Annotated in this window: 39 protein-coding genes and 2 pseudogenes; 25 read left to right on the forward strand and 16 right to left on the reverse strand. The window is 71.3% G+C overall.

Annotated elements, in window-relative coordinates; translation table 11 throughout:
- Positions 1 to 203 precede the first annotated feature (203 nt).
- From I6A60_RS23555 to I6A60_RS23570, 4 genes are all read right to left on the reverse strand, one after another.
- Complete coding sequence (locus I6A60_RS23555; protein ID WP_307873826.1) at positions 204 to 1,628, reverse strand: MFS transporter; 1,425 nt, start codon at positions 1,626 to 1,628, stop codon at positions 204 to 206.
- A 75-nt stretch (positions 1,629 to 1,703) separates the two neighbouring features.
- On the reverse strand, positions 1,704 to 2,873 hold the full coding sequence (locus tag I6A60_RS23560) for an alpha/beta hydrolase family protein (protein ID WP_203017160.1): 1,170 nt from the start codon (positions 2,871 to 2,873) through the stop codon (positions 1,704 to 1,706).
- 18 nt (positions 2,874 to 2,891) lie between these two features.
- Positions 2,892 to 9,722 carry a type I polyketide synthase gene (locus I6A60_RS23565; protein ID WP_203055695.1) on the reverse strand — a complete coding sequence of 2,277 codons (6,831 nt, stop codon included), beginning with the start codon at positions 9,720 to 9,722 and terminating at the stop codon, positions 2,892 to 2,894.
- Positions 9,719 to 11,554 (reverse strand): fatty acyl-AMP ligase, encoded by a 1,836-nt coding sequence (locus I6A60_RS23570; RefSeq protein WP_238436077.1) that lies wholly within the window; start codon positions 11,552 to 11,554, stop codon positions 9,719 to 9,721. The genes I6A60_RS23565 and I6A60_RS23570 overlap by 4 nt, the downstream gene beginning before the upstream one ends.
- A 980-nt stretch (positions 11,555 to 12,534) precedes the next feature.
- On the opposite strand from I6A60_RS23570, the gene I6A60_RS23575 reads away from it, so the two are divergent.
- A complete protein-coding gene (locus I6A60_RS23575) occupies positions 12,535 to 14,472 on the forward strand; it encodes a CocE/NonD family hydrolase (protein ID WP_203022253.1) in 1,938 nt (645 codons plus the stop codon).
- A gap of 105 nt (positions 14,473 to 14,577) precedes the next feature.
- A complete protein-coding gene (locus I6A60_RS23580; protein WP_203022252.1) occupies positions 14,578 to 15,066 on the forward strand; it encodes a MaoC family dehydratase N-terminal domain-containing protein in 489 nt (162 codons plus the stop codon).
- 24 nt (positions 15,067 to 15,090) lie between these two features.
- Here I6A60_RS23580 and I6A60_RS23585 read toward each other — a convergent pair whose 3' ends face one another.
- Positions 15,091 to 16,014: a LysR family transcriptional regulator gene (locus I6A60_RS23585; protein WP_203022251.1), complete on the reverse strand. Its 924-nt coding sequence runs from the start codon at positions 16,012 to 16,014 to the stop codon at positions 15,091 to 15,093.
- Between the two features lie 14 nt (positions 16,015 to 16,028).
- Complete coding sequence (locus tag I6A60_RS23590) at positions 16,029 to 17,144, reverse strand: YeiH family protein (protein ID WP_203022250.1); 1,116 nt, start codon at positions 17,142 to 17,144, stop codon at positions 16,029 to 16,031.
- A gap of 309 nt (positions 17,145 to 17,453) precedes the next feature.
- Between I6A60_RS23590 and I6A60_RS23595 the strand changes: the two genes are divergently transcribed.
- The 6 genes and pseudogenes from I6A60_RS23595 to I6A60_RS23620 form a co-directional block, all read left to right on the forward strand.
- On the forward strand, positions 17,454 to 18,326 hold the full coding sequence (locus tag I6A60_RS23595; protein WP_307873827.1) for a TetR/AcrR family transcriptional regulator: 873 nt from the start codon (positions 17,454 to 17,456) through the stop codon (positions 18,324 to 18,326).
- Positions 18,327 to 19,105: 779 nt separating this feature from the next.
- A complete protein-coding gene (locus I6A60_RS23600) occupies positions 19,106 to 20,464 on the forward strand; it encodes an ABC transporter substrate-binding protein (RefSeq protein ID WP_203022249.1) in 1,359 nt (452 codons plus the stop codon).
- An 89-nt stretch (positions 20,465 to 20,553) separates the two neighbouring features.
- Positions 20,554 to 21,543, forward strand: a complete 990-nt coding sequence (locus I6A60_RS23605; protein WP_203022248.1) for an LLM class flavin-dependent oxidoreductase — start codon at positions 20,554 to 20,556, stop codon at positions 21,541 to 21,543.
- Positions 21,544 to 21,900: 357 nt separating this feature from the next.
- Entirely contained in the window at positions 21,901 to 22,671 is a 771-nt protein-coding gene (locus tag I6A60_RS23610) for an ABC transporter ATP-binding protein (RefSeq protein ID WP_203022247.1), read from the forward strand.
- Between the two features lie 62 nt (positions 22,672 to 22,733).
- Positions 22,734 to 24,635: an FtsX-like permease family protein gene (locus I6A60_RS23615; protein ID WP_203022246.1), complete on the forward strand. Its 1,902-nt coding sequence runs from the start codon at positions 22,734 to 22,736 to the stop codon at positions 24,633 to 24,635.
- A gap of 85 nt (positions 24,636 to 24,720) precedes the next feature.
- Positions 24,721 to 25,086: pseudogene (locus I6A60_RS23620) on the forward strand (hypothetical protein); the annotation flags it as partial.
- A gap of 113 nt (positions 25,087 to 25,199) precedes the next feature.
- On the opposite strand, the gene I6A60_RS23625 reads toward I6A60_RS23620, so the two are convergent.
- A complete protein-coding gene (locus I6A60_RS23625; RefSeq protein ID WP_203022244.1) occupies positions 25,200 to 25,850 on the reverse strand; it encodes a TetR/AcrR family transcriptional regulator in 651 nt (216 codons plus the stop codon).
- A gap of 202 nt (positions 25,851 to 26,052) precedes the next feature.
- Between I6A60_RS23625 and I6A60_RS23630 the strand changes: the two genes are divergently transcribed.
- The 8 genes and pseudogenes from I6A60_RS23630 to I6A60_RS23665 all read left to right on the forward strand — a co-directional run bounded on the left by I6A60_RS23630 (position 26,053) and on the right by I6A60_RS23665 (position 33,756).
- Positions 26,053 to 27,132, forward strand: coding sequence for a dihydrodipicolinate reductase (locus I6A60_RS23630; protein ID WP_203022243.1), 1,080 nt, complete (start codon positions 26,053 to 26,055; stop codon positions 27,130 to 27,132).
- Positions 27,133 to 27,155: 23 nt separating this feature from the next.
- Positions 27,156 to 28,073, forward strand: coding sequence for a pantoate--beta-alanine ligase (locus I6A60_RS23635; RefSeq protein ID WP_203022260.1), 918 nt, complete (start codon positions 27,156 to 27,158; stop codon positions 28,071 to 28,073).
- Positions 28,070 to 28,891, forward strand: a complete 822-nt coding sequence (locus tag I6A60_RS23640) for an SDR family NAD(P)-dependent oxidoreductase (RefSeq protein ID WP_203022242.1) — start codon at positions 28,070 to 28,072, stop codon at positions 28,889 to 28,891. The genes I6A60_RS23635 and I6A60_RS23640 overlap by 4 nt, the downstream gene beginning before the upstream one ends.
- Positions 28,892 to 28,913: 22 nt before the next feature.
- Positions 28,914 to 30,404: an aldehyde dehydrogenase family protein gene (locus I6A60_RS23645; RefSeq protein ID WP_203022241.1), complete on the forward strand. Its 1,491-nt coding sequence runs from the start codon at positions 28,914 to 28,916 to the stop codon at positions 30,402 to 30,404.
- 122 nt (positions 30,405 to 30,526) lie between these two features.
- Positions 30,527 to 31,660 (forward strand): annotated as a pseudogene (locus tag I6A60_RS23650) (cytochrome P450); the annotation flags it as partial.
- Positions 31,653 to 32,384 (forward strand): SDR family NAD(P)-dependent oxidoreductase, encoded by a 732-nt coding sequence (locus I6A60_RS23655; RefSeq protein WP_307873828.1) that lies wholly within the window; start codon positions 31,653 to 31,655, stop codon positions 32,382 to 32,384. The pseudogene I6A60_RS23650 and the gene I6A60_RS23655, both read left to right, overlap by 8 nt.
- 94 nt (positions 32,385 to 32,478) lie before the next feature.
- A complete protein-coding gene (locus I6A60_RS23660) occupies positions 32,479 to 33,072 on the forward strand; it encodes a carboxymuconolactone decarboxylase family protein (RefSeq protein ID WP_203055696.1) in 594 nt (197 codons plus the stop codon).
- Positions 33,073 to 33,135: 63 nt separating this feature from the next.
- Positions 33,136 to 33,756 carry a TetR/AcrR family transcriptional regulator gene (locus I6A60_RS23665; protein WP_203022239.1) on the forward strand — a complete coding sequence of 207 codons (621 nt, stop codon included), beginning with the start codon at positions 33,136 to 33,138 and terminating at the stop codon, positions 33,754 to 33,756.
- Positions 33,757 to 34,000: 244 nt separating this feature from the next.
- Here I6A60_RS23665 and I6A60_RS23670 read toward each other — a convergent pair whose 3' ends face one another.
- The gene (locus tag I6A60_RS23670) at positions 34,001 to 34,600 is read right to left on the reverse strand and encodes a TetR/AcrR family transcriptional regulator (protein ID WP_203022238.1); all 600 of its coding nucleotides are present in this window, start codon (positions 34,598 to 34,600) and stop codon (positions 34,001 to 34,003) included.
- 121 nt (positions 34,601 to 34,721) lie between these two features.
- Here I6A60_RS23670 and I6A60_RS23675 point away from each other — a divergent pair, with 121 nt between their 5' ends.
- Positions 34,722 to 35,567, forward strand: coding sequence for an enoyl-CoA hydratase/isomerase family protein (locus I6A60_RS23675; RefSeq protein WP_203022237.1), 846 nt, complete (start codon positions 34,722 to 34,724; stop codon positions 35,565 to 35,567).
- A 248-nt stretch (positions 35,568 to 35,815) separates the two neighbouring features.
- Positions 35,816 to 36,859, forward strand: a complete 1,044-nt coding sequence (locus tag I6A60_RS23680; RefSeq protein WP_203022236.1) for an alcohol dehydrogenase — start codon at positions 35,816 to 35,818, stop codon at positions 36,857 to 36,859.
- Between the two features lie 79 nt (positions 36,860 to 36,938).
- Here I6A60_RS23680 and fxsT read toward each other — a convergent pair whose 3' ends face one another.
- Complete coding sequence (fxsT, locus tag I6A60_RS23685; RefSeq protein WP_203022235.1) at positions 36,939 to 39,635, reverse strand: FxSxx-COOH system tetratricopeptide repeat protein; 2,697 nt, start codon at positions 39,633 to 39,635, stop codon at positions 36,939 to 36,941.
- 441 nt (positions 39,636 to 40,076) lie between these two features.
- Between fxsT and I6A60_RS23690 the strand changes: the two genes are divergently transcribed.
- From I6A60_RS23690 to I6A60_RS23700, 3 genes are all read left to right on the forward strand, one after another.
- Entirely contained in the window at positions 40,077 to 40,856 is a 780-nt protein-coding gene (locus I6A60_RS23690) for an SDR family oxidoreductase (RefSeq protein WP_203022258.1), read from the forward strand.
- Positions 40,857 to 41,283: 427 nt separating this feature from the next.
- Entirely contained in the window at positions 41,284 to 41,718 is a 435-nt protein-coding gene (locus tag I6A60_RS23695; protein ID WP_307873830.1) for a MarR family transcriptional regulator, read from the forward strand.
- Positions 41,715 to 42,161 carry a hypothetical protein gene (locus tag I6A60_RS23700; protein WP_203022234.1) on the forward strand — a complete coding sequence of 149 codons (447 nt, stop codon included), beginning with the start codon at positions 41,715 to 41,717 and terminating at the stop codon, positions 42,159 to 42,161. Before I6A60_RS23695 ends, I6A60_RS23700 begins: the two co-directional genes overlap by 4 nt.
- Positions 42,162 to 42,241: 80 nt before the next feature.
- On the opposite strand, the gene I6A60_RS23705 is transcribed toward I6A60_RS23700, so the two are convergent.
- The 4 genes from I6A60_RS23705 to I6A60_RS23720 form a co-directional block, all read right to left on the reverse strand.
- Positions 42,242 to 42,781: a carboxymuconolactone decarboxylase family protein gene (locus I6A60_RS23705; protein ID WP_203022233.1), complete on the reverse strand. Its 540-nt coding sequence runs from the start codon at positions 42,779 to 42,781 to the stop codon at positions 42,242 to 42,244.
- Positions 42,781 to 43,356 carry a peroxiredoxin gene (locus I6A60_RS23710; protein WP_203022256.1) on the reverse strand — a complete coding sequence of 192 codons (576 nt, stop codon included), beginning with the start codon at positions 43,354 to 43,356 and terminating at the stop codon, positions 42,781 to 42,783. The genes I6A60_RS23705 and I6A60_RS23710 overlap by 1 nt, the downstream gene beginning before the upstream one ends.
- A gap of 53 nt (positions 43,357 to 43,409) precedes the next feature.
- Positions 43,410 to 44,018, reverse strand: coding sequence for a hypothetical protein (locus I6A60_RS23715; RefSeq protein ID WP_238436078.1), 609 nt, complete (start codon positions 44,016 to 44,018; stop codon positions 43,410 to 43,412).
- A gap of 148 nt (positions 44,019 to 44,166) precedes the next feature.
- Positions 44,167 to 44,763 (reverse strand): TetR/AcrR family transcriptional regulator, encoded by a 597-nt coding sequence (locus tag I6A60_RS23720; protein WP_203022232.1) that lies wholly within the window; start codon positions 44,761 to 44,763, stop codon positions 44,167 to 44,169.
- A 137-nt stretch (positions 44,764 to 44,900) separates the two neighbouring features.
- On the opposite strand from I6A60_RS23720, the gene I6A60_RS23725 reads away from it, so the two are divergent.
- The 3 genes from I6A60_RS23725 (at position 44,901) to I6A60_RS23735 (ending at position 48,434) form a co-directional block, all read left to right on the forward strand.
- Positions 44,901 to 46,502, forward strand: coding sequence for an MFS transporter (locus I6A60_RS23725; protein ID WP_203022231.1), 1,602 nt, complete (start codon positions 44,901 to 44,903; stop codon positions 46,500 to 46,502).
- A 111-nt stretch (positions 46,503 to 46,613) separates the two neighbouring features.
- Positions 46,614 to 47,636: an RNA polymerase subunit sigma-70 gene (locus tag I6A60_RS23730; protein ID WP_203022230.1), complete on the forward strand. Its 1,023-nt coding sequence runs from the start codon at positions 46,614 to 46,616 to the stop codon at positions 47,634 to 47,636.
- A gap of 225 nt (positions 47,637 to 47,861) precedes the next feature.
- Positions 47,862 to 48,434, forward strand: coding sequence for a dihydrofolate reductase family protein (locus tag I6A60_RS23735; protein WP_203022229.1), 573 nt, complete (start codon positions 47,862 to 47,864; stop codon positions 48,432 to 48,434).
- A 97-nt stretch (positions 48,435 to 48,531) separates the two neighbouring features.
- On the opposite strand, the gene I6A60_RS23740 is transcribed toward I6A60_RS23735, so the two are convergent.
- The 3 genes from I6A60_RS23740 to I6A60_RS23750 form a co-directional block, all read right to left on the reverse strand.
- The gene (locus I6A60_RS23740; RefSeq protein WP_203022228.1) at positions 48,532 to 49,545 is read right to left on the reverse strand and encodes an RNA polymerase subunit sigma-70; all 1,014 of its coding nucleotides are present in this window, start codon (positions 49,543 to 49,545) and stop codon (positions 48,532 to 48,534) included.
- The gene (locus I6A60_RS23745; protein WP_203022227.1) at positions 49,538 to 50,164 is read right to left on the reverse strand and encodes a dihydrofolate reductase family protein; all 627 of its coding nucleotides are present in this window, start codon (positions 50,162 to 50,164) and stop codon (positions 49,538 to 49,540) included. The genes I6A60_RS23740 and I6A60_RS23745 overlap by 8 nt, the downstream gene beginning before the upstream one ends.
- A gap of 88 nt (positions 50,165 to 50,252) precedes the next feature.
- Positions 50,253 to 50,861: a dihydrofolate reductase family protein gene (locus I6A60_RS23750; RefSeq protein WP_238436090.1), complete on the reverse strand. Its 609-nt coding sequence runs from the start codon at positions 50,859 to 50,861 to the stop codon at positions 50,253 to 50,255.
- A 326-nt stretch (positions 50,862 to 51,187) separates the two neighbouring features.
- Between I6A60_RS23750 and I6A60_RS23755 the strand changes: the two genes are divergently transcribed.
- Positions 51,188 to 51,931 carry a hypothetical protein gene (locus tag I6A60_RS23755; protein ID WP_203022225.1) on the forward strand — a complete coding sequence of 248 codons (744 nt, stop codon included), beginning with the start codon at positions 51,188 to 51,190 and terminating at the stop codon, positions 51,929 to 51,931.
- The last annotated feature ends 190 nt before the right edge of the window (positions 51,932 to 52,121 follow it).

A 52,121-nucleotide genomic window follows, 5' to 3' on the forward strand; every position in this document is an offset into this window, starting at 1 on the left:
GTTCCGGAGGTCTTGTGCTGTCGCCGGAGTCCGTCGTGCGGTAGCAGCTGTCCAGGGCGGGCGGGGCCGGGCGCCCCCCCCCCCCGCGGGGGGGGGGGGGGGGGCGCCCGGCGACCACGCTCCCGGGCCGCCGCCAGGACAATTGCGGCTGGGATTCCGACCGGGTCGAACGGCGCTCCGGGCCGTCGCTCGCCCAGGCGGGCTCACGTCGCCTGGCGAGGCCCTGATCTGGCTGGTCCCGGGCCTGGGCTGGCCGGCCGCGACCCTGAGCTGGCCGGCCGCGGCCGAGGCCGGCGGTGACGGCCCGGCGTGCGCCGGGCGCGCCCGGCCGGGCCCAGGGTGGCCAGGCTGATGAGCGCGCCCAGCGCGACGAGCCCGGCCGAGACCTTCAGCCCGCGGGAGTAGCCGGCGACGAAGCCGTCGACCGCGCTGCCGCCGGCGGCGACGACCGCCCGTTGCCGGGCGAGCAGAATCGCCCCGGTGACCGACACCCCGAGCACCCCGGAGACCTCCCGGGCCGTGCTGAGGACGGCCGAGGCCATCCCTGCCCCGGCCGGGTCGACGTCGCCGAGCAGGACCGACGTCAGCGGGGTCGTCAGGGCCGAGCCGGCGCCGATGATCAGCAGTCCGGGCAGCAGGTCGAGGTAGGAGGCGCCCGGCCCGACCTGCGCGGTCAGGTACAGGCCGGCGGCGACAGCCCCGAGTCCCGCCGCGACCGTGAACCGTGCGCCGCAGGCGGCGACGAGGCGTCCGGTCGCCGGCACGGCCAGGACCAGCGCGACGGCCAGCGGCACGAACGCGAGGCCGGCCCCGACCGGGCTGAAGCCGAGGATGCTCTGCAGGTAAAGCGACGTGAACAGGAAGACGCCGTTCACCCCGAGCCCCCACAGCATCTGGGCCGCCGTGCCGCCGGAGAAGGCCGGCGACCGGAAGAGCGCCAGATCGAGCATCGGGTCGGTCCCGGTGGTCTCGACCGCGACGAACGCCCAGCCGGCCACCCCGGCCAGCGCGAAGGCGTAGATGATCGCCGGCGAGGTGAACCCCCGGTCGTTGCTCTCGACCAGGGCCCAGGTGAGCGCGAGCAGCGCGAGGCCGGAGGTCGCGAGCCCCAGGATGTCGAGGCTCGCCCGCCGGCCGCGGCGGCGGCGGCTCGGCGGGACGGCCCAGCAGGCCAGCGCCATCGTCACCGCGCAGACCGGGACGTTGACGTAGAAGACCCAGCTCCAGTGCGCGTACTGGCTGATCGCGCCGCCGACCGCCGGCCCGAGCGCGAGGGCGGCCGCGATCGCCGCGGTCAGGACCCCGGCGCCCAGGTCGCGGTCGCGCCCGTCCAGGTCGGCGGTCAGGATCGCCAGGGTCGCCGGGAGCACGGCCGCCCCGCCGGCGCCCTGCGCGGCGCGGGCGGCGATCAGCTCGGTGCCGGAGGAGGCGTGGCCGCACAGCACCGACCCGACGGCGAAGATCGCCAAGCCGAGCAGCAGGACGCGGCGGCGGCCGAACAGGTCGGCCAGCCGGCCGCCGGCCAGCAGCAGGCTGGAGAAGGTCAGGATGTAGGCGGTCGCGACCCATTCCAGGCCGGTCGTCGACAGCGTCAGGTCGCGCTCGATCGATGGCAGCGCGACGTTCACGACGGTGTTGTCGAGCGCCGTGACGAACGCGGCCAGCGCGACCGTGAGCAGCAGCCCGGTCCGCCGGACCGCGGGTCAGCTCGCCGGAAGTCCCAGCCCGGCCGCCAGCACCGGCCACGACCGGGCGAGCTCGCGATTCCAGTACGGCCATGAATGGGTGCCCGCTCCATAGAAGTCAACGGTCGGCTTCAGCCCGGACAGCCGGGCCAGGGTGACGAACGTCGTGCTGTTGGCCAGCGTGATCGTGTCCAGCAGGCTGCTCTCCGTGTTCGCCGGGTCCAGTGGACCGGGGTTGCCGTTCCCCGAGGAGACGAACAGCCCGACGCCCTTCAGGCGCCCGAGCAGGGCCGTCGGGTTCGTGTAGAGCCACTGCAGTCCCAGCAGCACCGGGTCACCCCACATGGCCAGCGGGTTCTGGCTCTCCCGCACGAGGATCGCCGCGATCTCCGTGCTCACCACCGGGGTCTGGGTGTCGAGCAGGCCGCTGAAGGACGCGGCCGCCCCGTACTCACCCGGGTGCAGCGCGGCGAGCGCGACGGCCGCGTAGGCGCCGATCGACACGCCCGCGATCGCGGCCCGCCCGGAGGCCCGGTACCCGGCGCGCAGGATCTGCGGCACCTCGGTCGCGAGGAAGGTGTCGTAGCCCCAGCCCTTGTTCGGCATGCCGAAGTTCCACCAGTTGGTGCCGAAGCCGGCCGAGCCGTCGCTCGGCATGACGACGAGGACGTTCTTGTCCGCGGTGGCGGCCTCGACGTCCGTGTAGAGCGACCAGGACTGGTAGTCGGCCTTCTCGCAGCACCCGTGGATCAGGTAGAGCGCCGGGAACGTGGCCGTCGGGTCCGCGGTCCAGCTCGGCGGGAGCATCAGCCGGACGGGGGCGGCGCCGCCGAGCGCCGGCGAGCTGATCATGAGGTCGACCGTGCGGGCGTCGACGCGGGTCTCGTAGAGGACCCGGGCGCCGTCGGCGGCCTTCGCGGTGGCGAGACCGACGACGGGCACGGTCCCCGGGTCGGGCACGCCGAGCGTCGCCGTGTCCGGCACCGTCCCCGTCTTGGGGTTGTCCCCGCCGCTCGTGCTCTGGTTGACCTGGGCCACCGGGGCGACCGGCGTCCCGGTGGCGGCCGGCGCCGCGGCGGATCCGGCGGCCGGCCCGGCGCCGGCCAGCCCGAGCGGCATCGCGACCGCGACCACCGCCGTGGCCACCGCGATCCACCGGCGCCGCCGCGTCGATAACTGTGCGGGCATTTCCCGTTTCTCCGTCCGTCAGCCGGCCGGCTGGTCGCCGGTCAGGAGCCGGCCGAGGCGGCCGGCGATGAGGTCCACAGCAGGGGGGTCGATGACCGAGGTGTGGTCGCCGGGAACTACGACGACCTCCAGGTCCGTGCAGAGGGAGTCCCAGCCGAGCGCGGCGTCGGTGCGCCCGTAGCGCGGGTCCAGCGTGGCCGTCACCTGGTGGGTGGACGCCGCGCGGAACAGCACGACCCGGCCGGCGTACGGCCGTGGCCGGTAGCGCTCGGAGATCCGGGCGTCCGCGTAGGAGGTGCGCTGGTGCTCCAGCACTCCCGGAGTCATGCCGATCCCCGAGGACGCGAGCAGCTGGCCGAGCCGCTCCACCTGGGCGTCCTCGTCCAGCGCGGCCAGCTCCTCGTAGGGCAGCCGCAGGTCGACCCGGTAGGTCTCGCTCACGTAGGCGGCGAACCGGCGGAACCGCTCGACCACCAGCCCACGGACGTCTCCGGTGACGGGCAGCGGGAGAATCGAGTCGATCATGGCGACGACCTCGACGGTCGCCCCGGCCGCGACCAGCCGCTGCGCGACCTCGTAGGCGAGCACCCCGCCGAACGACCAGCCGCCCAGCCGGTAGGGCCCGCGCGGGTCGATCTTCCGGAGGATCTCCAGGTAGCGGTCCGCCTTGGTCTCGACGTCCCGCAGGTCGTCGAGCCGTTCGAGGCCGTACACCGGCGGTCCGGCCGGCAGCCGGGTGACAAGCGCGTGGTAGACGCTGGTCGGCCCGCCGGCCGGGTGGAAGAGGAACAGCGGCCGCTGGCTGCCGGCCTCCCGGCCCTGGTCGGGGCTGGCGGCGCGCAGCAGGCGCAGCGGGTTCCCGCCGTTGCCCTCCAGCCGTTCGCGCAGCAGGTTCGCCATCCGCTCGACGGTGCCCGCCGCGACCAGCCGGGCCGCGTCCGGCGGCGTCTGGTCCGGCGGCGCCTTGGGCCCGAGCCGGTCGGCCACGGCGGCGGCGACCGCCTCGCTGGCCCGGCCGGGCGAGGCGCCGTCCCGGTCGGCGGCGGCCAGGTCGTCGGCCACACCGACGGGGGAGCGGCCCAGCGCCTCCTCCCAGAGGAGCACCAGCCACCGTTCGGTCGCGTCGCGGGGCGGAATGTACCCGCGGGAGCCGGGCGCCCGCTCGGCGCCGACGTCGGTCGGGCCGGGGCCGGCGTCGGGCACGCCCAGCTCGGAGGCCAGGTGGTGTTCGACGTCGGTCAGGCTCGCGCCCTGCAGCATCAGGCGCACCGGCAGCACGACGTCGAAGTCGGCCTCCACCGCGTTGCGCAGCCGCACCGCCATCAGCGAGTCGAGGCCGAGCCCGGTCAGTTGGGCGTCCGGGTCGACGAGCTCGGCCCGGTCCGGCGGGAAGCCCATGATCTGGGCGACGCGGGTCCGCAGCCTGGCCGCCAGCAGGCCGCGGGCGGTTGCCGGGTCCGACGAGCGCACGGCGGCCGCGCCGGGCCAGCGGTCATCGGCGGCGCCGTCGCGGGTGGGTTCCTGGGTGGCGGTCTCGGCCAGCAGCGGCCCGAAGAAGGCGAGGTCCGTGATCTCGGGCAGCAGGGCGACGGCGCGCGTGGGCGACAGCCGGGTGACGCCGGTGACGTCTCGGCCGGAGGTGAGGACGGCCTCCAAGGCCTCCAGGCCGGCGGCCGGCGACAGCGGTTCCAGCAGCGGGTTCGCGTTCCCGGCCGCCTTGCCGACCTGGGACCAGGCGCCCCACTGGATGCTCGTCGCCGGCCGCCCGGTCGCGCGCCGCCAGCGGGTGAACCCGTCCATCCAGGCGTTGGCGGTGGAGTACGACGCCTGTCCCGGGGAGCCCAGCAGGCCGGCGGCGGACGAGAAGACCAGCCACCAGTCGGGGTCGAGCTGCTCGGTCGCCCGGTGCAGCAGCCAGGTGCCGGTGACCTTGGGGGCCCAGACCCGCTCCAGGCTGTCGCGATCGAGGGTCAGGACGGCCTGGTCGACCAGCAGCCCGGCCGCGTGTGCGACGCCGGCGAGCCTCATCCCACCGGCGGTCGCCGCGTCGACGAGCCGCTCGGCCGTCCCCGGCCGCGCGATGTCGCCGGTGACGACCACGACGTCCGTGCGCCCGTCGGCCCGCAGCCGCGCGAGCGCCGCCTCGACCTCGGGGGACGGCTGGCGCCGGCCGCCGAGAACGAGCCGCGCGGCCCCGCCTTCGGCCAGCCGCTCGGCCAGCGCGAGGCCGAGGCCGCCGAGCCCGCCGGTGATCAGGTAGGCCTCCGGACGCACCAGGGGTCGCCCCGCCCGAGCGGGCGTGAGCCGCGCGCGGGCGAGCCGAGCTGCCAGCCGGTGGCCGTCCCGCCAGGCGACCTCGTCGTCGCCGGTGCCGGCGGCCAGCTCGGCCAGCAGGCCGGGCAGCGGGTCGCCGGCCGGGTCCAGGTCGACCAGCGTCGCCCGCAGCAGCGGATGCTCGAAGGCGAGCACGCGCACCAGCCCGCGCAGCGACGCCGGGCCGGGCCGACCGGTCTCGCCTGCGGCGGCCACCGACGCGCCCCGGGTGACGATCCACAGGCGCGGCGTCTGCCCGGACGCGGCCTCCAGCGCCGCACGGGCCAGCGCGGCCGCCCCGGCGACCAGGGCGGACGCCTCGGTCACCTGGGCGGGCAGCTCGCCTGCCTGGGTGGACGCGTCGACGAGCGCGGGCTCATCGGGGACGAGGAACAGAACCCCGGCCTCGCCGCGGGCCGCCTGTCCGGCCAGCGCCGTGGCAAGGGCCGGACCGTCATCCAGCGCGACGGTGACGACAGAGCCGCCGGCCGCCTCCAGCCGGGCCTCCAACTGGGCGACCAGGCTGTAGGACGGCGGCCCCGCGGTCACCACGACCCACGCGGTGTCCTCAGGCCGACCGGTGCCGACCGTCGGCGCGGGGAGGTCCGCCGGCTCCCAGCGGGCCTCGAACAGCATGGACTCCAGCGCGACCGGAACGTCGTCGCGATGCAGCCGCCGCAGGTAGATCTCGTCGGCCTCCAGCAGGACGGCGCCGTCGTCGCCGACGAGGCGGACCGCGCCGACCAGGCCGGTCGCGTCCGTGCCGATCGGCGCGAGCGTCGCGTGACAGGTGCCCTCCCGGGGCTGGGCCGCGCCGACGCGCAGCCGGCCGATGCCCACCGGCAGGTAGACCGCGCGGTCGTCCTGGACCTGCCGGACGCCCGCGGCGGCCGCGGCGAGCGTCTGGAGGCACACGTCCAGCAGAGCAGGGTGCACGCGCAGCAGCGGATGCCCGGTCGCCGTGTCCGGCAGGCGGACCCGGGCGCGGGCCACGCCCCGGGCGCCGGAACCGCCGAACCGCGCCTCGGTCACGCCGACGAACGCGGGGCCGTAGTGCTGCCCGACCGCGTCGAACGCCGCGTACAGGTCGAGCGGCTCACCCTCGCCGTCACCCAGTACCGCGTCAGGATCGCGCGGGGGGTCGGTCCCGGCCAGCGCGACCGTCGCCGTCGCGCAGCGGACCCAGCGGTCCGGCCCGGCCGTCCTGCTGTGGACGTCGACCGTGCCGCCCGCGTCGGTCACCCGCAGCGAGACGGTGAGCGTCGTGTGGTCGGCCAGCGGCACGATCCGGTGGATCTCCAGGTCGCTGACGACGACGTCGGGCGAGCCGAGGACCGCGGTGGCCGCGGCCAGGGCGAGCTCGGCGTGCGCCGCGCCCGGCAGCACGGGGACGCCGTGGACGGTGTGGTCGGCGAGCCAGCGCACGTCGGTGGTCCCGACCTCGGCGCTCCACAGGTACCGGTCGCCTTCGGGCAGGTCCACCCGCGTGCCGAGCAGCGGATGGCGGTCGGCCACGGCCGGCCGCGGCTCGGCGCTCGCGCGGAACCAGTAGGGCCGGCGGTCCCAGGAGGTCGTGGGCGGCTCGGGTGCCCGCCGCGCCGGCCCGGGGCCGTCGGTCTCGCGGGCGAGCGCGGCCCTGGCCCCGGCGTCGCCGCCGGCCAGGGCGAGCCGGGCCAGGTTGGCCCGGAACGTCACCTGGTCGTCGGTCCCGCGACGCAGCGTTCCGGCAACGGTCACCCGCCCGGCGCCCAGGGTCTGGCGCACCGCGCGCGCGCCGATCGGATGCGGCGAGACCTCCAGGAACGTGTCGTGGCCGTCCGCGCCGGCGGCGGCCAGGGCATGGGCGAAGCGGACCGGCCGGCGGGCGTTCGCCGCCCAGTACTCGGCGTCGAAGGCGGGCAGCGTGCGCGGGTCGTCCAGGGTGGTGCCGTAGAAGGCCACGGCCGGCGGCTGGCCGGTGAGGTCGGACAGCTCGCTGGTCAGCTCGTCGAGCAGGCCGTCGACCGCGCTGGAGTGCGCCCCGCCGGGAATGTTCATCGGGAACACGGCGTGGCCCATCGCCTCGACCCGGGCGCACAGCGCGCGCAGCTGGTCCGGGTCGCCGCCGACCGCGCGCTGCGTGGGGCTGGTATAGACGCTGACCGCGACGTCCGGGTAGTCGGGCGCGAGCGTGTCCCACTCGGCGTCGGTCACTTCGATCATGGCCAGCTCGCCGCGGCCGTCGCGTTCCAGCGACGTGAGCAACCGGGCCCGGGTGGCCATGACGCGGGCGGCGCTGTCGAGGTCGAGCGCTCCCGACACCACGGCCGCCGAGACCTCGCCCATCGAGAACCCGAGAACGGCCGCGGGTTCCAGTCCCCGCGAGCGCCACAGCCTGGCCAGGGCGACCTGCGTGCCGAACAGCACCACCTGGATGGCCTCGAGCCCCTCGAACGGGGTCGCGCCGGTAAGGGCCGCCCGCAGCGAGCGGCCGGTGCGGCGGGCCAGGACCGGTTCGACCCAGTCGACGGCGGCGGCGAAGTCGGGTTCGGTCGCGAGTAGCCGCCGGCCCATGCCGGCCCACTGCGAGCCCTGGCCCGAGAAGATCCAGACGGTGCCCGGCCCGGCGGCGCGTGCCGCCCGCCGCGCCGTCGGCGCCGGGGCGACGACGGCCGGATGGTCGGCCTCACCGGCAAGCGCGGAAAGGGCGTCGGCCAGCTCGCCGCGGGTGCGGCCGACGACGACGGCGCTCATTGGCGCGTCGTAGGAGTGCCGGCGGGCGAGGACCGCGGCGACGTCGGCTGGGCGCGCGATCCGCCCGGCCGGCTCGTCGAGCCAGCCGGCCAGCCGGGCGGCCTGCCGCCGGATCCTGGCCGGGTCGGCGCCGGAGAGCAGGAGGGTTCTGGTCGCGTCCGCCGCCCGATCGTCCGGTGTCGGGGCCTCGGCGACGCTCAGCCCGCCCGCGAGCCATTCCTCCACCACCACGTGGGCGTTGGTCCCGCCGAAGCCGAAGCCGGAGACGCCGGCACGGGCCGGGCGCCCGGCCACGCGAGGCCAGGGGCGGGGCTCGGTGACGACCCGCAGGCCCGCCTCGTCGAAGCGGATGTGCGGGCTCGGCGCGTCGAAATGCAGGCTGGCGGGGATCACACCGTGCGTCAGGCCGAGCGCGACCTTGATCAGGCCGGTGATGCCGGCCGCGGCCTCCAGGTGCCCGAGGTTGGTCTTCACCGACCCGATCAGCAGCGGGCGGTCCGCCTTGCGGCCGGCGCCGGCTCCGACGACGGCGCCCAGGGCGGTCGCCTCGATCGGGTCGCCGAGCGGGGTGCCCGTCCCGTGCGCCTCGACGTAGTCGACCTCGGCCGGGTCGACGCCGGCCGCCCGGTAGGCCGCGCGCAGGACGGCCTCCTGCGCCCGGGGGTTCGGCGCGGTGATCCCGTTCGAGCGCCCGTCGGAGTTCACCGCCGAGCCGCGGATGACGGCCCAGATCCGGTCGCCGTCGCGCCGCGCGTCGGACAGCCGCTTCAGCACGACGGCGCCGGCGCCCTCGCCGCGCACGATTCCGTCGGCCGACGCCGCGAACGCCTTGCAGTGCCCGTCCGGGGCCAGCAGGCCGGCCGAGGCGAACGCGGCCGAGACGGCCGGGGCGAGCAGCAGGTTGACGCCGCCGGCGATCGCGGTGGCGCTCTCCCCGGACCGCAGGCTCGCGCAGGCCGTGTGGACCGCGACCAGCGACGACGAGCAGGCGGTGTCCATGGCGATCGACGGGCCGCGCAGGTCCAGCGTGTAGGAGATCCGGTTGGCCGCGAGCGACATCGCCGCGCCGGTGGACGTGTGGGCCTCGATCCGGGTCAGGTCCGCTGCCGTGAGGTGGCCGTACTCCAGCAGGCTCAGGCCGACGAACACCCCGGTGGGCGTGCCGCGCAACGAGTCCGGGGTGATGCCGGCGTTCTCCAGCGCCTCCCAGACGACCTCCAGCAGGAGCCGGTGCTGCGGGTCCATCAGCTCGGCCTCGCGCGGCGCGATGCCGAAGAACCCCGGGTCGAAGCCGGCGACGTCGTCGAGGAACCCGCCGTACCTGCCCAGCCCGGCCAGGGCAGCCGCCGACGCCGAGCCCGGGTCGACGAAGTGCTCCCAACGCCCGGCCGGCACCGCGCGAACGCCGTCGCCGCCGGCGGTGAGGAAGGCCCAGAACGCCTCCGGGTCGGCCGACCCGCCGGGCAGCCGGCAGCCGATGCCGACGATGGCCACCGGCTCGGCGCTCGGGACCGCCGCGACGTGCGGGACGTCGCCGTCGCCGTGATCGGAGCCGAGGGCCACCAGCCGGGCGGCGATGGCGGCGATGGTCGGGTTCTCCCAGACCAGCGTGGCCGGAAGGGTCATGTCGAGCAGGTCCTCGAGGTCGCCGGCCAGCGCGACCGCGGCGCGGGACGCCAGGCCCAGCTCGCCGAGCGGCTGGAACGGGTCGATCGACTCGGCCCGCGTGCCGACCAGGCGGGCGACCTCGCGGGTGAGCCAGGCCCGCAGCTCCGGCTCGGTCGGACCGGGTCGTCCCGTCATGACGGGCTCCCCAGCCGGGCGAACCCGCCGGCCAGGTAGCGCTGCCGGCTCGCGCGGCGCGCGATCTTCCCGCTGGTGGTGCGCGGGACGGAGCCGGGCCGGGTGAGCACGACGTCGTGGACGGCGAGGCCGTGGCGGTCGGAGACGGCCCGACGGACCGCCTGCGTGACGGTGGTCGGGTCCCAGCCACGGTCGAGCGCGCGCCGGGAGATCTCCGCCACCACGACGACCCGCTCGCCGTCGTCGCCCGGCACCGAGAAGGCCGCCGTGCGGTGGCGGCCCAACGCGTCGTGGACGGCCTCGACGGCCGCCTCCACGTCCTGCGGGTAGTGGTTGCGGCCGTCGATGACGATCACGTCCTTCAACCGGCCGGTGACGAACAGCTCGCCGCCGTCGAGGACGCCCAGGTCGCCGGTGCGCAGCCAGGAGCCGGCGGGCAGGCCGTCGGCCCGCTCGACCGCGCCGCCACCCTGGACCGGCGCCGCGGGGCCGTCCGGCGCGAGCCGCTGCCCGAACGTCGTAGCGGACAGCTCCGGGTTGCCCCAGTACCCCTGCGCGACGTTGGGACCGTGGACCCAGATCTCGCCGACCATTCCGTCCGGCAGCACCCGTGACGTCACGGGATCGACGATCGCGAGCCGCTGCCCGACCGGGTGGCCGCAGGAGACCAGGGTGTGGGGTTCGCCCGGGGGCGCGTCGCGGTCGGTGTCCCCGGCCAGCTCCACCAGCTCGCCGGCGCCGAGCCGCTCCTGGTCGACCTGGAGGACCCGGGCCGGGCGCCCGTCGGTCGACCCACAGACGTACACCGTCGCCTCGGCGAGGCCGTACGCCGGCCGGATGACCTCACGGCGCAGCCCCTGGGGGGCGAACCTACGGACGAAGCGGTCGAGGGTGCCGGCCTGGACGGGCTCCGCGCCGTTGCCGATCGCGGCGACGTCGCCCAGCCACAGGCCGGCGGCGTCCTCGGGCGAGATCCGGCTGGCGCAGAAGTCGAAGGCGAAGTTCGGGCCGGACGTCACGGCGCCCGGGCTCGCCGACAGCAGCCGCAGCCATCGCACCGGCCTGGCCAGGAAGGCGACCGGGTCCATGAACACGGCCGGGTAGCCGCCGGCGACACAGCCACCGACGACGAGGACCAGGCCCATGTCGTGGAACAGCGGGAGCCAGCTGACCAGGGTCAGCCCAGGGCCGTGGCCCTGGCTGTAGGCGGTCGCGGCCTGGGCGGCGTTGACGGCGATGTTGCGGTGCGAGATCAGCACCCCGGCCGGCGACCGGGTGGAACCGGAGGTGTACTGCAGGTAGGCGACGTCGTCCTCGCCGAGCACGTCCGGTACCTGGCCCACCGGCTCGGCGGCTCCCGCCGCGTCGTCGATGACCACGACGTCGATGGGCCGGTCCTGCGCCGCCAGGAACTCGCGCACGGCCGGAAGGGCTGCCAGGGTGGTGGCGACCGCCGCCGGCTCGCAGTCGCGAAAGACGGCGTCCAGCCGCCCGGAATGCCCGGGCAGATCGGGTGGGAACAGCGGGACGGCGATGATGCCGGCTCGCAGCGCGCCGAGGAACGCCACCACGTAGTCGAGCCCCTGTGGAGCGCTGATCGCCAGCCGGGAGCCCCGCTCCTGGCGGGCCGCGATCCGGGACGAGAACGCGCACACCCGCTCGAACAGCTGGGCGTAGGTCAGCGACGTGGCGGCGCCGCGCCGGTCGACGGCGTAGTCGACGAAGGTGAGGGCGACACGGTCAGGCTCGTCCCGAGCGCGTACGGCCAACTGTTCGGGCAGCGGGACGGACGCGAACGCGTCCCCGGTCGCCCGGCCGCCGCTTGGAGCCATGCGAACCCCACACATTTCCTGTCCTCCAAGCCCTGTCCCACCCGCAGGCCAGCCAGGGGCCGGTCCGGGGGCGATCTTCCATCGATTCGACGCCATCCCTGCCTTCCCTGGGCCAGCGAACAGCTGCTTGTGGCTTTTCGCGCAGGAAAGGAGTACCGGTGCCGTGGCTGGTTCACCTCGACGCTTCCACGAGCACGCCGCCGGATTCCAGGCCAGGGTTTCAGCCGGGCAGGCCAAGCGTAGGTCAGCGGCGCGCGGAAATCCTTGGCGAAGTATCCAGAAATCGACAGGAGCGGCTATGACCGATGACAACCGGTTGAGATTCGGCGGGCCGTCGCGATTGGGACTGATGTGCTGGTCACCTGGGTGTCGGCGCTGGCCAGGAGTCAGACGGACAAGATCGGTTGTCCTGGTGTCGCTGGCCCCTTGTCTCCGAGGTGGCCGTCCTGTTGGATGTCTCGCCCGGTCGCGGTGGGGGAAGCCCGGATTTGTTGCGCGGGAAACCGTGCGTGCCCGACAATCTTTCGCGCGTGTCCGCCGTGTTCGCCGGCAGCCCCCGTGCATTCCTCGCGTGGAACGGAGCATAGGGAAGCGAAGCGAGATTTCAAAGGGATGCGAATCTCGCTTGGCCGGTCCGTGGAAGTATCTCCGTGCCGCATTCCTGGGCGGCGGAACGACGGGCGCGGAGCACGCCCACCGCGGCCCTCCGCCGGGCTGTCGTGTCGACGTCCTCGACCCCGCGGGCGCCCGCCAGTTCGCCGCGGGTGCCCTCGGATCGAGTCGGGCCGGGTGGCCGGCGATCGCCCAGATCCGCGACCACCGGGCGTGACTCGCGGCGACCCGTGTGCCTGACCAGCGGATATGTGAGCCTCTACCCCCTATTGGGTGACATTGGCGCAATCCTCGTGGCATCCTTCCGTCCCACAGTTCCTACTGACCAGTAGGTAACAACGGGAACGGGCGCAGCGGGAGGACGTAACGTGACGACACGATTATGGAGAGCGATGGGCGTGCTCACCGCGAGCGCGATCGCGGCGAGCCTGGCCGTCGTGCTGGACACGGCCGTGGCGCGCGCGGACGTGACGCCGTTCGGGCACGCCTGCACGGCGCAGAACGGCGTGCGTTTCTGCCCGACCGCCGACCTCGGCGGGCGGGTCGCGTCCTGGGACGGCACTCCGCTGGACGTCGACGTGACGCTCCCGGCCACCGGCTCCGGGCCGTTCCCCACAATCGTGATCATGCACGGCCTGGGCGAGGACAAGACCGCGTTCGAGGACACCTCCGCGACCGGCTCGCAGGCCCTGACTTACCACTACAACACCAACTACTACGCCCAGCGTGGCTACGCGGTGGTCACCCCGACGGCCCGGGGCTTCGGCAACTCCTGCGGCTCGGCGGCCAAGACCAGCGCCGGCTGCGCCGCCGGGTGGGTGCACCTCGACGACGCCCGCTACGAGGCGCGCGACGTCCAGCAGCTGCTGGGAACCCTCGTCGACGAGGGCGTCGCCGACCCGTCGGCGCTCGGCGTCACCGGCATCTCGTACGGCGGCGGCACGGCGGCCCAGCTCGCGTTCCTGAACAACCGGATCGAACTGCCCAGCGGCGGCTTCGCCGCGTGGACGAGCCCGGCGGGCGCGCCCCTGCACATCGCCGCGTCCTACCCGCGCTGGGGCTGGGCCGACCTGGCCACCGCGCTGGTCCCGAACGGCCGCGCCACCGACACCGCCCCGCCCAGCTACGCGGCCGACACGTCCCCGGTGGGCGTCTCGAAGCTGTCCTACACGAGCTTCCTCTACCTGATCACCGACCTGCTCGGCCAGGTCGCGCCGGCCGGCGCGGATCCGGGCGCCGACCTGACGACCTGGTACAAGACGCTGCTCGCCGGCGAGCCGTACTCCGGCAGCGCCGTCACCAGCCTCGTCGCGGCGCTGAAGTACAAGGGCACGACGGGCATCCCCGGGGCGCCGACGCCGATGCTGATCGAGAACGGCTGGACGGACAACCTGTTCGGCGCCCAGCAGGGCCTGGCCCTGTTCAACCAGGCCCGGGCGGCCAGCCCGAGCGCGGACGTGTCCCTGCAGCTCGCCGACACCGGGCACCCGGGCGCGAGCAACCGCTCCGACGTGGTGGACCGGCTGGTCGACGCCGGCTCGGCGTTCTTCGACGCCAAGCTGCGCGGGACCGGCACCGGGCCGGCCCCCGGCTCGGTGGCGCTGTCACCGATGTCCTGCCCGGCCGGCAGCGCCACCCCGGCGCCGATCACCGCGGCCTCCTGGGGCGCCGCGCACCCCGGCACGCTCAGCTTCAGCCTGACCCTGCCGCAGTCGACGACCTCCAGCGGCCTGAACTACCTCGGCCAGGTCGGCCAGGACCCGGTGATCGGCATCCTGCCGGGCACCGTCGGTGACGTCCTCACCGGCCTCGTCAACGGCACCGTCGACCCGTCCAGCCTGCTGTCGATCCTGGGCGGCGGCAGCTCCCAGTTCGGTTCGCTGTTCTCGCAGGCCCTGCAGACCTCGAACCCCTGCGCCACGTCGCCGGCCCTGATCCAGCCGAACAGCATCGTCGTCATCGGGCCCGCCCTCACCCACGCGGACACCCTGGCCGGCATGCCCCTGGTCACTGCGTCCATCCAGCACACCGGCCCGGATGGCCAGCTTGACGCCAGGCTGTGGGACGTCAGCCCCAACGGGACCCAGATCCTCGTCAGCCGCGGTCTCTACCGGGTGACGGCCAACCAGTCGGGCACGATCAGTTTCCAGCTGGACGGCAACGCCTATACCTTCGCTGCCGGGCACCGTCCCAAGCTTGAGCTGCTCTCCTCCGACGGCCCGTACGCCCGGCCCAGCAACGGCATCAGCACGACCTTCGCCCTGACCGTCACCGCGAAGCTCCCGATCGTCCAGACCACACCCTGACCTCACGAGACCGGCAGGCCCGCGGCCACCCGGCCCCGGGCCTGCCGCCGAGACGGTCGCGTCCGCGGCGGGAGACGTCCGCGCGTCCGTGGACCGAAGGAAACGATGACGCACCTCGAGACGCTGGTAACGCCTGAGCTTGAGGCCCAGAAGGGCGTGTGGATCGACGAACAGGTCTCCTACCCGATCTCCGCCTCCGACATCCGTAAGTGGGCCATCGCGGTGTACTGGGACGAGACGCCGCCGCGGATCTACTGGGACGAGGAGTACGCCAGGTCGACCCGATGGGGCGGGATCATCGCCCCGGAGGACTTCAACCCGTTCGCCTGGGCCATGACCAGACCGATCATGATGGGCGCTGTTCCTGGCCAGGAGGTCAAGAAGGGCGAGAACACTCTCAACGGCGGGATGACTGAGAAGTTCGGCGTGAAGATGCGGCCCGGCGACGTCATCACCACCCGCTCCCAGCTGACCCACTGGGAGGAACGCCAGGGGCGCAACGGCCTCACCCTCTACCTGTACGTCCTGACCGAATGGACGAACCAGCACGGCGAGCTCGTCAAGACCCGAGTAAGAACGACGATCCGCTACTAGCCGGTCCAGCTCGGAACGGCGCTGCTAGTCCGAGGTGGGCAGGCTGATCGCGAGGTCGATCAGCTCCGCGGCCAGGGGGCTCGGGGTCTGGCCGGACCAGACCGCGTGCAGCGGCCGCTCAAGGGCCAGATCGGCGACCCGGAGCCGGACCAGCTCACCGGTGGCCAGGCCGGCCGCCGCCGCCCGGGCGCTGACGACGCCCACGCCGCCGCCCGCTCGGACCGTGGCCAGGATCGTCGCCGTCGAGCCCAGGCTGGTCGCACGGGGGATCGACGGGGTGCGCCCGAGCGCGCCGGCAAGCGCGCGCAGGAACGTCTCGCGGGTGCCGGAGCCCGGCTCGCGCAGCAGCAGCGGGACCTCGACAAGGTCGCTGGCGCGCAGGCCCCGGTCCGCCCGCGCGGCCAGCGGGTAGCGGGCGGCGACCACGAGCGCGAGGCCGTCGGTGCCGACGACCCGGCGGCCGAGGTCGGCCGGGACGTCGGGTGACTCGACGAAACCGAGATCGGCCCGCCCGGACCGGATCGCCGCGCAGACGTCCGCGCTGTTGGCGACGCTGGCGGAGATCTCCAGGTCGGCATGACCGCGTCGCAGGACCAGTAGCCAGCGGGGGAGCAGGTACTCGGCGATGGTCAGGCTGGCCGTGAGGCGCAGGCGGGCCCGCTGGTCGGCTCGTAGGGAGAGCACGCCGTCGGCCAGCGTCTGCGCCGCGTCGACGACCGGGTGGATCCAGGCGACGACGGCCTCGCCGGTCGGGGTCAGCGTGCTGCCGCGCCGGGTCCTGACCAGCAGCGGCACGCCGAACAGCCGTTCCAGCCGGGCCAGCCGCTCGCTCGCGCTGGGCTGGCTGATGCCGTGCGCCCGCGCCGCGCCGCCGACGCTGCCGGTCTCGGCGACCGACAGCAGCAGGTCGAGCGTCGCCAGATCCGTGGCCCAGCTCGGGAGCGGCATCGCCGGACAGCGTGTCACACCGCTCCGGCGACGGCGAGGCTGGTCAGGCTCACCGTCACCCACAGCAGCAGACCGAGCAGCAGCGGCCGGAACCCGGTGCGGCGCAGTGCGGCGACGTCCGTGGCGAGACCAATCGCGGCGAGGGCGACGGCGATGAGGACCATCGCGCAGCGACGCAGCGGCTCATGGCTGACGGCGGGGAGCAGCCCGGCCGAGTGTGCCGCCGCCACCAGCACGAACCCGACCAGGAAGCCGGGAACCAGGCGGACGGCCCGGCGCGCCCCGGCCAGCCCCCCGCGGCCTCGCCGGCGCCGCGGCCCGGCGGCGGGCTCGGGGTCGACCGCGGTCTCGGGGTCGACCACGGCCTCGCGGCGGCGGACGAGCGCGCCCAGCGTCAGCACGATCGGAATGATCATGAGTGTGCGGACGAGCTTGACCACGACGGCCTGCTGGACCGCGCCCGGGCCGTAGGCGCCGGCCGCGGCGGCGACCGAGGACATGTCGTTGACCGCCGTCCCGGCGAACAGGCCGAACCCGTTCGGGCTCAGGCCGAGCGCGTGCCCGAGCGGCGGGAAGACCAGCACCGCGGCCACGTTGAACAGGAAGATCGTCGAGACGGCGTAGGTGACGTCGGGGTCCTTGGCCCTGATCGTCGGGCTGGTGGCGGCGATCGCCGACGCGCCGCAGATCGCCGTCCCGACCCCGATGAGGACGCACAGGTCACGGCCCACCCGCAGGCCTCGGCCGAGCAGGGCCGCGCCGGCCAGGCACGCGGCGAGGGTGGCCAGCATGACCGGCAGCGAGGCGACCCCGGCGCGCGCGACCTCGCCCAGGGACAACTGCGCCCCCAGCAACACGACGGACAGCCGCAGCAGGCGGACCCGGGCGACGTCGAGACCCGGCTGAACGACCTCCCGCCAGCGCCGCGCGAGCGGGCTGAGCAGCGCGCCCCCGACGACCGCCACGACCGGCGCCCCGATCACCGGGCAGGCCGCGCCGACGGCTGTCGCGGCGAGGCCGATCGCGGCGGCCAGCCCCAGCCCGCCCACCTGGCCGGAGGCGGCGGACACGGCGGGCAGGAACCGCGTGGGCCGGGCCGGCCGGCGTTCCCCTACGGGGATGGTGGTCATGTAGCCAGCCTCAACCGACCGCGGAACCTCCGGTAGCGACCGACTGCCAGGCACGGTCATAGGCGCTACCTATGACCCGGCGCGCGAGGGCTCCCTGATCCGCCCCGCGATCGAGGCCCGGAGTCGTCTCCGCAACGGTCCAGCCGACGTGCGCAGGTCACGGCGGTTGGTAACAATGGTGTGCCGTCAGTGGACATCGCACTGTCAGTGGACCCGCACAGTCAGTCGATATCGCACAGTCAGTCGAGACGGCTGAGTCAGTCGGGACCGCACAGTCAGTCGAGACCGCACAGTCAGGAGGGTGCTCCGGTGCCTGGGTCGAGTTCCCTGCGCCCGCCGGCCGGTGGCCGACGGGGGAGCGCGGCCCCTGTCGCGGACGCAGTCCTGCCTGACGACGGCCCGCGTACCGACGGCGGCCCGCGTAACGACGTCGGTCAGCGCGGTGACGTCGGTCAGCGCGGTGACGTCGGTCAGCTTGCCGAGTCCGCCGCGCAGAATGGCGGGCCGCCGCTGGCCCACGCGGCGGCTGACGGCCAGGGGGTGCGGGCCAACGAAGAGGCCGGCCGGGTCGACGGCCGTAAGGGTGGCCTGCGCGCCGCTCAGAAGGCTCGCACCCATGCGAGGTTCATCGACGCAGCCGTCACCGAGTTCGCCGAGCTGGGATATGCCCGCACCAAGGTCGACGACATCGTCGCTCGGTCCGGCTCGACCCGAGCCACCTTCTATCTGCATTTTCGAAGCAAGGCCGATATTCTCCGCGAGCTCTATGAGCGCGTCATGATGGCTTTCACCGGTATCTACGATGATTTCGGCGCCATTGCGCGTAACCCGACGATCGAGGGCATCGAGGCCTGGATCCGGACGGACGTCGAGCGGTGGGGGTCGATCAGGCATGATGTCGCGGCCCTTGCGGAGGGCGCGGTCATCGACCCGGAAATCCGGGACATGGTCGAGCAGGGCTACGACGACCATGTCAAGTTCCTCGCCGCGGCGCTGCTCACGGCCCACGAGGGCCTGGACCCGGTCGACGCCGAGTACACGGCCGCGATCCTGTACATGCCGCTTATGCACTTCTTCGAACGATATGTGTACGGACGACTGGCGGACCCCGATCGGATGATCTCAGTGCTCGCCTCCGCCTGGATGGCCGTCATCAAGAACGCGGGTGCGGCGAACCAGTAGCCAGAAACCGCGAGTCCGACAGCGGCGCCACCACCTGGTGCCGCGACCACCAGCGTCCACCCGTCGCCTTGATCGCCGTTTTCGCCCTCGGGTGGCTACGAAACAGACCCGGTAACGACCACCTGAGGGCCGAAACGGCGATCATGGGGACGCCGGAACGGGCGAATGCTGCCGGAGACGCCACCAGCCAGGCCCGGTAGCTACGGCACCACCTGATCCCGACCCGCCGGCTCCCCGGCGGGCGGGCGTCCATCACCGTGACGCGTGGCAGGTCCGGGCGGCGCCGCGCCCGGCGGACCGGCGCGCGCCGTAGCCGTCACACCTCGCGCGCCCGCGGATCGCCGCGTGTACGGATCGAGCCAGGCCGGGCCGGAGGTGGGCCGCGCGGAGCACGGTCGCCCGAGTGCGCCGATGGCCGCGCGGGCACGTTGACTAGACATGACATCTTGTCTATCGTCGCGGCACCGGCTTGGCGGACCGGCTGGAGGAGACGACGCCGATCGACCCCGATCGGCCTGCCGACGCGCGGTGCCTCGACCACCGGGCGCCAAGCCTCAGGTAGCCGATTCCTCCCTGGCCGCCCTGGAGCACATTCAGACCTTGCAATCGTCTAAACACATATTGTATCCAATATACTAATGGGTCGTCGCGGACCCCGCCTGCCTGGCCGACCAGGCCGGACCGAGGTGCCGCTACGGCCCCTGATGCCCAGCCAGCCAGTTCGGATCGCCGCCGCGCCCCGTCACGCGGGCGCGGCGGTCATTCATCGGGGAGTAACGATGCGTGTCTCACGATTAGCAACCGTCCTGGCCGCCGCGACGGCCCTGCTTACCGGCCTCGCGGCCTGCGGGAGCGGCGACGGATCCACGACGACGAGCAGCGGCCCGACCGTGGCCGCCAACGCCATCAAGGCCGGACCGCCTACCGGCTGGAGCGGCGGCGGCGTCACCGTTGACGCCAGCTCGCTGAAATGCGGCCAGACCGCCGCCGACCCGACCCGCGGCATCACCGACACGTCCATCAAGGTCGGTGGCCTCGCCTACCTGACCAGCGCCAGCGGCAGCACGATGGCCGGCACCGAGATCGGCGCCAAGGTCCGCTTCGACCGGGCCAACGACGCCGGCGGCGTCAACGGCCGCAAGATCGACTACATCGGCACGCTGGACGACGGCAACGACGCGAGCCGCAACACGAGCCAGGCCAAGGTCCTCGCCGACCAGGAGAAGGTCTTCGCCGTCGTTCCCGAGATGACCAGCTCCACCGGCTACCTCGACACCTTCTGCTCGGAGGCCGTGCCGTTCTTCGGCTGGGGCTTCAACGGCGGCTACTGCGGTAACACGGTCGGCTTCGGCATCACCGGCTGCCTCACCAACCTCACCGAGGCCACGTCGTCGGCGTACGGCGTGATGATCCAGACGCTGTTCGGCGGTGACGCCAAGGGCAGGACCGTCGCCGTGATCGGCAACGACGACGACGCCGCCCGTACCGGCGTGGCCGACCTCAAGGCGCAGATCCAGACCGTCGGCGCGAAGGTCGTCTACGCCGAGAGCCCGGTCCCCGACTCCGGCCTCACCGACGCCACGCCGATCGTCGGCAAGATCATGACTGCCGCGGGTGGCGCGCCGCCGCAGGTGGTCGTCTACGCCACCGACTTCACCTCGACCACGAAACTGATCCAGGCCCTGTCGGCAGCCGGCTTCGACGGCAAGCACATCAACTCGGTCGGCTACGACCCACGACTGGCCGCGGCCAACTTCCCCGGCCTGCAGAAGGCCTACACCCTGCTGCAGTGGTCGCCGACGGAGGACGCCTCGGCAGCCGGCGTCCAGCAGCTCGTCGCCGACTTCAAGAAGTACGCCCCCGACGCCGCACTCAGCCTGCCCACCATGGCCGGCTACTGGGCCGCCGACATGTTCGTCGACGCCGCCACCAAGACCGGCAAGGATCTCACCGTCAACAGCTTCCTGAAGACCCTGAACAACGGCGACTACAGCTACTACGTCGACGGCGCGCTGGCGCAGGCCCGGTTCCCGCTCAACCACGTCGTCAACGTGCCCTGCGCGTCGCTGGTCCAGCTGGACGGGGCGAAGTACACCGTCACCACGAAGCTGTCCTGCGGACAGGTGCTCAAGAAGTAACGAGTCCCAACCGGCCAGGCCGGCGGCACCAGCCGGCCTGGCCGCACACCACGAGGCAGTATTCGGGCAGCCAAGGAGTATCGGCGAGAATGTACATGCTGAGGTTCGACATGCGCGCGCCCGGAACCGGGGCGCCGACGCGGGAGCTTTACGCCGCGGCGACCGAGATGGCGGCGTGGGCGGAGACGCGCGGATGCTTCGGCGTCATTCTCTGCGAGCATCACATGTCCGAGGACGGCTATCTTCCGTCGCCGATGGTCCTCGCCGGCGCGATGGCCGCACGCACGTCGAGCGCGATCATCAATATCGCCGCCCTCGTGCTGCCGTTATACGACCCTGTCCGCCTCGCCGAGGAGATGGCGGTCCTCGACATCGTCAGCGGCGGGCGGCTGTCCTACGTCGCCGCCATCGGCTATCGGCCAGCCGAGTACGAGATGTACGGGGTCGACTTCCACCGCCGCGGGCGCATCGCCGACGAGAAGCTCCCGCTCCTGCTGCGTGCGAAGACCGGTGAGCCGTTCGAGCACGACGGCCGGCGCATCCACGTCACCCCGACCCCGCACACGCCGGGTGGCCCGATGGTCGCGTGGGGTGGCGGCAGCCTCGCCGCGGCCCGCCGCGCCGGACGGCACGGCATCGGGTTCCTGGCCCAGGGCGGCGGCGAGGAGCTGCGGGACGCCTACGAGGCCGCGGCGCGCGCGGCCGGCCACGAGCCCGGCATGTGCGTCCTGAACCCACCGGAAGAACCCAGCGTCGTGTTCGTGGCAGAGGACCTCGACGAGGCCTGGGACGAGCTCGGGCCCTACCTGATGCACGACGTCCGCAGCTACGCAGCCTGGAACGAGGGCGACACCGGCACGGCGAGCCTGTCGTTCACCCGCACCGCCGAGGAGCTGCGGGCCGAGCGGCGCAGCCACCAGATCCTGACGGTGGACGAGGCCGTGGCCCAGGTCCGCGCGGGCGGCCTGCTGCGGCTGCACCCGCTGATCGGCGGGCTGCCGCCGGAGATCGGCTGGCGCTACCTCCAGACCGTGGCCGAGAAGGTCCTGCCCGCCGGCAAGGTCGGCCCGTTGGCTTGATCGCTGTTTTGGCCCTCAGATGGTCACAAAACTGTCGCGTTTACAGCCACGGGAGGGCGAAAGCGGCGATCTTGCTGGTGTCGGGAGGAGGCCAACCTCGTCAGATGCGGCACTAGAGACCGAGGTCATCGCCGAAGGGGCCTGAGACTGCCGTGAATCCCGCCTTACCGCTGGCGGCTGGGCCCCCGGCAGCCCTGTCCCCGTCAGCTTGCCGTCCCCAGCGACACGGACCGCGAACCCCCGATCATGCCGCGCCGGAGCCGGGCCAGACCGCCCTCCGAGGCGGGGGAAAACCCCACCTCGGACCGTCCCGCCTGCATTACTGTCAGACACCGCGCCCGCGGTTATAAAGAACCTGTGAGCGTTCAAGCACGATTTCAGGAGACCGCGGCGGGCACGGCTTCGGCGCCGGTCGTCGAACTGCGCGGCGTCAGCCGCACATATGGCCGTCGCCTTACGGAGGTGCGGGCCCTCGACGATGTGGACGTCGCTTTCGGGGCCGGCTCGTGGACGGCGGTGATGGGGCCGTCGGGCTCCGGGAAGTCGACGCTGCTGCATTGCGCGGCCGGACTCGAAAAGGTTACCGGCGGGCAGGTCGTGCTTTCTGGCCAGGACATTACCGGTGCCTCTGACGCGGAGCTCACCGAATTGCGCCGCAAGACGGTGGGATTTGTCTTCCAGAGTTTCAACCTGATCGGCTCGCTGACCGCCGAGCAGAACGTCGCCATGCCGCTGCGGCTGGCCGGCCTGCGCCCGGGGCGGCGGGTGGTCCGCGAGGCGCTCGCCGCCGTCGGGCTGGCCGACCGGGCCCGGCACCGGCCGCGGGAGCTGTCCGGCGGCCAGCAGCAGCGCGTCGCGATCGCGCGGGCGATGGTGACCAGGCCGGCCGTGCTGTTCGCCGACGAGCCGACGGGCGCGCTGGACAGCCGGTCCGCGCGCGGCCTGCTCGACCTGATGCGATCCATGGTCGACGACGAGGGCCAGACCATCGTCATGGTGACCCACGACCCCGCCGCCGCGGCCACCGCCGACCGGGTGCTGTTCCTGCGCGACGGGCGTCTCGTCGACCGGCTGGAACGGCCGTCGGCCCACGCGGTGGCCGAGCTGCTGGCGAGCTGGGAATCGTGAGCCCGCGCCGCCCTCGACGACCGAGCCCGCCCGGCTAGAAAGGCTGCACTCCCATGTTGCGCATGTCCTGGAGTACCTTCCGCGACCGGTGGCAGGTCTTCATCGGCGCGATCGTCACCGTCGCCCTCGGCGTCGCCCTCGTCCAGTCGTCGCTGCTCACCCTGATCTCGGCGGCGACCGCGAAGGTCCCCGCAGGCCTGCCGGCGGCGCAGGCCCAGACCGTGCGGGACGGCTACACGGCCGCGGTCGCGCTGCTCGGCATGACGCTGGGCCTGGCGACGTTCGTCGCCGGTTTCATCGTCAGCTCGACGTTCGCGTTCACGGCCGTCCAGCGCCGGCGTGAGCTGGCCCTGCTGCGGCTGGTCGGCGCGAGCCCGCGGCAGCTTCGCCGGCTGCTGTTCGGCGAGGCACTGCTGCTGGGCCTCGTCGGCTCCGGGCTCGGCGTGCTGGCCGGACGTTCGCTGATACGCCTGCAGGACGCCATGCTGGCGCGTTTCGACCTGGTCCCGGACGGGTTCACCAGCGAGTGGCGGTCCTGGGTGATAGCCGTGTCGGTGGGCACGGGTGTCGTCGTGGCCGTCTGCGGGGTGTCTGTGGCGTCGGCGCGGGCGGCCCGGGTCCGGCCGTTGGAGGCGCTTCGCGAGTCGGGCGGCGACACCCGCCTCATGACCATCCCGCGGTGGGTGCTCGGCGGTGTCTTCCTGGCCGGCGGGATCGCGCTGCTCGTGCTCGTGCCGGCGGTCGGCGGCGACGCGGCCGTCGCGATGGCGCTCTGCTCGTCCATGGTGCTGGTGGTCGCCGTCGCCGCGTTCACCCCGCTGCTGGTCCCGGCGGCGAGCTGGTTGCCGCGGCTGTTCGCCGTCGGGCCGCTCGGCCAGCTGGCCCACGCGAACCTGCGCGCGGGCGCCCGGCGCAGCGCCGCAACGGCGGCCCCGGTCATCGTGTTGTTCGCGTTCGTCGTCGGCATGGCCGGTTCGCTCGACACGCTCGGCGCCGCGTCCCGGCAGGAGACGACCCGGGCCCTGCGCGCGGACCTGGTCGTGACGACCGACCGGGAGATGACGTCCCGGCTCGCGGCCGTCGACGGGGTCGCCGTGGTGTCCGAGGAGGTCCCGATCGCGTTCGACCTCGGCGCGCTCGACGACGGGAAGGTGGAGTACGACTCCGCCGACGCCCTCTCGGTGGACCCCGCCGCCTACGCCCGTACCCACCGGCTCGACCTGCGTTCCGGCGACCTCGCGGACCTGCGCGGCGACACCGTCGCCGTGGTCGGATCGCACTGGCGGGTCGGTGCCGTGCTACGGACCCGGTTCGCGGGGGAGTCGAGGAACCTGCGGGTCGTGGCCCGGCTACCGGCCACCATCTCCGGCCCCGAGTTCCTGTTGCCCGCCGGCCGGGGTGTCGAGGCCTCGGCCCCGCGGCGCTACACGATCCAGGTGACGCCGGGTGCCGATCGGTCCGCCGTCGCGGACCGGCTGCGCGGCGCCGGCCTCGGCGGCGGCGGCAAGGTCGACACCGCGGCCGGGTGGATTCGGCACGACGCGGACGAGCAGCAGCGGATCAACGTCCAGATCATGGTGGCGCTCCTCGGGCTCGCCATGGTCTACACGGTCATCGCGATGATCAACGCGGTCGTCGTCGCGGCCTCCGGGCGCCGGGAGGAGTTCGCGACGGCGCGGGTGTCCGGCCTGACCCGCGGCCAGGTGGTGCGGATGGCGCTGTGGGAGGCGGCGGCCGTCGTCGTGATCGGCCTGGTCCTCGGCGGCCTGACCGCCAGCGCGACCGTGCTCAGTCTCATGACCGCCGTCCGTCACATGATCGGCGTGACGGTGCTGAGCGTGCCGTGGCCGCTGATCGCCGCCGTCGGGCTGGGATCCCTGGTGGTCGTCGGCCTGACGACCGCGCTGACCGCGCTGGCGGCGACCAGAACGCCGGCGGTCCGCCTCACCGGCGCCCGCGAGTAGGCGCGCGGCCCGATGATGGCGGAGGTGACAGCCCTCCTCATCGACCGCCCGCGCGACTGCGTGGTCCCTACTGGAAGCCGAGGTCATGCCGGACATCCGTTGGAAAGACGCCCCGCAGGAGCACGACTACCCGGCCGCCGCGGACTATCTCGCGCTGCTGGCGGCTCCCTCGCAGGTCGAGGCGCTGGTCAAGGCACTGCGCGTCGCGCCGGAACAGCGGTGGAAGGCCAAGGACATCCTGCGGGCCGCGCTGCTGCCACTGCTGCCGGCGGACAACCCCCATGTCGCGGCGGACCTCCAGAAGATCCGCAAGGGGAAGCAGCTGTCGCCGGTGCTGCTCATCCGCGGCGACCTGTTCGCCGGCCTGCCGATGACGATCGCCGACGGTTACCACCGGGTGTGCGCGGTCTACCACACGGACGAGAACACCGACATCCCGTGCCGGATCGCCGCCCTCGGTGGCGGCCCTCCGGGGGCCGCGATCAGGCCGGTCGTGGCCAGCACCGCCGGGCGCGGCAGTCGCCGGTCGACCGCACCGAACGCGTAGACCTTCGCTGACGGAGGTCAGACCGCGTCGGCCGCGTCGCCGTCCTGGGGGTAGAGCACCGAGGTGAGCAGGGCCGTCTCGGCGGCGCGCCAGCGGCTGCGGTCGTTCTCGTCGGCGAAGTCCAGGTGCAGGGCGTGTTCGAGATACGGCCGCAGCAGGACCGGGGCGAACCCCAGCAGGGCCAGCATCGCGGCCGTGACGCGCAGGTCGGCGGACGGGCTCGCGATGCCGAGTGACTCGCGCTGGCTCAGCCCGGCCGCCGAGGCGTCGACGGCCCGGGCGAACCAGGCCAGGCCGTCTTCGGTGCCGTCGAGGAGCATCCGGCGCAGGTAGGCCCCGAGCAGCGGCGTCTCGGTGGTCATCCGCTCGAACCGAAGCTGGCGGCGCCGGTGCGCCTCGGCCGGGCTCGCCTGGGCGTCGGCGTCCCGGGAGACGTCGCCGAGGACGTCGGTCACCCAGGTCGTGACCTCGTCGACGACGCCCTGCTTCGAGCCGAAGTGGTGCAGGACGAGACTGGGGGAGACGTCGGCTCGCCGGGCGATCGCGCGCACCGTCGTCGCGTCGACACCGTGCTGCGCGATCAGCGCGAACGCCGCGTTGCGGATGCGCGCCCTGGCGGTGAGGTCGTCCGGCCGGACCGGCGGGTGTTCCTTGGTTTCGCGCTCCACGCGGCCGCCCTCTCGTTGGTTTCGTCGCGTCCGCCCGTGTCCGCACGCGTCCGCCGCAGCCTCACGGCTGCACGAGCGTTCAGCTTACTGAACGCTGATTGACCTGGTCGGGAGGCGTGGTGACGATGAGCCGGCCGCGCACCACCGGCACTGGGACGCAGAGCGCTGGGACGCGGAGAACTGGGACGCGGAGAGGAGCGAGATGGGCATTCGGGTTGTCGTCTGTTACACCGGCGGCGTCGGGTCGCAGGCCTTACGGCTGCTGGCGGCCGAACCGGGCATGGAGATCGTCGGTGTCCTCGTCCACCATGAGGAGAAGGACGGCCGCGACGTCGGCGAGCTGGTCGGGATCGGGCCGATCGGGCTGGCCGCGACGCGCGACGTCGACGCGCTGGTCGCGCTGCGCGCGGACTGCATGCTGTGGCACGGGCTGACCTGGGAGCCGGCGGTCATCGCCCGGTTCCTGGCCGCGGGCACGAACGTCTACTCGAGCATGGGCGGCTGGTGGCCGGCGTTCATACCCGCCGATCAGGAGACGCTCGCCGCCGCGTGCGCCGAGGGCGGCTCGACGTTCCTCGCCGGCGGCAACATTCCCGGGCTGGTCAGCGACGTGCTGCCGCTGTTCGTCTCCGGCTACGCCGGCCAGGTCGAGAAGATCCGTTGCTGGCAGAGCGACTACGTGCCGCACTACCCGGCCGCCCAGCAGCTCCAGGGGGCACTCGGCATGGGTCTGCCCGTGCCGGAGGACCAGTCGCCCACTGAAGCCGACCAGGGCTGGATCTGGGGCATCCGTCAGTCCGCGGAGATCGTTGCCGCCGGTCTCGGGTTCGAGCTGGTCGACGTGAAGGTGACCAAGAAGGAGTACGCCGCCGCGCTCCAGGACACCGTGCTGCATCCGAGCGGCCTGGACGTCAGGAAGGGCACGATCGCCGGCGCCCGGTGGACGTTCACCGCCTACACCGGCGCGGATGGCGACGTGCCGTTCTACGAGGTCGTCAACGAGCAGACGGTCGGGCTGGGCCTGGCGCCCGGCTGGCGCGTCAGCGAGGACGAGCCCAACTGGAAGGTCGAGATCACCGGGGTCCCGACCATCACCTGCGTGTTCGACCTGGCCTTCGACCCGGACCTCGAACCGGTCTCCGCGCTGAACGCCGCCCGCGCGGTCAACGCCATCCCGATTCTCGTCGCCGCCGAGCCGGGAACGAAGACGGTGCTCGACCTGCCGGCGCCGCGGGCCGCCACCCTCGCCGCCCGGGCGAAGCCGGCGGCGGGGCGGCCGTGAGCGCGTCCACCGGCGCCGCCGCGATGCGGACGCTGGAAAGCTTTCGGGAGACGCGGGCGGTGCTGGACGCCCACCGGGCCGCCGGCCGGACGGTCGGCATGGTCGGCACCAGTGGCGCCATTCACGAGGGCCATCTTTCCCTGGTGGAACGGGCCCGGCGCGAGAACGACGTGGTGGCCCTCTTCTACGCGGGAGTCATGAGCGTCGACGCGGCACCGGCCTCGGTCCAGATCTACGAACGCGACGTCGACCGGGACACCGAGCTGCTGGCGGCCGCCGGGGTCGACCTCTTCTATGTGATGCGGCGCGACGACCTGTACGCGCGGCCACCGGTGACGTTCCTGGCTCAGCCGGAGCTGGTGCCGGACCTGCCCGGGCTGCTGGCGCCCGACCACGCGGGTGTCCTCGCCACGATGGTCTTCAGCATGTTGAACATCGCCGGTCCGTGTACGAACTATTCGGGCGAGAAGGACTGGCAGCAGCTCGTCCTCTTCAAACGGGCGGCCGAGGATTTGCTCTCGCCGTGCACCGTCGTCGGCTGCCCGACGGTGCGTGAGCCGGACGGCGTCGCGAAGTCGAGCCGCAACGTCCGGCTGACGCCGTCACACCGTGCCGCCGCCCCGGTCATCTACCGTGCGCTCACCGAGGCCGTCGAGCTGGTGAACGCGGGGGAGCGCGCCGCGAAGGTGGTCACCAGCCGGATCGCGGACCAGATCGCCGCCGTCGCGTCGGTGGACTACGTACACGCCGTCGAGGCCGACACGTTGCGCCCACTCGACGTGCTCGACGGCGAAGTCCGGCTGCTCGTCTCGGCGACGTTCGGCGACACCCCGCTGGTCGACAACATCGGTATCACCGTCCCCCGTCAGGCCGCCGCTGTTCCGGCAGGCGAGGGCGGCACGGTCGCGGCCGGGAATGACACGGAGGAAACGGCGCCATGAGGCTTCAGGGAAAGGTCGCGCTGGTCACCGGCGGGACCGCGGGAATCGGCGCCGGGATCGTGAGGATGTTCGCCGAGCAGGGCGCGGCGGTCGCCTTCACGGGCCGCAACGACGTCCGCGGTGAGGAGCTCGCGACGACGTTGCGCGCCGACGGCCACGCCGTCACCTACGTCCACGCGGACAGCTCGATCGAGCAGGACGTCGCCCGCGCGGTCACGACGGCGGTCGAGACCTACGGGCCGATCACTGCCCTCGTCAACAGCGCGGCCGCCACCGACGTGACGGCGAGCGGCCGCGACAACCACGTCGACGAGATCAACACGGAGGACTGGGACTACATCGTTCGCACCGCGCTCAACGGCACGATGTGGGCCTGCAAGTACGCCGTGCCGCACCTGCGGGCCGCGGGCGGCGGCTCGATCGTCAACATCTCGGCGTCGTCCAGCCTGCGCTCGCTGCGGTCCCGGCCCGCCTACCAGGCGGCGAAGGGCGGCGTGAACGTGCTGACCCGCCAGCTCGCCGCCGACTACGGTGCCGACGACATCCGCGCCAACGCGATCATCGTCGGCTTCATCTACACCGGTGAGGAGGGCATGCGCAATCTGCTCGCGGACCCCGAGTACATGCAGGTCATCCGCGGCATGCTGGTGCTCCCGCGCCTGGGCGAGCCGGCCGACATCGCCGCCGCCGCGGTCTATCTGGCCTCCGACGAGTCCAAATACGTGACGGGTACCCAGATCACCGTCGACGGTGGAGCCACCGGCTTCCAGCCCACGTTGCCCCGCTTCAACCTCAAGCCGTCCGCCAGCGACCGCTGACCAGCACCGTCGAGGAGCACCCATGTCGACACCCGTGATCACTCCCTCCGGCCTGTTCGTCGAGGAGCGCCTGCTCATCGGCGGCGAGCTGCGCCCGGCGTCCGGCGGCCGGACCTACGAGAACATCAACCCGGCGACCGAGGAGGTCATCGGGGTCGCGGCCGACGCGACGGCCGAGGACATGCGCGCGGCGATCGCCGCCGCTCGGACCGCGTTCGACGAGAGCGCCTGGGCGACCGACGTGGAACTGCGGGTCCGCTGCTTACGCCAGTTGCACGCCGCGTTGTTACGGCACGAGCCCGAGCTGCGCGAGACGATCCGCGCGGAGGTCGGCGCGACGAACGTCAGCCTGGATGTGCCGCTGTTCGCCCGCGCCCTGGACAACATCACCTATGCCGCGGACCTCGCCGAGCGCTACGAGTTCGTCCGGGACCTGGGCGTCGGCGAGTCGATGGGCCGGATGAGCCGCCGGCGCCTCTATCGCGAACCCGTCGGCGTGGTCGCGGCGATCACGCCGTGGAACGCCCCGATGCAGGTCAACCTGGCGAAGGCGGCGTTCGCGCTGGCCGCCGGGTGCACGGTCATCCTCAAGCCCGCCCCGGACACGCCCTGGAACGCCACCGCGCTGGGCCGCCTCGCGGTCGAGGAGACCGACCTCCCCCCGGGCGTGTTCAACGTCGTGCCCACGTCCGACAACGCCGTCGCCCAGATCCTGGCCGAGGACCCCCGCGTCGACCTGATCAGCTTCACCGGCTCGACGGGGGTCGGCCGGCATCTGATGTCCGTCGCCGCGAACACGGTCAAGAAGGTCTTCCTGGAGCTCGGCGGCAAGTCGGCCTGGATCCAGTGCGACGACGCCGACGTCGACACGAACGCGCTGATGATCGCCTACCAGTCGCTGTCGCAGGCCGGGCAGGGATGCTCGATCAACACCCGGCTGCTGGTCCAGCGTTCCCGCTACGAGGAGATGATCGCCAAGGTCGCGGACGCGTTCCGCTCCATCCCCTATGGCGACCCGGCCGACCCGAGCACCTACATGGGCCCGCTGATCAACGCGAAGCAGCGCAGCCGGGTGCTCGACTACATCGAGATCGGCAAGGCCGAGGGCGCCCGCCTCGTCCTGGGCGGCGGCGCGCCCGCCCACCTGGAACGCGGCTACTACGTCGAGCCGACGATCTTCGCCGACGTCGACCCGGCCTCCCGGATCGCCCAGGAGGAGATCTTCGGGCCGGTGCTGGTCGTCATCCCGTTCGACACCGACGCCGACGCGATCCGGATCGCCAACTCGACCATCTTCGGCCTCGCCGGCACGGTCGAGAGCGCGGACCCGGCCCGGGCCCGCGCCATCGCGGAGAAGATCCGGTCGGGCGTCGTGAACGTCAACGGCGGCATGTACTTCAGCTGCGAGGTGCCTTTCGGCGGCTACAAGCAGAGCGGCGTCGGCCGCGAGATGGGCACCCTCGGCTTCGAGGAGTACACGGAAGTGAAGATCATCAGCGAGGGCATCGCCTAGCGCCGGCCGGCGCGGCGGGACCTCGGGCGGTTCCCTCACGGCCGCCCTGGACGAACAGTTTGTACGAACGTATGGCGCGATGCTATACGTTCGTACAAAGATGTCCAGGGGAGGCCAGCCACGTGGGCGCAGGCGATCGGTACTACGACCCGTACGACGTCGAGATCGACAGGGACCCGTACCCCGTCTACCGGCGGCTGCGCGACGAGGCGCCGCTGTACCGCAACGAGCGCCTCGACTTCTGGGGGCTCAGCCGCTACGACGACGTCGTCACGGCGCTCAAGGACCTCACGCGTCTGACCTCGACGAAGGGCGACATCCTGGAAGTGGTCCAGGCCGCTCCGGTGATGCCGCCGGGGATCTTCATCAACGAGGACCCGCCGCTGCACACCATCCACCGTGCCCTGGTCTCCCGGATGTTCACCCCCAGGAAGATCAGGGCGCTGGAGGAAAAGATCCGGGCATTCTGCGCCGCGTGTCTGGACCCGCTGGTCGGCGCCGGCCGGTTCGATTTCGTCCTCGACCTCGGCGCCGAGCTGCCGATGCGCACCATCGGCCTGCTGTTCGGCATTCCGGACGCGGAGCAGCCGTCGCTGCGCTCGACCGCCCAGCGGGCCCTGCGCAACGAGCCCGGCAAACCGCTGCCGGTCACCAGGGAGAAGTACTTCGGCGGTGGGAACTACGCCGAGTACGTCGACTGGCGGGCGAAGAACCCGTCGGACGACATCATCACCGAGCTGCTGACGCTGGAGTTCACCGACGACTCTGGCAAGGTCCGCCGGCTGACCCGCCAGGAGGTCCAGATCTTCGTCGGAGTGATCGCGGGTGCCGGCGTCGAGACCACCAGCCGTCTTTTCGGCTGGATGGGAAAGCTGCTCGCGGAGAATCCCGACCAGCGTCGTGAGCTGGTCGCGGACCCGAGGCTCATCCCGCGGGCGGTCGAGGAGTTGCTGCGCATCGAGCCGCCCGGCCCGCATGTGGCCCGTTCCGTGACCGAGGACGTCGAGTACCACGGGCGGACGGTGCCGGCCGGCAGCGCGCTGCTGCTCATGCTGGCGTCGGCCAACCACGACGAGCGGGTGTTCCCCGACCCAGACCGGTTCGACATCCACCGCGACTTCAGCCAGCTGGTGACCTTCGGCCATGGGGCGCATTTCTGTCTGGGCGCCAGTCTCGCCCGCCTCGAAGGGCGCGTCGCTCTCGAAGAAGTGCTCAGACGTTTCCCGACCTGGGGGGAAGGTCGCCGTCGTGACCGGCGGCGGTACGGGAATCGGCCGGGCCTCGGCGCTGGCGCTGGCCGAGTATGGCGCCGACGTGGTGCTCGCGGCACGCCGGCCGGAACCGCTGGCGGCCACCGCGCAGGAAATCGAGGATTCCGGCCAACGTGTCCTGGCCCTTTCCGCCGACGTGACGACGGCCGCGGAATGCCAACGGATCGTCGACGCGACCCTTGCCGAGTTCGGGCGGCTCGACATTCTCGTCAACTGCGCCGGCGGTGCGCAGACCAAGTCGATCAAGCGCTGGACCGAGGACGAGTGGCAGCAGGTGCTGGCCCTCAACCTCGGCTCCGTCTGGTTCCTGTCCCGCGCCGCCTCCGTGCCGATGCTGGCCCAGGGCAAGGGCGCGATCGTGAACATCTCCTCCGGCGCGAGCCTGCTCGGCATGCCCCAGGCCGCGCCCTACGGCGCGGCGAAGGCCGGCGTGAACAACCTGACCGCCTCGATGGCGGCGGCGTGGACCCCGCACGGAATCCGGGTCAACGCAATCGCCGTCGGCGCGGTCCGGGCCGCGTCGCTGACCGACGACGCCGCTCGGTACGGCCTGGACCCGGATGCGATCGGGCTGACGAACGGCTCCGGCCGGCTCGGCGAACCAGCGGAAATCGGCAGCGCCGTGCTGTTCTTCGCCTCCGACGCGGCGAGCTTCTGCTCCGGCCAGACGCTTTACGTCCACGGCGGCCCCGGCCCCGCGGGAATCTGACGAACCACCCTCGCGACCACGGAGCCAGACCGTAAGGAGCACCGTGAGCAGCGAATCCGAGCTCGACGAGACCGGACCGCGAAGGAGCATTTCGATGGCACGAATCGCACCGCTGCCCCCGCGAGAATGGCCCGCTGACGTGGTCGGGGCGCTGACCGCGATCGACCCGACGACCCGGGGCCGGCCTGCTCCGGAGATGGACCGGCGGCCGTCCGGGCGGGACGCAATCGCGTCGCTCGCCCGCCACCCCGTGCTCGCCAAGGCATTTCTCCCGTTCAACGGCTACGCGCTGCTCGACACCGAGCTGCGGATCCGTGAGGTCGAGATCCTCATCCTGCGGGTCGCGGCGCGGCGCCAGTCCCGGTATCTGTGGGGCCAGCACATCTTCGCCGCCCGGGCCGCCGGCCTCACCGACGAGGAGGTCGCGCGGGTCGCCTACGGCCCGAACGCCCCGTTCCTGGAGCCGCTGGACGCCGCGCTCATCCGGGCCGTCGACGCGCTCGTCGACGACGGCGCCATCTCGGACGGCACCTGGGCCGAGCTCGCCGCCGAGCTCGACGAGCGGAAGCTGCTCGACATCCTGTTCGTCACCGGCTGCTACGAGACGATGGCCTGGATGATGAACTCGCTCGACCTCGAACCCGACCCACGCATCCCGGAGTACCTGAAGAACCCTGTCGTCCCGTGAGCGGCGCCGAGCCCGGGGGAGTGCCCGCGGCGGAAGGTATACCTGGGTTGTGAGGGGTGCTGTATGACGAGGCCGCGGCGGGTCGGTACCGAGACGTCGGCGAAGCGCGCCGACCTGCTGGACGCGGCCGAACGACTGATGCTGGCTGAGGGATATGCCGCCGTCACGTACCGGGTGGTGGCGGCCCAGGCCGGGATGACGCCGTCGCTGGTCCAGTACTACTTCCCGACGCTGGACGAACTTTTCCTGGCACTGGTCCGGCGCCGGTCCGAGCAGACGGTCGGAGCGCTGGTCCGGGCGCTCGAGACCGACCAGCCGCTGCGGGCGATCTGGGAGTTCGCCAACAACAGGACCGCGGCGGCTCTCATCGCGGAGCTCATGGCCCTCGCGAACCATCGCAAGGCGATCCGCTCCGAGATCGCCGCGGTGGGTGAGCAGGTCCGTGAGCTGACCCTGGCCGCGATGGCCAGGTCGGGCAACGACTACACCTCGCCGTTGGTACCGGTATCTCCCGAGATACTCGTCTTCCTCCTGACCAGCAGCCCGCGAATGATGCGCATGGAGCAGGCCGTCGGGATGTCGGGCTCACACACCGAGGTCGCCGACTTCCTCGCGGGCTACCTGGACAAGGTGGAGCCTTCGAGCACGCGCGGCACGGCGCCGGATTCCCCGACGCCGCGGTAGCCCGTCGAGCAGGGATCGCCAGGTCGACGGGCGGTGTCCAGTCTCTGGATCGCGGGCACCGCTCCGGTCATGATTGCCGTTTGGGCCCTGGGGTGGTCGCAGAAACCGTCCCGTTACGACCATGAGAGGGCCAAAACCGCGATCAAGGCCACGCGCAGGCAGGCTCTGCCGAACAGGCCAGCAGGGTCCAGTGGGGAGCGACGACGGCGATCTTGTCGGCGGCCCGGCTCGCGCTGGCCCGGCGCTAGGCCGCTGGCTGGGGGCGGGCGGCGAGTCCTTCGACGAGGAGGGTCAGGAGCCGGTCGTCGGGGTTGACGGTGCGGCCGGCCTGCCGGGCGGCCCAGGCCATCGCGTAGGCCGTGGCGATGAGCTCGCCCGGGTCGAGGTCGGCGCGGATCGCGCCGGAACGCTGGGCCCGGGCCAGCAGGTCGGCGGCGGCGGTGCGCAGGCCGTCGCAGGAGTGGTGCAGGCTGGAGTCGGGATCGTGCAGCGCTCGCAGGACGGAGGCGGGCAGGCCGTCGTAGCGGGTGGACGCCGCGGCCAGCTCCCCGATCCAGACGACGAGGGCCTGACCGGGGTCGGCGGCGGTGAGCAGGTCGGCCGCTCGGGCGCGCAGCGTGTCGAACCCGTCCCGCAGCAGTGCTTCCAGTAGCGACTCTCGGGTCGGGAAGTGCCGGTACAGGGTCGCGATGCTGACGCCGGCCCGGCGGGCGACCTCCCGTAGCGAGGCGTCGGTTCCCTGGTCCGCGAACGTCGCCCGGGCCGCGGCCAGCAGGTGCTCGTGGCTGCGCCGGCCGTCGGCCCGAACGGGAAGCGCGACGTGTCGAGGGGGCGCCTCATCCATCACAGGGTCCTCTTCCCGGAGTCTTGCTAAGCGAAGCACCGCTACGCATAATGGGAGCACCGCTTCGGTTATGGCCCGAGGCTACTCCGGTGCCCCCACCAGCGCGTGAGGTGATCTTTCTATGCCGCAGGAACTCGACGAGTGGCATGCCCAGGCCGGCGGCTATGTGCCACGGCCGAGCTTCGAGGTCTACGCCGAGAAGTACGCCGAGTATTTCGTCATGCACCGCCGCGACGGGATCCTCGAACTACGGATGCACACCGACGGCGGCCCGGCTCGGTTCGACTTCGCCGTCCACAACGCCTGGGCCCAGGCGTGGCAGGAGATCGGCAACGACCCCGACAACGAGGTGCTGATCATCACCGGGACCGGCGACCAGTGGCTCGGGGTCCCCGACCCCGTCGCGACCGACCCCGCGGCGGCGGCAGCCAGGCTCAGGCAGGGCGCGCGTCCCAGGGACTTCGCCTACGAGCACACCTACTACGACGCGACCAAGCTGCTGGAGAACTTCGTCTTCGGCATCGAGATCCCGACCATCGCGGCCATCAACGGACCCAGCGTCGCCCATACCGAATTCGCCCTGCTCTGCGACATCACCCTGGCATCGACGTCCGCCACCATCATCGACCCGCATTTCCTGGTCGGCGCCGCGCCCGGCGACGGGCAGCAGCTCACCCTCCAGGAGCTCATCGGCACAAAGCGAGCGGCCTACCACCTCTACACGGGCCAGCCCATCGGCGCCCAACAGGCGCTTGAGCTCGGTCTGGTCAACGAGGTGCTCTCCGCCGACCGTCTGCTGCCCCGCGCCTGGGAACTCGCCGAAGCCATCATGAAGGCGCCCCGCGCCGCCCGCCGCCTCACCCACGCCATCGCCCAGCGCCCGTGGAAACGCCGTCTCGTCCAGGACCTCGGCTTCGGCCTCGCCCACCAGATGTTCGGCATGCGGGCCGACGGCCTCGTCGGCTAGGCCCGCATCTGACAAGGTCGGCCTCGTCCCGAGACCGGCAAGATCGCTGTTTGCACCCTCGCGTGGCTGTAACCGAGGCGGTTTTGTGACCATGGGAGGGCCCAAACCGCGATCAAGCGACGGGTCGACTTCGGCGGACCCGGCACTGGGCCGGGCTGGACCCGGCTTGCGCGTGCCGGCGGCCAGCGCGCCGGCGTTCGAGGCCGTACCGCATGTTCCCGCCTCCCCGGGCCGGGAAGAGGTAGGCCATGCCGACGCAGACGTCCGCCAAGCTGTTGACCTTCCGGTCCGCCCAGGTCGCCGAGCCCGGCGGCCCGTTCAGCATCGTCAGGAGTGAGCTGCCGGAGCCCGGACGGGGCCACGTCCGTCTCACCGTCGAGGCCTGTGGCGTCTGCCGCTCGGACTCCGGGTTCGTCGACGCCGCGTTCCCCGGTGTGTCGTTCCCCCTGGTGACCGGGCACGAGATCGCTGGACGCATCGACGCGGTCGGCGACGACGTCGAAGGCTGGAGCACGGGTGAACGCGTGGCCGTCGGCTGGTTCGGCGGGAACTGTGGTTTCTGCGTCGCCTGCCGGGAGGGCGACTTCATCCACTGCGCGCTCATGCAGGTTCCCGGCTGGGCCTACCCGGGCGGCTACGCCGAGGCCGTCGTCGTTCCCACCTCCGCGCTGGCCCGCATCCCCGACGGGCTCACCGCCGTCGAGGCGGCGCCGATGGGCTGTGCCGGCGTGACCACGTTCAACGCGCTGCGGCGCAGCCCAGCCGGGCCGGGTGACCTGGTCGCCGTGCTGGGGGTGGGCGGGCTCGGCCACCTGGGCGTGCAGTTCGCCGCGAAGCTCGGCTTCGAGACCGTGGCCATCGCCCGGGGCCCGGACAAGGGGCACATGGCCAGGAAGCTCGGCGCCCACCACTACCTCGACAGCAACACCGGCGACGTGGCCAAGCGGCTGCAGGCGCTGGGCGGCGCGAAGGTCGTGCTGGCCACCGCGGCCAGCTCCGAGGCCATGAGCGCCACCATCGACGGCCTGCGCCACAACGGCGAGCTCACCGTCATCGGTGTCACGCCGAAGCCGATCCAGGTCAGCCCGCTCCAGCTCATCGGGAACAGCAGGTCCGTGCACGGCCACCCGTCCGGTACGGCCCGGGATGTCGAGGAGACCATGCGGTTCGCCGTGCTCACCGGAGTCCGGGCGATGACGGAGACCCGCCCGTTGGACGAGGCCGACGCGGCCTACCACCGCATGCTGTCCGGTGACGCCCGCTACCGCATGGTCCTCACCACCGGCCTGTGACAGCCGGCCTTGACGACGCCTCTCGCCCTCGTCACATGGCGATATCGACTACCGATGTGCGAGTCGACCTTCTCAGATTTCAGGAGCCGATGGCCGCGAGGGCCATCTTTTCTTTCGCCACGCGTGGATGATCCGAGCCAAACCTATTCTCAAGTATAAAAACGGCTCGCTTCAGGTATCGCCTGGCGTCGTCTTTGTTGCCGATCTGATCTGACACGTGACCGAGTCGTGCCAGTGTAGAAGCGACCCATGGATGACTTTTCCCGTACACTCTCTCGTCGATATCGAGAGCGCGATCGAGAAGATTCTTCGCATAGCCGAAGTCTGCCATCTGGATCGGTATGGAACTTAGGCTTACCAGCGACGCTGCCACCCACGGATGAGTCGGGCCAAAGGTCTGCTCGCGAATTTTAAGAGCGCGTTCGAATGCGAGGCCGGCCTCGTCCAGGCGCCCTAGGTCCAGTAGTACGCGACCGATATGAATCAAAGCGGCCGCGACCCACGGGTGATCGGGTCCGTAGACCTGTTCGTCGATCCTCAATGCTTGCTCCAGGAGATCTCTCGACCGCTCTAGCTCTCCTAGGACGCGCAGCACGCCGCCGAGGTGTACCAAAGCTGTTGCGACTCTCGGATGCTTACCTCCGTAGGTTGAGAGCGCAATGCCAAGTGCCCTCTCATGAAGGGTCCGGGCGTGTCCGTATTCCCCGATATCCCGCAGCATGAAACCATGGCTCATCAGGACATCTGCTACATCCGGATGATGTGGACCCAAAGATCCTTCCCGAATTCTGACTGCCCTCTCCAGGGCATCGCAAGCGGCCTGTGATTCTCCACTGTCACGCAGTGCGTGGCCAAGGAAAAGCAACGCGTCGGCAACTAGTAGACTTTCTGGACCACAGCATTCCTCGCGAATCACCAATGCTTGCTCCACGCACCGTCGAGCGGCAAGGGGTCTCCCTTGGTCGCGCAATACACGACCCAGATTGACAAGAATTTCAGCGCCCAGGAGGTCCGTCGATTCGCTCGTGTTCTCGACCAGCTTCAATGCCTGCTCCAGCAGGCGGGAGGACGCTTCGAGATCGGCGCGGTCGTGGAGGTATACTGCGGCGCAGTTTGACAACCTTGCAGCCGTCAATGGATCATGGGCAAGGTCTCTGTGCCGGGTCAGTACCAGCACATGCGGAAGCAGATCTTGCCACCGTGCCCATATCTCATTTTTGCTCAGTGAGTCATTGGGTACAGAAGAAATGATCGTTTCGCCGGCCGAGGAGGCGGTGTCCAGCCGCTCTCTATGGCTCATTCGCTCACGCGTGGCGATCTGCACCATGCGGTGTATCTGCAGTCCATTGGACAGTCGGGTCGCAAGACCGTAGCGAACCAGCACTCCTACTATCTCGAAGGTCGCAATCTCGCAGGCGAGTGTCGGCGTGTGATCGATGAATGATGGATCGACGCTTTTTGCCAGCAGACTCAAAGGAATCGTTGTAGGCGCCAGGAAAGCGCACACCTGAAGCAGGTGCAGTGCGGCGGGGTTCATGTCTCGCAAGCGGTCCAGGGATAGCGACCACACCGTGTCGAGATTCCAGGGGTAGCCGTCGACATTGCCTCGCGTCAACAACTCCGCTGATTGCGTCCTAAAGATATCGAGATAACGGTTTGGTGTGATGGTCGTTTCCTCGATATAAGAAGATGCCTGTTCGAGCGCTAGAGGAAGATCGCCGAGTTCCGCGGCCAAGACCTCGGCCGTGTGTGAGTCGATCTCCGGTATGCGTCTCAATAGTAGCTGTGTGGCTTCGTCTCGTGAAAGAATGCCGACGTCCACACGTCGGCCAAAGCTACTCCAGCGTGGGTTCCTCGACGTCACGATGATCCTACCGGAGCCGGCCATTAGATTGTTCCGGATGTCAGACGGCTGCTCGGCATTGTCAAATACAATGAGCCAGTCGTGGCGGCGACGGAGTTCATCGCGCACTGCTTCCGCGGACTGGCTTACGTCACTGCGATCAACTAGGCCCAGGTAAGTGGCCAGGGATGTCAGGTGCTCGTTAATAAGCTCGGGCTGCTCAGCAGACACCCACCAAACGATCGCATATTCGGATGCGTACCGGTAGCAGTATTCGATGGCGAGGTTCGTCTTACCCACCCCTCCCATTCCGCACAGAGCGACCGCATATTGCCTGTCTCTCGTCAAGGCAAGACAGAGTGCATCAAGGTGGGAATCGCGTCCCACAAAATTTGGATTCCTTGGTGGGACGTTCCAGACCGATGGTAGATTAGATACCCACTTTGGCCCACCCTTCGTGTTGACGGCGGAGGGCGGAAACTGGGGTGCCTTTGAAGGCTTTGAGCGGCCCTGGGGATGCAGTTGGACCGCAGATAGCAGGCGATGGCGAGCGTCTTTCTCCGAGAGACCGAACAGATCCAAGGGTACGATCTGATCCAGGGATGTCGAAGGTAGGTCTGCCGTTGTCTTCAATGCTAGCAGTTTGTTCCCCAACCCAAGTGGGTCCTTTGTCCAAGCTGAGAGCCACTCGAACCTTCCGACCTCAGAAGCAAGATACGCGTCAGTTATGATCGAAATAGTCTGGCGCGCGACAGAAGCATGCCTGTACAGCCACTCGGCCCTATTGCTTCCAGGCAACAGATCCCATGCCTCGATGAGGACGCGGTATCCCACATCTTCGAGTTGCCAGGCAACCCATTCGCCCCAGGTTCGGTCAGCTGGCGCGTAAGACACCAAAAAGTCCCACTCAGGGAATTTCCCCGGCGCTTGCACGCGGTCATGGTCCCATCGACTGACGCTGCCGACGAGAGCCGGGGGAGCAAGTGTGGCGCAGATATCAGTCAGACGCTCAGATGCCGAGTTAGGGAGGATTGGTGCTCATTCGCCGGCACCTGCCTCGCGGACGTGACTCCTGAGCAAGGAAAATGTGCCTAGGACACCTGGACATCAGGCAGGAGGCTGCCTGAACCGCCTCGCCGCGTGTCAGCGATTCGGTCTCGTGAGGAGATGACGTGAACGGATGCCTTCCGCTGAGCTACCGGCGCACCGCCATGCGTCGCGCAGCGCTGCGGTCGGCCCTGATCCGCGGCGCTGCCCGTCCCGCGCGCCGAGAAATACCGCCATGTGACGGAAGCCGAGCGTCCCCGCGCCCGGCTAGCTTCCGTGTTGGAGGTGGCCGTACTCGCGGCGGCCCCGCGTAGGAGATGAGTGCTTGTGAAGCTGGGTCTGGAAGGCCGTACCGCCGTCGTCACCGGGGCGAGCCGTGGGATCGGGCTGGCCGTCGCGCGCGCCCTGGTGGGTGAGGGCGCGACCGTCGTCGCGGGCGCGCTGGGTGGTTCGCCCGAGCTGGACGAGCTCGCCGCCGGCGGGAACCTGACCCCCGTCCGCGTCGACCTGTCCTCGCCTGACGGGCCGGCCCGGCTGGTCGCCGCGGCGGGCGAGCGGGTGGACATCCTGGTGAACAACGTCGGGTCGGCGCCGACCCGGCTGGCGGGGTTCGCCGCGATCACCGACGAGATGTGGCAGCAGACCTGGGAGCTGAACGTGATGGCCGCGGTCCGGGCCAGCCGCGCGGTCCTGCCGGCGATGCTCGCGGCGGGCGGCGGCTCGATCGTCACGATCAGCTCGGTGAACTCGACGCTGGCCGATCCGCTCGTCATGGACTACAGCGCGGCGAAGGCGGCGCTGAGCAGCTTCTGCAAGGCGTTGTCGAAGGAGGTCGGGCCGCAGGGCGTGCGGGTCAACACGATCAGCCCGGGACCGGTCGCGACCGACCTGTGGCTCGGGGCGGACGGCGTCGCCGCGCACCTGTCCGCGGCGCAGGGCGCGACCGCGTCGGACATCGTCGACTCCGCCGCCGCCGGGATGCTCACCGGCCGGTTCACCCGGCCGGAGGAGATCGCCGCCGCCGTCCTGCTGCTGGCCAGCGACGCCTCCGCCAACATGACCGGCGCGGACATCCGCATCGACGGAGGCATGATCACCACCTGGTAGTCGGCCCACCGGTTTCCCCTGCGCATCCGGCGATCAACGAGGTCTCGCAGGCGGCATGATCACCACCTGGTAGTCGGCCCGCCAGTTTCCCCTGCGCATCCGGTGATCAAGGAGGTCTCGCACCCGGCGGGGAGGCCTTGATCGCTCGTTGCGCAGGCAAGGCGGCGTTCGATACCCCAATTTCTCCCCTTTATCCCTGCGCAGTCTTCGATCAAGGTCCGGCAGCTTGGCCAGCTAGGCCGGATGATCGGCGTCTGCGCAGGCAAGTCGGCGCCTCGGATCAGGCGGTCCGGCACCGGGGGCCGGGCGGCTTGATCAAGTCGGTCGACCGGGCTGAACCCCCTGAGTTGCCGCGGGCGTTGGCGGCCGTCCCGCACCGCCGACGGGGGGTTCCCCTAGTTACTACGAAATCGTATAGTCCGAAATCGTGGATACTTCTCCTGGGTCGACCAAGGGGTCGGCGCTGCTCGCTCTCCAGCGAGCCACCCATGTCACCCTGCAGATCCTCGCCGCCACGCTGGTGGACCTCGACCTGACCGCCTCCGAGATCAACGTCCTGGCCATCCTCGCCGACGGCCGCGGCCGCACCATCTCCGAGCTGGGCACCGCGGCCGGCACCCGCCCGACCACGCTGACCAGCGTGCTGGACCGGTTGGAACGGCGCGGCCACGTCACGCGCGGCCCCCGGCCGGGGGACCGGCGAGTGGTGGTCGTCGAGCTGACCGCCTCCGGCCGGCTTGTCGCGGGCACGATTCGTCAGGCCCTCGCCGACCTGGAGCAGCGGGCCCTCGTAGACCTGCCCCCGGACGCGATCGCCGGCTTCCACGCGGTACTGCGCGCGTTGGCGGAGGTGCCCGCGTGACGCACGACGGCCCGGGGCCGACCGCGCTGTTCGACGAGCTGATGGCCGAGGTGACCGGCGCGACCGGGCAGTTCGATCACCGCGCCCACGTTCATCTGACCTGGTTGGCGATCCGCCGGGTCGGCATGCCCGCGGCCGTCCGGGTGGTCAGCGACGGGATCCACCAGGCAGCCCTCCACGCCGGGGCACCGCAGAAGTACCGCGCCACTGTCAGCCGGGCCTGGGTGGAGCTGGTGGCGCACCACGCCGCCGAACGCGCCGCCACCGAACGCGCCGCCGTCGACTTCGCGGGCTTCATCGACGCGCATCCCGCGCTGCTCGACAAACGCCTGCTCACCCGCTTCTACCGCCCGACGACGCTCGCCGGCTCCCCGGCCCGCACCCACTGGGTCGAGCCCGACCTCGACCCCTTCCCCTGGGACCCGAGGCACCGTCACCGGTAGTGGCCGGTCAGGCGGATGACGGTTGACCGCGACCAGGCGCGGCCGCGGTCAACCGCCGACGGGTAACGGGTGGAGGTGGGTCAGGCCGCCGCCGGGGCGAGCTCCTCGGCTTCGACAGCGACGGCGACGGCGTGGACCACGGAGGCGATCCGGATCGCGTCCTGGATCGACTCGCGGGGCACGCCCCGGCCGCGCAGCTCATGCTCGTGTGCCTGCAGGCAGCGGCCACAGCCGTTGACCGCGGACGCGGCGAGCGACCACAGCTCGAAGTCGACCTTGTCTACGCCCGGGTTGGCGATCGCGTTCATCCGCAGGCCGGCCCGAAGCCGGTCGTACTCCTCGTCCTCGAGTAGATGCAGCGAACGGTAGTAGACGTTGTTCATCGCCATCAGCGCCGCCGCCGTCCTCGCCGCGCGGTAGGCCTCGGCGGTCAGGTGCTCGCGCGCCTCCTGGTCCAGCTCCGCGAGCGCCGTCCGGCCGCGGCTGGCCAGGGCGGCCGTCAGCACGGTGCCCCACAGCTGCTGCTCGGTCAGGTGCGTCTGGCTGGTCACCGACCCGAGGTTGAGCCGCAGGTCCTTGGCGTACTCGGGCAGCGCCGCGCGCAGGGCAGCGACGCCCATCAGGCGCCGACCTCGACCTTCTCCTGCGCGGGGATCCTGCCTCCGACGGAGAGCGTGCTCTCGCCCTTCTGCCAGTTGCAGGGGCACAGCTCGTCGGTCTGCAGGGCGTCGAGCACCCGGAGGACCTCGTTCGGGTTCCGGCCGACGCTCCCGGCCGTGACCATCACGAACTGGATCTCGCCGGCCGGGTCGATGATGAAGGTCGCCCGCTGCGCGACGCCGTCGTCGCCGAGGACCCCGGCGGCCGTCGTGAGCTCCTTCTTGATGTCGGCGAGCATCGGGAAGGGCAGATCGCGCAGGTCGGCGTGGTTCTGCCGCCACGCCAGGTGGACGAACTCGCTGTCGGTGGAGACGCCGAGCACCTGGGCGTCGCGGTCGGCGAACTCGTCGTTGAGCCGGCCGAAGGCTGCGATCTCGGTCGGGCAGACGAAGGTGAAGTCCTTCGGCCAGAAGAAGACGACGCGCCACTGGCCCGGGCGGCCGGCCGACGACTCCTGGACGAACGCGGTGTCAGGGTCGGTGCTGACTACGGCGGTCAGGTCGTAGGTGGGGAAGGTGTCACCGACGGTGAGCATGGGAGTGGACGTCCTTTCGGTCATTCAGGTTGGGGTCGATGAGGATGGAGCAGTCAGCGGGCGAGCAGCGCGCGAGCGTCGTCGCCGTCGAGGTGCGCGCTGGCGCGCTCGGTGCGGACGAAACCCTCGACGACCTCGACCTCGAGCAACGCCCAGCGGTCGCCGAGGTCGAACAGGTCGGTGGTGGGATGGCGGGCCGCGAAATGGGCCGCGAGCCGGTCCGCGTCGGCTTCCGGCACCGCGCCGACCCAGCCGCCGAGTCCCACCGACACCCAGGTGGATCCTTCGACGGTCGGCCCGCAGAACTGGAAACGGCAGGCCTGGTCACCGTGCTCGAGCAACCGGCCGATCGCGGCGGGTGCGAGCAGCAGCAGGCGTCCGGTGGCCTCCGACAGCCAGCCGGCGTCCGGACCGGCGATCTGCTCGAGGCCGGTGGTTCGGTGGTCGGCGGCCGAGGGAGGCGCGGATTGCGCCTCGGGGGCCGACGCGGGCTGGGACGCGGCCAGGCTCGGCGAGGGGGCGGGGTGGCCGCCGGCGAAGCGTAGGCCGTGGGCGACCTGGCCGCCCCACAGCGCGAGGCAACCGTCGCCGGCCGAGCTGGTCAGAACGCGGGCGGCAGCTACGAGCTGGGTGGAGCAGGGGGGTGGCACCGCTGCCGGCAAGGCCCGTCATCTGCTCCACCGCGTCCTTCGTTAGGGGTCAACCGTCTTAGGTTTTCCTAACCTAACCGAGAAGATTCGCGGGTCACAAGGCTGTGGCCAAGGTCATCCGGGCGTGCGGGTGTCTGATGTGGCGGTTACTGTCGGCTGGTTACTGCCCGGCCGGGAGCAGGGGCTCGCCCAGCAGGCGCAGGGCCGCGTCGAGCAGGCCCAGTGGATCGGCGAGCGACGGGTCGTCGGCCCACCGGCTCATCACCTCTTCGAGGACCAGCAGCACCGTGCCGGCGACCAGGCGAGAGGCCATCGGGTCGGCGTCGGCGCCGTACCAGGGCGCCAGCGCGTCGGCGAGGCGGTCGCGGCTCTTGCGCCGTTCCTCCAGCCAGCGGCCCCGCAACGCGGGGCTCTCCCGCAACAGGAACTGGAAGCGGCGCGCCCGGTCGGAATTGTCCCCGACCGGAGCGAGGACCGCGCGCAGCATCGCCGTCACCGCCGACCTCAGCGTCTCGTTCTCGTCGCGCCCGCCGAGGTGGTCGATCACGTCGTCCATCGAGGCGCTGGCGAGGGCCGTGACGACGTCCTCCTTGGCGGGGAAGTAGCGGAAGAAGGTGCGTGAGGAGACGCCGGCCGCGTCGGCGATGTCCTGGACGGTGGTCGCGTCGTAGCCCCGTTCCAGGAAGAGCCGACCGGCGGCCTCGGCGATCTCGCGGCGTGCCCGCAGCTTGTTCCGTTCCGTCAAGCCGGCGGTCATGACCCCTCCTGTCTGGCGCTCAGAGTTCATCGTCTCCTGCGTCACGTCACCTGGCAGTTTCTGCCATGGTGACATAGGTTGCCGCTGGGCGGATCAATTCTCACTGTCGAGCCGTCTGGCCATAGAGGGGTGCGTGGGTGACCAGCCTTGACCAGCACGAGCTGACGACCCGTTCGGCGCGATCGACGAAGGCCCAGTCGACGAAGACGCAGTCGACGAAGGCCCAGTGGTGGATCCTCGTCATCATCGCCTGCGCGCAGCTGATGGTGGTTCTCGACTCGACCATCATGATCATCGCCCTGCCGTCGGCCCAGAAGGCGCTCGGGTTCTCGGATACCGAACGCCAGTGGGTCATCACGGGGTACACCCTGGCGTTCGGCGGGTTCCTGCTTCTCGGCGGCCGGATCAGCGACATGCTCGGGCCCAGGCGCACCCTGATGGTCGGCGTCATCGGCTTCGCGCTGGCCTCGGCGCTGGGTGGCGCCGCTCCGGACACCGTCGTGCTGATCGCGGCCCGCGGGCTGCAGGGACTGTGCGGCGCGCTGCTCGCCCCGTCCGTGCTCTCGCTGCTCTCGGCGACCTTCACGAACCCCCGGGAACGCGCCCGGGCCTTCGGGATCTACGCCACGATCGCGATCGGCGGGTCGGCCTTCGGGCTGATCCTCGGCGGCCTGCTGACCCAGTACGCCGACTGGCGCTGGTGCCTCTACGTGAACCTGCCGATCGCCGCCCTGGTGATCTTCGGCATCGTCACGATGATCCCGAAGTCCACCGGCCGGTCCGGCGTGCGGCTCGACGTCGCGGGCGTGGTCCTCGGCTGCGGCGGACTCGTCGCGCTCGTCTACGGGCTCGGCGAGGCCGGGGCGGACGGCTGGGGCTCGCGCGGCGTCCTCGTCCCGCTCGCGATCGCCGTCGCCCTGCTGGCCGGCTTCGTCGTCTGGCAGAGCCGGGGCCCGAACCCGCTGCTGCCGCTGCGCGTGCTGCGGGACCGCAACCGCAGCGGGGCGTACCTGACAATCCTGCTGGCGATGACCGCCATGTTCGGCACGTTCGTCTCGCTCACCTACCTCTTCCAGTCGGTCGACGGCTACTCGCCGCTGCGCAGCGGGATCGCCTTCCTGCCACTGATGCTGCTCAACGGGCTGGCCTCGACCCAGCTCGCCAGCCGTCTCATGCCCCATGTGCCGACCCGGCTGCTCATCGTCCCGGGGCTGCTCGCCGCGTCCGTCGGCGTCGCGCTACTGACGAGGCTGACTCCCGAATCGGCGTTCGCGACCCATGTGCTGCCGACCGAGATCCTGCTCGGCGTCGGTCTCGGCGTCGCGATGGTCCCGGTCATCAGCACGGCGACCAGCAACGCCGACCCGGGCGACGTCGGCGTCATCTCGGCCATGTCGACCACCTCGCAGCAGATCGGCGCCTCGATCGGGACCGCCCTGCTGAACACGATCGCGGCCTCGGCGGCGACGAGCTACCTGGCGTCGCACCGCGGCGGCGACGCCGTCCACGCGACCGTGCACGGCTACGCGACCACCAGTGCCTGGGCGGCCGGCATCCTCGCGCTCGCCGCGCTGGTCGCCGGCCTTCTCATCAACGTCCATCCCGGACGGGCGCACGCGACCCAGCCGGCGGGCAGCCAGGGCGGCGCGCCCGCCGCGCAGCCGAGCCGGGAGGCACTGCTTGTCCCGGCGGCCCGAAGCGAGCAGACGGCGGCCACGGAGCACCGCTCCGAGGCGTAGCCCCGCCACCGCCTTTTCCGCGACGCGCCGCGACGAGCGAGCAGTTCTCGGCGGCTGTGGTGTCGATACGACGAGAGGCCGGACGACCGGCCGGGAGTCGAGAGGCGAGCCATGGCCAGCGATGATCTGATCTCCCGGGCGCGGGCGGGTGACGGGGAGGCGTTCCGTGCGCTGACCGAACCGCACCGCCGCGAGCTTCAGCTGCACTGCTACCGGATGCTGGGCTCGGTGCAGGACGCGGAGGACGCGCTGCAGGAGACGATGGTCGCCCCGTGGCAGGGCCTCGGCGGGTTCGGCCGGCAGGCGTCGCTGCGCACCTGGCTGTACCGGATCGCGACCAACAAATGCCTCAACGCGCTGCGGACGGCCCGCCGGCGACCGGCGAAGGCCTGGGACATCCCAGGGATCGAGCCGCCCGCGCCGACCCGTCACGGGGAGGCCGTCTGGCTCGGCCCGTTCCCGGACTCGCTGCTGGACGGCGCGTTCGACGTTCCGGTTGGCCCGGAGGCCCGCTACGAGCAGACCGAATCGATCTCGCTGGCCTTCGTCGCCGCGCTACAGGCGCTGCCCCCGCGGCAGCTCGCCGTGCTGGTCCTGCGCGACGTGCTGGGCTTCCAGGCCAGCGAGGCCGCCGGCATGCTGGACATCACCGTGCCGTCGGTCACCAGCTGCCTCACCCGGGCGCGCGCCAACCTGGACCGGCAACGCGCGCACCTGCGGCGCTCACCGCCGACGCTCGGGTCGGCGCAGGAGAGCGCGATCGTGGCCCGGTTCGTCCGCGCGTACGAGGCGGCCGATCTGACAGCGCTCGTCGAGCTGTTCACCGACGACGTGTTCCTCTCGATGCCACCGATGCCGCTCGAGTACCAGGGCATCGACGTCGTGACCCAGTTTTTCCGGCTGCTGCTCGTCCCCGAACGTCGCTACAGCCTCGTACCCACCCGCGCCAACGGCGGGCCGGCGTTCGGCTCGTACGTCCACGGAGCGGACGGGCAGCGGCACGCCACCGGACTGTTCGTCGTGACCGTCCTCGACCGGCGTATCAGCGCGATGACCCGCTTCGAGAGCACCGTCCTCGCCTGGTTCGGCCTCCCGCTCACACTCCCGGCCGGTAGGCGCACCGAATCCGCGTAGCCGCCATGACCGCTGGCGTCGGTCCGTCGCCTTGATCGCCGTTTTCACCCTCTGGTGCCTATGAAACAGGCCCAGTTACAACCACCAGAGGGCCGAAATGGAGACCAAGGGGACGCCGGTAACGGGCGAACCTTGCCGGTGGCGGCATTCGGAAGCCACCGCGCAGTTCCGAGTCGGTCCGGTGTCTATCCCTGTGGACGCATCCACCCGCAAGGAGAAAGCCACATGGGAAAGATTGTCATCACCACGAACCTGTCGCTTGACGGCGTCGTTCAGGACCCGGACGGGCAGGAAGGATTCCGGCTCGGCGGCTGGTTCGGCGAGTCCGGCGGAGCCGATCTCGCGGCCTGGTCGCGGCTGGAGACCGACGAGACGCTGCGCTCCGCGGCGATCCTGGTCGGCCGCCGCAGCGACGAATGGTTCGCCACCCGCTGGAACGATCGCACTGGCGAATGGGCCGACAAGCTGAACAGCCTGCCCAAGTACGTCGTCTCGACGACCCTCGCCGCGCCGAAGTGGAACAACGCGACGGTCCTCACCGGCGACGTGCTCGCCCAGATCACGAAGCTGAAGGCGGAGACGGACGGCGACATTCTCGTCTACGCCAGCTACCAGCTCGCCCGCACCCTGATCGAGCACGACCTGGTCGACGAGCTGCGCCTAGTCGTCTTCCCGGTCATCCTTGGCGACGGCGACCGGCTCTTCGGTGCGACCAGTGACAAGAAGGCACTGCGGCTGGTCAGCACCCGACCCCTCGGCGAGGGCCTGTCGTTCCTGACCTACGAGTTCGTCAGGTAGCCCCTTACCCGGACGCGGGGGCCACCGCCGGCCAGGCGGTGCCCCCGCGTCGTGTCCAATATCCGGTCGAACAACCAGGGTGTCGGTGGTGTCAACGTCATGGCAGGGTTGGCGCGAATCCGAATGCGGGGAACAGCTCGGGGTAGGCGAACACGGTGATCTCCGAGATCGCGGCGTCGGACAGTCCCAGGACGACGAACCCGAAGCTTCGATACGTGTCGTCGCCCCAGGCTCTCAGATAGGCGGCCGCCGCTGGCTGGCGGTTGGCGCGGGTCGGTATGAGGCGCCAGTCGCCTGTCCGGTCGGGGCCCCACCCGCGGCGGAACTCGGCGACGGTCGCGTCCAACCCCTCGAACCACACCGCCCGTGGCGGCATCGTGAAGCGCGCCGCGTCGGTGAGCAGGTCGGCGAGGGCGTCGGCATCGGCGGCCTCGTGGGCGGCGATATAGCGCCTGAGCAGCTGGTACTCCTGTGCGGTCGACGGTTGCGCTGACCAGTCGTGGCGGTCGGCGGGCGTGTCGCGCTGTAGGGACGCGCGAGCTCGCTGGAGCGCACTGTCGACGGCCGCGACCGAGCAGCCGAGCGCGGTGGCGATCTCGGGGCCGGTCCAGCCCAACACCTCCCGCAGGAGGAGGACGGCGCGTTGTCGGGGCGTGAGGAGCTGGATGGCGGCGAGGAAGACAAGCGACACGGTCTCCTTCGCGATCGCCAGGCTCTCGGGGCCGGCCTGATCGAGGAACACGTCGGGGTACGGCTGGAGCCAGGCGGCCTCCGGATACTCGGGAGCGTCGGTCAGACCCGGCTGCCCCAACTGGTACGGAAGCGCTCTGCGCCGATTCCGCCGGAGGTGGTCAAGGCAGGTGTTCGTCGCGATCGCGTACAGCCATGCACGAAACGTCGAGCGACGCGCGAACGAGCACCGGCCGCGCCATGCTCGCAGGAGCGTCTCCTGTACCAGATCTTCGGCTTCGTCGAACGAGCCGAGCATCCGGTAGCAGTGGACGTGCAGCTCCCGCCGGTACCTGTCGGTGAGCCGGCTGAACGCGCCTGGATCGCCATCGACGGCTGCCGTGACAAGCCGGTCAAGCTCGTCGTGTTCAGGCTCAGCCATCGGCGTCTGGCTGGAACGAGCCGAAGGTCAGGGGACCGGCGCTCTGATAGGTGTGGACGGCGACGCCCGACTCGGATGTTCTCGAGCCGACCAGGCGTAGCCCAGCGGATGGGAGGCCGTCACCGAAGAGACGTTCGCCGGTGCCGAGCAGGACGGGGAAGACCCAGAGGCGGTATTCGTCGACGAGGCCCTGGGTGATGAGTGATCGTGCGAGCCGGCGGCTCCCGTGGACCTGGAGCTCGCCGTCGCCATCGGCCTTGAGACGTGCGATCTCGGTGCCGAGGTCGCCGGCGATGACCGTCGCTGGTCCCCACGCAGGGGCGGTGAGGGTCCTCGACACGACGTACTTGGGCAACGTGTTGAGGTGCCGGGCGAGCACGTCGCTCGGGTCGGTGACGTGCGGCCAGTGCGACGCCAGTATCTCGTAGCTCCGGCGTCCGAGGAGGAACCCGCTGGCCTGCTGGATCCACTCGACCGCGAACGCGGCGGTCGACGCCTCCACGTAGGGGACCAGCCAGCCGCCCAGCTCGAAGCCGCCACTGCGGTCCTCGTTGGGGGCTCCGGGGCTCTGCATCACGCCGTCCACCGACACGAAGGTCGTCAGCACCAGCTTTCGCACACCTACTCCTTGGACTCGGTCATCTCCTTGGTCATGTGACGTCGGAGGCCGGGCGATCCCATCGGGCGTCGTCGAGGAATATCCAGCGCTACTCGACGTAGCGGCTGCGCGGCACGTCCGCCTCCGCGGACAGGCGCCGGTACCGCACCCCGATCACACCGCTCGCGTACACCTTCTGCCAGACGAGCCCGAAGTCCGCTGGACTCGACAGGCCCCCGAAGACAGAGAGACCGGCGCCGATGGCGACCGGGTGCACCTTCAGCCAGAACTCGTCCACCAGGCCGAGCCGGACGAAGGCATCGACGGTTCGAGCGCCACCGAACAAGACCATGTCCCCGCCCGCTTCGTTACGCAGACGCGCGACCTCGTCGGCGATCGGTTGCGACGCGATGCGCGAGTTCTTCATGACGGCGTGCGTCCTCCCGGTCGAGAACACCACCTTCGGCGTGTCGAGCATCCAGTTCGCGAACTCCACGAGGTCCGGTGTTCCAGACCGATCGGCGGCTCGCGCCGGCCATACCGCTGCGAAGCTCTCGAACACGACCCTGCCGGTCAGGATCGTGCCCGCGGCTCGGCGGAGGTCAGTCGTGAAGTCATGATCCATCTCGTCGTCGTGGACGAGCCAGCCCAGGTCGCCCGTTGGGCTGCCCATGAACCCGTCCACGGAGCTGTTGACGAACACGATCACCCGTCGCATGGTCACGCCTCCACCGTCGTGGCGCCCGGATAGCGCCGTCGTACAGACGAGACGTCGACGAGTACCGAACCCCATCGCTGCGCCGGGGTGAGGTCGCCGATCGCGGCGATACCGGCGCCGGCAAATGCTCCTAAGGGAGCTGCGTCGTGGCAGATGATGTGGATTGCGGCGAGAGACCTTCGACGGCGGGGGGCATACCTGTGTACATAGCCTGGACCGACGACAGCGACGGCGGGAGAATGTGGTGGGCGGAGATGGGCGCATTCGGCTGGGGCGCCCCCCGTCTCGTGCCCGACCGGCGGTCGGCCGCCGGGCCCAGTCTGGGTATGGTCGGTGACGACTACTTCATGGCCTGGACGGGTGCCTGGTACGAACCCGGCGGCTTCGCCCCGGTAGCCCACGACACGACCATCTGGTGGTCGGGCTTCGACCGAGTCCGCAACGACTGGCAGCCGCAACAGCCTTTTGCCGAATTCCGCAGCTCCGTCGCGCCCGCCCTCAGCACCACTCCGAGCGGCGAGTTGGCCATGGCCTGGTCCGATTATGACCAGGAGGTTCCCTTCTGGTCGGCATTCGTGAACGGCAGGTGGCGGACCGGCCGCGCCGTCGGCTCACCGGGGCTGGTCCTGACCAGCCCTGCCGTCGCCAGATTCGGCACGCTGTTCATGGCCTGGGGCGGCGGCGGCCCCGGTCTGTGGTGGACGTCGTTCAATCCGGTTCAGGGGACCTGGTTCACCCCGCAGCGCCTCGCCGATCGCGGCACCAGCCACGCGCCGGCCCTCGCCGGTGCCAGCGCGGGCGACCCGCTCGTGATGGCGTGGAAGGGCCTCGGCGGCGACACCGCCATCTGGTGGTCGACGTTCGACGGATCGGCGTGGGGTCCGCAACAGGCTTTCACCGATCGGCAGACGGCGGCTGCCCCGGCTCTCGGGACGGTCGGCGGCAGTATCGCGATGGCATGGACCTGGGACGGCGCCCTCAACACGTCGCTCTACCTAGGCGGGCAATGGACCCCACCTCGCGTACTTCCCGGCGCCCGCACCGCCCTAAGCCCCGCCCTCCCGAACTAGCGGACTGCCCGAGCGGGAAGCCGGCGCGTGGCGCTCAGTCCCGGTATCGCGAGCCACAACACCGGTCATGATCGCCGTTTGAGCCCTCGGATGGTCGTAGAAACGCCCGCGCTACGACCACCCCAGACATCCCATGGTTTTGGGTGTCAAGCGGCGGTGTCGAGTGTGACGGTGTGTGGCCAGGCGGTTG

The sequence above is a fragment of the Frankia sp. AgB1.9 genome, from assembly GCF_016786355.1.
In the GTDB taxonomy this organism is placed as follows: Bacteria; Actinomycetota; Actinomycetes; order Frankiales; family Frankiaceae; genus Pseudofrankia.

Bases quoted from the DNA above. Each gene is read 5' to 3' on its own strand.
- I6A60_RS23600 (WP_203022249.1), top strand. From the start codon at position 19,106: ATGCGTGTCTCACGATTAGCAACCGTCCTGGCCGCCGCGACGGCCCTG.
- I6A60_RS23670 (WP_203022238.1), bottom strand. From the start codon at position 34,600: ATGGATGAGGCGCCCCCTCGACACGTCGCGCTTCCCGTTCGGGCCGAC.
- I6A60_RS23635 (WP_203022260.1), top strand. From the start codon at position 27,156: ATGCGGACGCTGGAAAGCTTTCGGGAGACGCGGGCGGTGCTGGACGCC.
- I6A60_RS23615 (WP_203022246.1), top strand. From the start codon at position 22,734: ATGTCCTGGAGTACCTTCCGCGACCGGTGGCAGGTCTTCATCGGCGCG.
- I6A60_RS23710 (WP_203022256.1), bottom strand. From the start codon at position 43,356: ATGCTCACCGTCGGTGACACCTTCCCCACCTACGACCTGACCGCCGTA.
- I6A60_RS23740 (WP_203022228.1), bottom strand. From the start codon at position 49,545: ATGGCTGAGCCTGAACACGACGAGCTTGACCGGCTTGTCACGGCAGCC.
- I6A60_RS23730 (WP_203022230.1), top strand. From the start codon at position 46,614: ATGGCCAGCGATGATCTGATCTCCCGGGCGCGGGCGGGTGACGGGGAG.
- I6A60_RS23565 (WP_203055695.1), bottom strand. From the start codon at position 9,722: ATGACGGGACGACCCGGTCCGACCGAGCCGGAGCTGCGGGCCTGGCTC.
- I6A60_RS23755 (WP_203022225.1), top strand. From the start codon at position 51,188: ATGGTCGGTGACGACTACTTCATGGCCTGGACGGGTGCCTGGTACGAA.
- I6A60_RS23645 (WP_203022241.1), top strand. From the start codon at position 28,914: ATGTCGACACCCGTGATCACTCCCTCCGGCCTGTTCGTCGAGGAGCGC.
- I6A60_RS23605 (WP_203022248.1), top strand. From the start codon at position 20,554: ATGTACATGCTGAGGTTCGACATGCGCGCGCCCGGAACCGGGGCGCCG.
- I6A60_RS23590 (WP_203022250.1), bottom strand. From the start codon at position 17,144: ATGACCACCATCCCCGTAGGGGAACGCCGGCCGGCCCGGCCCACGCGG.
- I6A60_RS23560 (WP_203017160.1), bottom strand. From the start codon at position 2,873: ATGCCCGCACAGTTATCGACGCGGCGGCGCCGGTGGATCGCGGTGGCC.
- I6A60_RS23660 (WP_203055696.1), top strand. From the start codon at position 32,479: ATGGCACGAATCGCACCGCTGCCCCCGCGAGAATGGCCCGCTGACGTG.
- I6A60_RS23720 (WP_203022232.1), bottom strand. From the start codon at position 44,763: ATGACCGCCGGCTTGACGGAACGGAACAAGCTGCGGGCACGCCGCGAG.
- I6A60_RS23580 (WP_203022252.1), top strand. From the start codon at position 14,578: ATGACGCACCTCGAGACGCTGGTAACGCCTGAGCTTGAGGCCCAGAAG.
- I6A60_RS23585 (WP_203022251.1), bottom strand. From the start codon at position 16,014: ATGCCGCTCCCGAGCTGGGCCACGGATCTGGCGACGCTCGACCTGCTG.
- I6A60_RS23705 (WP_203022233.1), bottom strand. From the start codon at position 42,781: ATGGGCGTCGCTGCCCTGCGCGCGGCGCTGCCCGAGTACGCCAAGGAC.
- I6A60_RS23750 (WP_238436090.1), bottom strand. From the start codon at position 50,861: ATGCGACGGGTGATCGTGTTCGTCAACAGCTCCGTGGACGGGTTCATG.
- I6A60_RS23570 (WP_238436077.1), bottom strand. From the start codon at position 11,554: ATGGCTCCAAGCGGCGGCCGGGCGACCGGGGACGCGTTCGCGTCCGTC.
- I6A60_RS23675 (WP_203022237.1), top strand. From the start codon at position 34,722: ATGCCGCAGGAACTCGACGAGTGGCATGCCCAGGCCGGCGGCTATGTG.
- I6A60_RS23665 (WP_203022239.1), top strand. From the start codon at position 33,136: ATGACGAGGCCGCGGCGGGTCGGTACCGAGACGTCGGCGAAGCGCGCC.
- I6A60_RS23630 (WP_203022243.1), top strand. From the start codon at position 26,053: ATGGGCATTCGGGTTGTCGTCTGTTACACCGGCGGCGTCGGGTCGCAG.
- I6A60_RS23735 (WP_203022229.1), top strand. From the start codon at position 47,862: ATGGGAAAGATTGTCATCACCACGAACCTGTCGCTTGACGGCGTCGTT.
- I6A60_RS23680 (WP_203022236.1), top strand. From the start codon at position 35,816: ATGCCGACGCAGACGTCCGCCAAGCTGTTGACCTTCCGGTCCGCCCAG.
- I6A60_RS23640 (WP_203022242.1), top strand. From the start codon at position 28,070: ATGAGGCTTCAGGGAAAGGTCGCGCTGGTCACCGGCGGGACCGCGGGA.